Origin of the sequence: Pseudoalteromonas nanhaiensis (genome assembly GCF_051235485.1) — a bacterium.
GTDB lineage: Bacteria > Pseudomonadota > Gammaproteobacteria > Enterobacterales > Alteromonadaceae > Pseudoalteromonas > Pseudoalteromonas lipolytica_C.
The window spans coordinates 1-57,671 of record NZ_JBPNYQ010000012.1; the positions used below are offsets into that span (position 1 = coordinate 1).

The 57,671-nt window shown below is 41.0% G+C and carries 45 protein-coding genes, 1 other RNA gene and 1 pseudogene (1 of these 47 running past the window's edge); 34 read left to right on the plus strand and 13 right to left on the minus strand.

The annotated features are described in order from the left end of the window. Positions 1-337 precede the first annotated feature (337 nt). From rplM to ACSFVZ_RS11730, 7 genes are all read left to right on the plus strand, one after another. Positions 338-766: a 50S ribosomal protein L13 gene (gene rplM / locus ACSFVZ_RS11700; RefSeq protein WP_135923446.1), complete on the plus strand. Its 429-nt coding sequence runs from the start codon at positions 338-340 to the stop codon at positions 764-766. A gap of 8 nt (positions 767-774) precedes the next feature. Next, positions 775-1,167 carry a 30S ribosomal protein S9 gene (rpsI, locus tag ACSFVZ_RS11705; protein ID WP_095209788.1) on the plus strand — a complete coding sequence of 131 codons (393 nt, stop codon included), beginning with the start codon at positions 775-777 and terminating at the stop codon, positions 1,165-1,167. Positions 1,168-1,799: 632 nt separating this feature from the next. Then, on the plus strand, positions 1,800-2,390 hold the full coding sequence (gene petA, locus ACSFVZ_RS11710) for a ubiquinol-cytochrome c reductase iron-sulfur subunit (RefSeq protein WP_054554178.1): 591 nt from the start codon (positions 1,800-1,802) through the stop codon (positions 2,388-2,390). Beyond that, positions 2,390-3,655 carry a cytochrome b gene (locus ACSFVZ_RS11715; RefSeq protein ID WP_135923447.1) on the plus strand — a complete coding sequence of 422 codons (1,266 nt, stop codon included), beginning with the start codon at positions 2,390-2,392 and terminating at the stop codon, positions 3,653-3,655. Before petA ends, ACSFVZ_RS11715 begins: the two co-directional genes overlap by 1 nt. Beyond that, a complete protein-coding gene (locus ACSFVZ_RS11720; RefSeq protein ID WP_135923448.1) occupies positions 3,652-4,389 on the plus strand; it encodes a cytochrome c1 in 738 nt (245 codons plus the stop codon). Before ACSFVZ_RS11715 ends, ACSFVZ_RS11720 begins: the two co-directional genes overlap by 4 nt. Before the next feature lie 79 nt (positions 4,390-4,468). Beyond that, entirely contained in the window at positions 4,469-5,095 is a 627-nt protein-coding gene (gene sspA / locus ACSFVZ_RS11725; protein ID WP_054554181.1) for a stringent starvation protein SspA, read from the plus strand. Beyond that, a complete protein-coding gene (locus tag ACSFVZ_RS11730; protein WP_135923449.1) occupies positions 5,095-5,535 on the plus strand; it encodes a ClpXP protease specificity-enhancing factor in 441 nt (146 codons plus the stop codon). Before sspA ends, ACSFVZ_RS11730 begins: the two co-directional genes overlap by 1 nt. A 63-nt stretch (positions 5,536-5,598) precedes the next feature. On the opposite strand, the gene dolP is transcribed toward ACSFVZ_RS11730, so the two are convergent. The 4 genes from dolP to ACSFVZ_RS11750 are packed head-to-tail and all read right to left on the minus strand — an operon-like array spanning position 5,599 to position 9,058. Next, positions 5,599-6,165, minus strand: a complete 567-nt coding sequence (gene dolP, locus ACSFVZ_RS11735; RefSeq protein ID WP_135923450.1) for a division/outer membrane stress-associated lipid-binding lipoprotein — start codon at positions 6,163-6,165, stop codon at positions 5,599-5,601. Continuing rightward, complete coding sequence (locus ACSFVZ_RS11740) at positions 6,165-6,752, minus strand: SIS domain-containing protein (protein WP_135923451.1); 588 nt, start codon at positions 6,750-6,752, stop codon at positions 6,165-6,167. Before ACSFVZ_RS11740 ends, dolP begins: the two co-directional genes overlap by 1 nt. A 30-nt stretch (positions 6,753-6,782) precedes the next feature. Continuing rightward, positions 6,783-7,154 carry a YraN family protein gene (locus ACSFVZ_RS11745; protein ID WP_135923452.1) on the minus strand — a complete coding sequence of 124 codons (372 nt, stop codon included), beginning with the start codon at positions 7,152-7,154 and terminating at the stop codon, positions 6,783-6,785. Positions 7,155-7,180: 26 nt separating this feature from the next. Continuing rightward, on the minus strand, positions 7,181-9,058 hold the full coding sequence (locus tag ACSFVZ_RS11750) for a penicillin-binding protein activator (RefSeq protein ID WP_435558914.1): 1,878 nt from the start codon (positions 9,056-9,058) through the stop codon (positions 7,181-7,183). A gap of 61 nt (positions 9,059-9,119) precedes the next feature. On the opposite strand from ACSFVZ_RS11750, the gene rsmI reads away from it, so the two are divergent. Both rsmI and rnpB read left to right on the plus strand, forming a co-directional pair. Beyond that, the gene (gene rsmI, locus ACSFVZ_RS11755; protein ID WP_135923454.1) at positions 9,120-9,977 is read left to right on the plus strand and encodes a 16S rRNA (cytidine(1402)-2'-O)-methyltransferase; all 858 of its coding nucleotides are present in this window, start codon (positions 9,120-9,122) and stop codon (positions 9,975-9,977) included. 42 nt (positions 9,978-10,019) lie between these two features. After that, positions 10,020-10,371: RNase P RNA component class A (rnpB, locus tag ACSFVZ_RS11760), an RNA gene on the plus strand. Positions 10,372-10,564: 193 nt separating this feature from the next. On the opposite strand, the gene ACSFVZ_RS11765 is transcribed toward rnpB, so the two are convergent. Beyond that, positions 10,565-12,211, minus strand: coding sequence for a histidine kinase (locus tag ACSFVZ_RS11765; protein WP_435558915.1), 1,647 nt, complete (start codon positions 12,209-12,211; stop codon positions 10,565-10,567). Between the two features lie 17 nt (positions 12,212-12,228). Continuing rightward, positions 12,229-12,774, minus strand: coding sequence for a hypothetical protein (locus ACSFVZ_RS11770; protein ID WP_295509528.1), 546 nt, complete (start codon positions 12,772-12,774; stop codon positions 12,229-12,231). 145 nt (positions 12,775-12,919) lie between these two features. Here ACSFVZ_RS11770 and ACSFVZ_RS11775 point away from each other — a divergent pair, with 145 nt between their 5' ends. The 7 genes from ACSFVZ_RS11775 to ACSFVZ_RS11805 all read left to right on the plus strand — a co-directional run bounded on the left by ACSFVZ_RS11775 (position 12,920) and on the right by ACSFVZ_RS11805 (position 22,047). Beyond that, a complete protein-coding gene (locus tag ACSFVZ_RS11775; protein WP_435558916.1) occupies positions 12,920-13,558 on the plus strand; it encodes a response regulator in 639 nt (212 codons plus the stop codon). Positions 13,559-13,826: 268 nt separating this feature from the next. Further along, on the plus strand, positions 13,827-15,305 hold the full coding sequence (locus ACSFVZ_RS11780; protein ID WP_435558917.1) for a S41 family peptidase: 1,479 nt from the start codon (positions 13,827-13,829) through the stop codon (positions 15,303-15,305). Between the two features lie 4 nt (positions 15,306-15,309). Continuing rightward, the gene (locus tag ACSFVZ_RS11785) at positions 15,310-15,996 is read left to right on the plus strand and encodes a response regulator transcription factor (protein WP_253039725.1); all 687 of its coding nucleotides are present in this window, start codon (positions 15,310-15,312) and stop codon (positions 15,994-15,996) included. Positions 15,997-16,010: 14 nt separating this feature from the next. Next, positions 16,011-17,312, plus strand: a complete 1,302-nt coding sequence (locus ACSFVZ_RS11790; RefSeq protein WP_435558919.1) for a sensor histidine kinase — start codon at positions 16,011-16,013, stop codon at positions 17,310-17,312. A gap of 78 nt (positions 17,313-17,390) precedes the next feature. Continuing rightward, a complete protein-coding gene (locus tag ACSFVZ_RS11795; RefSeq protein WP_435558920.1) occupies positions 17,391-18,530 on the plus strand; it encodes a type 1 glutamine amidotransferase domain-containing protein in 1,140 nt (379 codons plus the stop codon). A 626-nt stretch (positions 18,531-19,156) separates the two neighbouring features. Beyond that, positions 19,157-21,277: a HAMP domain-containing methyl-accepting chemotaxis protein gene (locus tag ACSFVZ_RS11800; RefSeq protein WP_435558921.1), complete on the plus strand. Its 2,121-nt coding sequence runs from the start codon at positions 19,157-19,159 to the stop codon at positions 21,275-21,277. Positions 21,278-21,525: 248 nt separating this feature from the next. Continuing rightward, a complete protein-coding gene (locus ACSFVZ_RS11805; protein ID WP_435558922.1) occupies positions 21,526-22,047 on the plus strand; it encodes a hypothetical protein in 522 nt (173 codons plus the stop codon). A gap of 10 nt (positions 22,048-22,057) precedes the next feature. Here the strand turns inward: ACSFVZ_RS11805 and ACSFVZ_RS11810 are convergent, their stop codons facing one another. Both ACSFVZ_RS11810 and ACSFVZ_RS11815 read right to left on the minus strand, forming a co-directional pair. Further along, on the minus strand, positions 22,058-23,623 hold the full coding sequence (locus tag ACSFVZ_RS11810; RefSeq protein WP_435558923.1) for an MASE1 domain-containing protein: 1,566 nt from the start codon (positions 23,621-23,623) through the stop codon (positions 22,058-22,060). Beyond that, positions 23,610-24,239: a response regulator gene (locus ACSFVZ_RS11815; protein ID WP_435558925.1), complete on the minus strand. Its 630-nt coding sequence runs from the start codon at positions 24,237-24,239 to the stop codon at positions 23,610-23,612. Before ACSFVZ_RS11815 ends, ACSFVZ_RS11810 begins: the two co-directional genes overlap by 14 nt. 250 nt (positions 24,240-24,489) lie before the next feature. On the opposite strand from ACSFVZ_RS11815, the gene ACSFVZ_RS11820 reads away from it, so the two are divergent. From ACSFVZ_RS11820 to ACSFVZ_RS11830, 3 genes are all read left to right on the plus strand, one after another. Continuing rightward, on the plus strand, positions 24,490-24,732 hold the full coding sequence (locus tag ACSFVZ_RS11820; protein ID WP_135923463.1) for an HP1242/YdcH family protein: 243 nt from the start codon (positions 24,490-24,492) through the stop codon (positions 24,730-24,732). Between the two features lie 200 nt (positions 24,733-24,932). Then, positions 24,933-27,161 carry a S46 family peptidase gene (locus ACSFVZ_RS11825; RefSeq protein WP_435558964.1) on the plus strand — a complete coding sequence of 743 codons (2,229 nt, stop codon included), beginning with the start codon at positions 24,933-24,935 and terminating at the stop codon, positions 27,159-27,161. A 139-nt stretch (positions 27,162-27,300) separates the two neighbouring features. Further along, positions 27,301-29,979 carry a M14 family metallopeptidase gene (locus tag ACSFVZ_RS11830; protein WP_435558926.1) on the plus strand — a complete coding sequence of 893 codons (2,679 nt, stop codon included), beginning with the start codon at positions 27,301-27,303 and terminating at the stop codon, positions 29,977-29,979. 45 nt (positions 29,980-30,024) lie between these two features. Here the strand turns inward: ACSFVZ_RS11830 and ACSFVZ_RS11835 are convergent, their stop codons facing one another. Further along, the gene (locus ACSFVZ_RS11835; RefSeq protein ID WP_435558927.1) at positions 30,025-31,851 is read right to left on the minus strand and encodes a metallophosphoesterase family protein; all 1,827 of its coding nucleotides are present in this window, start codon (positions 31,849-31,851) and stop codon (positions 30,025-30,027) included. A 52-nt stretch (positions 31,852-31,903) separates the two neighbouring features. Then, positions 31,904-34,660, minus strand: a complete 2,757-nt coding sequence (locus ACSFVZ_RS11840; protein ID WP_435558928.1) for a TonB-dependent receptor — start codon at positions 34,658-34,660, stop codon at positions 31,904-31,906. A gap of 216 nt (positions 34,661-34,876) precedes the next feature. Here ACSFVZ_RS11840 and ACSFVZ_RS11845 point away from each other — a divergent pair, with 216 nt between their 5' ends. The 3 genes from ACSFVZ_RS11845 (at position 34,877) to ACSFVZ_RS11855 (ending at position 39,294) form a co-directional block, all read left to right on the plus strand. Then, a complete protein-coding gene (locus tag ACSFVZ_RS11845) occupies positions 34,877-35,440 on the plus strand; it encodes an RNA polymerase sigma factor (RefSeq protein ID WP_435558929.1) in 564 nt (187 codons plus the stop codon). Positions 35,441-35,476: 36 nt separating this feature from the next. Next, positions 35,477-36,358, plus strand: coding sequence for a FecR family protein (locus tag ACSFVZ_RS11850; protein ID WP_253039738.1), 882 nt, complete (start codon positions 35,477-35,479; stop codon positions 36,356-36,358). Between the two features lie 71 nt (positions 36,359-36,429). Continuing rightward, positions 36,430-39,294 carry a TonB-dependent receptor gene (locus ACSFVZ_RS11855; RefSeq protein WP_435558930.1) on the plus strand — a complete coding sequence of 955 codons (2,865 nt, stop codon included), beginning with the start codon at positions 36,430-36,432 and terminating at the stop codon, positions 39,292-39,294. A 99-nt stretch (positions 39,295-39,393) separates the two neighbouring features. Here the strand turns inward: ACSFVZ_RS11855 and ACSFVZ_RS11860 are convergent, their stop codons facing one another. Then, entirely contained in the window at positions 39,394-40,854 is a 1,461-nt protein-coding gene (locus tag ACSFVZ_RS11860) for a Gfo/Idh/MocA family protein (RefSeq protein ID WP_435558932.1), read from the minus strand. A gap of 277 nt (positions 40,855-41,131) precedes the next feature. On the opposite strand from ACSFVZ_RS11860, the gene ACSFVZ_RS11865 reads away from it, so the two are divergent. Genes ACSFVZ_RS11865 through ACSFVZ_RS11890 form a run of 6 tightly spaced genes read left to right on the plus strand, consistent with a single transcriptional unit; the run spans position 41,132 to position 47,838 of the window. Beyond that, a complete protein-coding gene (locus tag ACSFVZ_RS11865; protein ID WP_205994293.1) occupies positions 41,132-42,397 on the plus strand; it encodes a D-tagatose-bisphosphate aldolase, class II, non-catalytic subunit in 1,266 nt (421 codons plus the stop codon). 19 nt (positions 42,398-42,416) lie between these two features. Then, the gene (locus ACSFVZ_RS11870; protein ID WP_240704493.1) at positions 42,417-43,538 is read left to right on the plus strand and encodes an SIS domain-containing protein; all 1,122 of its coding nucleotides are present in this window, start codon (positions 42,417-42,419) and stop codon (positions 43,536-43,538) included. A 17-nt stretch (positions 43,539-43,555) separates the two neighbouring features. Continuing rightward, entirely contained in the window at positions 43,556-44,479 is a 924-nt protein-coding gene (locus ACSFVZ_RS11875; RefSeq protein WP_135923470.1) for an ROK family protein, read from the plus strand. Further along, positions 44,457-45,626, plus strand: a complete 1,170-nt coding sequence (gene nagA / locus ACSFVZ_RS11880; RefSeq protein ID WP_138556752.1) for an N-acetylglucosamine-6-phosphate deacetylase — start codon at positions 44,457-44,459, stop codon at positions 45,624-45,626. The genes ACSFVZ_RS11875 and nagA overlap by 23 nt, the downstream gene beginning before the upstream one ends. A gap of 9 nt (positions 45,627-45,635) precedes the next feature. Further along, positions 45,636-47,330, plus strand: a complete 1,695-nt coding sequence (locus ACSFVZ_RS11885; protein WP_435558934.1) for a GMC oxidoreductase — start codon at positions 45,636-45,638, stop codon at positions 47,328-47,330. Further along, positions 47,323-47,838 carry a hypothetical protein gene (locus ACSFVZ_RS11890; RefSeq protein ID WP_295509466.1) on the plus strand — a complete coding sequence of 172 codons (516 nt, stop codon included), beginning with the start codon at positions 47,323-47,325 and terminating at the stop codon, positions 47,836-47,838. Before ACSFVZ_RS11885 ends, ACSFVZ_RS11890 begins: the two co-directional genes overlap by 8 nt. Before the next feature lie 20 nt (positions 47,839-47,858). Here ACSFVZ_RS11890 and ACSFVZ_RS11895 read toward each other — a convergent pair whose 3' ends face one another. After that, positions 47,859-49,190, minus strand: a complete 1,332-nt coding sequence (locus tag ACSFVZ_RS11895; RefSeq protein ID WP_249930182.1) for a sugar MFS transporter — start codon at positions 49,188-49,190, stop codon at positions 47,859-47,861. A gap of 157 nt (positions 49,191-49,347) precedes the next feature. Between ACSFVZ_RS11895 and agaR the strand changes: the two genes are divergently transcribed. From agaR to tatA, 3 genes and pseudogenes are all read left to right on the plus strand, one after another. After that, positions 49,348-50,112 (plus strand): transcriptional repressor AgaR, encoded by a 765-nt coding sequence (gene agaR / locus ACSFVZ_RS11900; RefSeq protein ID WP_135923474.1) that lies wholly within the window; start codon positions 49,348-49,350, stop codon positions 50,110-50,112. A gap of 328 nt (positions 50,113-50,440) precedes the next feature. Then, positions 50,441-53,263 carry a TonB-dependent receptor gene (locus tag ACSFVZ_RS11905; protein ID WP_435558937.1) on the plus strand — a complete coding sequence of 941 codons (2,823 nt, stop codon included), beginning with the start codon at positions 50,441-50,443 and terminating at the stop codon, positions 53,261-53,263. Positions 53,264-53,337: 74 nt separating this feature from the next. Then, positions 53,338-53,487 (plus strand): annotated as a pseudogene (gene tatA, locus ACSFVZ_RS11910) (twin-arginine translocase TatA/TatE family subunit); the annotation flags it as partial. A 19-nt stretch (positions 53,488-53,506) separates the two neighbouring features. Here the strand turns inward: tatA and ACSFVZ_RS11915 are convergent. Then, entirely contained in the window at positions 53,507-54,580 is a 1,074-nt protein-coding gene (locus ACSFVZ_RS11915; protein ID WP_138556748.1) for a mechanosensitive ion channel family protein, read from the minus strand. Positions 54,581-54,702: 122 nt separating this feature from the next. Here ACSFVZ_RS11915 and ACSFVZ_RS11920 point away from each other — a divergent pair, with 122 nt between their 5' ends. From ACSFVZ_RS11920 to ACSFVZ_RS11930, 3 genes are all read left to right on the plus strand, one after another. After that, complete coding sequence (locus ACSFVZ_RS11920) at positions 54,703-55,668, plus strand: YihY/virulence factor BrkB family protein (protein WP_138556747.1); 966 nt, start codon at positions 54,703-54,705, stop codon at positions 55,666-55,668. Positions 55,669-55,885: 217 nt separating this feature from the next. Further along, a complete protein-coding gene (locus ACSFVZ_RS11925; protein WP_435558939.1) occupies positions 55,886-57,505 on the plus strand; it encodes a sensor histidine kinase in 1,620 nt (539 codons plus the stop codon). A 126-nt stretch (positions 57,506-57,631) separates the two neighbouring features. Continuing rightward, positions 57,632-57,671 carry the beginning of a pirin family protein gene (locus ACSFVZ_RS11930; protein WP_435558940.1) on the plus strand. 803 nt of this gene lie beyond the right edge of the window, so only the first 40 of its 843 coding nucleotides appear in the window; it begins with the start codon at positions 57,632-57,634; the stop codon falls past the right edge of the window.

The window sequence follows — 57,671 nt, forward strand, 5'->3', positions numbered from 1 at the left end:
CACCCTAGGGTATAAAAGTCCCATGCAGTACGAACAAATTAATTAAACCCCGTGTCTACTTTATCGGGGTCAGATCAGATAGCTGATAGCTGATAGCTGATAGCTGATAGCTGATAGCTGAATTTCTCGAATAAAAAACAACCATCATATAGCAATGTGGTTTAAGTGCTGGTATACTCCCGCGTCTGCCACGTTGCGTTCTATTGCCAGATATTAGTTTAGCCTCTAATTGATGGCTCAAAGTCTTAAACTCGAAGGGGTTAAAGCATTCAACTTAGAGCGGTAATTAATAATAATTACCTGTGGTTTTAAATTAAAAAACATTGGATTTTAATAAATGAAAACGTTTGTTGCTAAGCCAGAAACAGTAAAACGTGACTGGTACGTAGTTGACGCTGAAGGTAAAACTTTAGGTCGCATCGCTACTGAAATCGCTCGTCGCCTACGCGGTAAGCATAAAGCTGAGTACACTCCTCACGTAGATACTGGTGATTACATCATCGTTATCAATGCAGAGAAAGTTACTGTTACTGGTAATAAAGCAAAAGACAAAATGTACCACGCACACACTGGTTTCCCAGGTGGTCTTAAGTCTACTACTTTCGACAAGCTTCAAGCTGCAAAGCCTGAAATGATTATCGAAAAAGCTGTTAAAGGCATGTTGCCACGTGGTCCTTTAGGCCGCGAAATGTACCGTAAACTTAAAGTTTACGCAGGTACTGAGCACAACCATGCTGCACAACAGCCTCAGGTTCTAGACATTTAAGGAGCACTATCATGGCAAATCAATACTACGGTACAGGTCGTCGTAAAAGTTCAAGTGCTCGCGTATTCTTACGCCCAGGCACTGGTAACATCGTAATCAACAAGCGCTCTCTAGAAGAGTACTTCGGTCGTGAGACTGCTCGCATGGTTGTTCGTCAAGCATTAGAGCACGTTGAAATGACTGAAAAGTTTGACCTACACATCACTGTTTCAGGTGGTGGTACTACTGGTCAAGCTGGTGCTATCCGTCACGGTATCACTCGTGCACTTATGGAGTTTGACGAGTCTCTACGTCCTACACTTCGTAAAGCAGGTTTCGTTACACGTGATGCACGTAAAGTTGAGCGTAAGAAAGTGGGTCTTAAGAAAGCACGTAAGCGTCCACAATTCTCAAAACGTTAATATTTACGTTTATCAGAATACCAAAAACCCAGCTCCGGCTGGGTTTTTTGTTTCTTGGAGCCATCAGCTTTCAGAATTCAGTTTTTAGCAGATCGAGAGGGGGCTCAGTTTTTGATGTTTTACATCCATTTCTCAGGTTATATCGGGGTCAGATCACAGATCAGAACGCTGACGACTGATAGCTGATAGTAAAAACCCTACCTTTTTTCGTTCGATATTTAACCGCTGATAGTAATTACTGCGTATTACAGTAAAAAAACTTCACGATTTAGCGAAATTAGCTTAAATCCATCAGTTAATTGATGAATTTTTTTGCTACAATTGGGGGGCAAGTAATGTGAGTGAGTTCAACAACAGCTAATACAGAATTCTGTTTCCTCTTAGTGAGGTTGATCTTGGTCAGTATATTGTTTTTTTATATGCGTTATCATAACCAGCGGCTTCATGCTCGAGCTGGCCCTAATTAATCAACTATTAAAATGGGTTTATTCGAGCATGGGACTGTGAATAACCTTGTTTTAATCAAGGCTTTTAATTATGATCGCGTCTATTTTAAAATTTCTAAAAATTAACCTGCTGTAACTGATGTTCTCAATATGGCAAGTGTTGGGAATCATAGTGGAGATAAGTGGATGAGCAATGCGCCTGTAGACAATGGCCGACGTCGCTTTTTAACCATAGCTACCTCTGTTGTTGGTGGTGTTGGTGCGGCTGGGGCTGCTGTTCCTTTTATTGCGTCTTGGAATCCAAGTGAGCGAGCTAAATCTGCGGGTGCGCCTGTAGAAGTAGATATCAGCAAGCTTGAGCCAGGACAATTAATACGTGTTGAGTGGCGAGGAAAACCTGTTTGGGTTATTAATCGTACACCAAGAATGCTTGAACAGATGAAAGAACATGAAGGTCAACTTCGTGATCCTGCATCTGAAGAGCCTCAACAACCTGAATCATCAACAAACGAATACCGTTCTCAACGTCCTGAGATCTTCGTTGCTGTTGGTATTTGTACGCACTTAGGTTGTTCTCCTAGCTTCCTACAAGGTGGCTTTGGTGAAAAAGTAGAGGGCACAGACGACGGTTTCTTCTGTCCGTGTCACGGTTCTAAATTTGATATGGCGGGTCGTGTATTCCAATCTGTACCTGCACCATTAAATCTAGAAATCCCTCCGTATACCTTCCTTGATGACACGACTATTTTAGTCGGTGAAGAAAAAGGAGTGGCGTAATGTTTGGTAAAATTATTGGTTGGATCGACGATCGTATTCCAATGACACGTGTTTGGAACATGCACATTGCACAGTATCCAGCACCAAAAAACTTTAACTTCTGGTACTTCTTTGGCTCTCTAGCCATGTTAGTACTTGTTAACCAAATCGTAACTGGTATCTGGTTAACAATGAACTTCGTACCGTCTGCTGAAGGTGCTTTCGCATCGGTAGAATACATCATGCGTGATGTTGAATACGGTTGGTTACTACGTTACCTTCACTCAACAGGTGCATCAGCGTTCTTTATCGTTGTATATCTGCACATGTTCCGTGGCATGATCTACGGTTCTTACCAAAAACCACGTGAACTTCTGTGGTTATTCGGTATGTTCATCTTCTTAGCGCTTATGGCTGAAGCTTTCATGGGTTACTTATTGCCTTGGGGACAAATGTCTTTCTGGGGTGCACAGGTAATCATTTCACTATTCGGTGCGATTCCGGTAATTGGTGATGACTTAACGCTTTGGATCCGTGGTGACTACGTAATTTCAGGTGCAACGCTTAACCGCTTCTTTGCACTACACGTAATTGCACTACCTTTAGTTATCGTTATCTTAGTATTCTTACACATTGTTGCACTACACGAAGTGGGTTCAAACAACCCAGACGGTGTTGAAATCAAACGTAAGAAAGGCACTGTAGCTGAAGAAGACAAGCCTAAATTTAAATTCCACGAGTATTACACCAACAAGAAAGACATTGTTGATGCAATCCCGTTCCACCCTTACTACACAGTGAAAGATATTGTGGGTGTGGTTGGTTTCTTAATATTATTCTGTTGGGTTGTATTCTTTATGCCTGCGATGAATGGTTTCTTCTTAGAAGCGCCAAACTTCGAAGCAGCTAACCCACTGAAAACACCTGAGCACATTTTCCCTGTTTGGTACTTCACGCCATTCTATGCGATTCTGCGCGCTATCCCAGATAAACTAATCGGTGTTATCGCGATGGGTGCATCTATCGTAGTGCTTGCGTTACTACCTTGGATTGACCGTGGTTCGGTTCGTTCTATTCGTTATCGTTGTGGCTTACACAAGTTAAACATTGCTCAATTCGTGGTAACGTTCGTTATCTTAGGTTGGGTTGGTGCAACTCCACAAACTGATTTCAAAACGCTGTTATCACAAATCACGACTGTGACATACTTCATGTTCTTCGTATTGTTATTTGTTTACAGTAAGAATGAGAAAACTAAGCCATTACCAACGAGGTTGACGAAATGATGAAAAAGCTAATTATCGGTTTATTCGCATTGTTGCCATCGTTGACAATGGCAGCGGGTCCTTCGGTTCCTTTAATGGATGCCAACATTGACCTTAAAGACAATGCGTCTTTACAGCGCGGTGCTAAATTGTTCATGAACTACTGTCTTGGTTGTCACCAAATGCAGTATCAACGTTATGAGCGTACGTTCCGCGACATCGGTATTCCTACTGAGATTGGTCAAGAGCAACTGATTTTTGATGGCTCAAAAGTAGGTAGCCACATCAAAAACGCGATTGATAAAGATGACGCAGCTAAATGGTTTGGCGCAGCGCCACCAGATCTTACGCTTGTAGCGCGAGTTCGTGGTACTGACTGGATCTACACTTACCTGAAGTCATTCTACAAAGATGAATCTCGTCCGTTTGGCGTAAACAACGTTGTTTTCCCATCGGTAGGTATGCCGCACGTTCTTCAAGAACTACAAGGCTTACCAACACCAATCACTGAAGAAGTGGAAGAACACGGTCACACTGTGACTAAAGTTGTTGGCACTGAAACAGATGGTTCAGGTGAAATGAGTGTTGACGAGTATGACCAAGCTGCTCGTGATTTAACTAACTTCTTAGCTTACGTTGGCGAGCCGTCACGTTTAGAGTCAGAAGCGTTAGGTCTTAAGGTAATTGGTTTCTTAGTGATTCTATTTATCTTGGCATTCATGCTGAAGAAAGAATACTGGAGAGATGTTCACTAATTCTGGACGTTTTGAAAGGTAATTTTGTGATAGGGGCTTAAGCCCCTATTGCTGTTTTTGTAATATAATGGAGGTAGGCATGGCCGTAGCTGCCAATAAGCGCCCTGTAATGACCCTGTTTTCTGGTGCTAACTGTATGTATAGCCACCAAGTACGTATTGTACTTGCTGAAAAAGGTGTAAGTGTTGACATTCACCTGGCTGAAAAGGATAACCTGCCAGAGGCACTTCATGAAATTAACCCTTACGGTACAGTACCAACACTGATCGATCGTGAGCTTGGTTTATATCAGGCAAACATCATCATGGAATACCTTGATGAACGTTTTCCTCATCCTCCACTAATGCCAGTATATCCGGTTATGCGTGGCCGTAGTCGTCTGATGATGCACCGTATTGATACGGATTGGTATAGTCTAGCGAATAAGATCACTAGCGGTAGCAGCGAAGCAGCACAAGCACGCAAAGAGCTTACTGAAGCGTTACTTGCAATCGCACCTATCTTCTCTGAAGCTCCTTACTTTATGAGCGAAGAGTTCAGCTTAGTTGATTGTTACTTAGCGCCGTTATTATGGCGTTTACCTGAGCTTGGCATTGAACTTAATGGTGCTGGTGCTAAAGAGCTTAAAGAATACATGTTGCGTTTATTTGAGCGTGAATCATTCCAAGCTTCATTAACTGAAGCAGAGCGTGAGATCCGTTTATAATGACGCCTAATCGTCCTTATTTACTACGCGCTTTCTTTGATTGGATTGTTGATAATCAATGTACACCACACTTAGTGGTGAATGCTGATTTTCCTGCTGTACAAGTACCAACACAGTTTGTTCAAGACGGCCAGATCGTTTTAAACATCAGCCCATCAGCGGTCACGCAATTTGCTATGGATAACCAGCAACTGAGCTTTAATGCTCGGTTTGGTGGTCAACCTATGCAAGTGTATGTACCTATGGGTGCTGTGCTCGCAATTTATGCACGTGAGAATGGTGAAGGGACTGTATTTACTGCAGAAGAATTCATCGAGGACGAAGACGATTTTGCTCCGGTATTAGAAAGTGTAGACACGCCTGACGATGTAACGCCAGATGATGAACCACCAACTAAACCAGAGAAGAAAAAAGGTGCTCACTTACGAGTGATCAAATAGCCTTATTAAAATCGAAAAACCCGCTTATAAAGCGGGTTTTTTATTATCAACTTACAGTTCGTATTATAGATATTCAAACACTTTAATTACACGCTCAACACCTGATACGTTTCGTGCCACATCAACCGCCAAGTTGGCTTCTGTATCACTCACTAAGCCCATTAAGAACACCTCTCCATTCTCAGTTATGACTTTAATGTTGTTACTGCTGATATTCTCAGTGGTGAGTAATTGGGTTTTCACTTTTGAGGTTAACCATGAATCGTGTGTTTGTGTGCTCATGCCAATATTAGAGCTGATGCGAATTTGGTTATGAATTTTACGAATACCATCAACGCCTTCAATTGCACGTTGTGCTTGCTCTTTCATTTCTTGGTTAGGCACTTGACCAATCATTAATACAATACCGTTAACGCTAATAACGTTCACGTTAGCAAATTTGTGTAAACGTTCAATTTCACTGATAGCGATTGAACTTTTAATTTCGATGTTGTTATCGTCAATTTGTGAGCCAATTGTGCGACGATCATTTGCTGCTGTGACTGCGCCTGCAGTGCCTGCAACAACTGCTGCAGCACACCCTTGTAGTAATAATACGGTACTAATTACAAGTAGAGACTGTTTTAACATTAATTTTCTTCCTGTGGGAATAAGGTTAAATCAATAAGCTCACTTAAACAGTGTAAGTTCACTAAATGTGATTCAACAATACGACTAGGGCGCTTTGATGGCACGCGAATTTCAACATCATTGGGGCCCAATAATCCAACTAATTCACCGCCGTCATCACCGACTAATACTATGACTTTCATATCGCGAGTAAGTGCCGCCTCAACCGCAGAAATAATGTGTTTTTCATTGCCATTAATCGCGATAGCTAAAAGCAGGTCACCTTGCTGGGCAAACGCACGAATTTGCCTTGCAAAGGTTTCGTGCTCATCTGTTTGGTTTGTCGAGCCTAAATTAACCTGCTCTTGCGCGAGCGCAACAGCTGGTAGGCATGGACGCTCAGTTTCATAAAAGTTAATTAATAGCCCAGCCATATGTTGAGCCAGCATGTGGCAGCTTGGCGTGCCGCAACAAAGCAATTTATTACCATTAATTAGACTTTGCGCAATGGTAAATGCGGCTGATTCGAGGGCGCTTGGCAGTACTTCACCTGCGGCAATTTGAACTTGAATATTTTCGGTAAAGATCTTTTTTATTGTTTCTTGCATAACCTACCAATTAAGCTGACGCCATAAGCGTTAGTAAACATTTTTAAACCAGTTAATTGCACTGTTAGTCTCGCCGGTAATGGCCAGATAATCTAATCGCATAGCCTGGTTTGATATTTTTTTCTCTGCAAGATAATGGGCAATTGTTCGCCTTAATCGTTGCTGCTTTTGTTTGCTGAGTGCAACGTTAGCACCCCCTCGAAGGGTGTTTTTTCTAAACTTCACTTCAACAAACACTAAAGTTTGTCCATCACGCATAATGAGATCAAGCTCACCATACTTACACAGATAGTTACGCTCAATAGCAACTAATCCATGCTGTATTAAATACTGTTCGGCCTGCTTTTCATAATACAGGCCTTTTTCGCGGCTATTTTGCCACAATTGCTTAAACCACGACATAGCTTCATCCTTGAGCATGCGTTAATTTAATCAGCTGAGTTATACCTCGATGCTGATTGCATAAATAAAGGAATAGGTTGTTCTGTTGGTAAATCAACAGCGATTATTTGCTTATTTTTGTATTGAGCCCAATCTAGGCTACGGGTTACATAGCCATTACTGGCAATGCTAAGGTCACCGCTTATTCCTGTAAAGCGTTTGCCTTGTACCATACTAAGTTGTTTTACTTCACCCAGCATACTGGTTGCATCGAACGCCATAGCAAAAAGGCGCTGGTTGATGTCTGCATGTTCAGGCCACAAGCTATCATATTGTTGGCGCAAGTTATGTTGTTGAATTTGACCTTCGAGCATCCAAGGAAGCTCAGTAAAATAAAGGCCATCTAAATCGCCTTTATCGGTTCTATCAATTTGTTTACTGTGACTTTTTGAGCTGGCGTAAAGCGGAATGCGGTCAGCAAAAGTACTTACGTTAACGTCTAAATAGGGTTTAATTAAACGTGTTTCGGTGGCATCACCTAAAATATAAATTACATCTATATCGCTACGAGAACGGGTTTCACTTTCAACTTCTTGCTTAAATAACGATTTAACAACATTAATGCGCTCTTTACTTTGGTCTACCTCAAGCAAGCCGGTAATTGTTTTAGGCATATCTGATTTATCAGAGTAAAAGCCAATTTGCGGTTTTACTTCGCTGTAACGCTGCCATTGAGTGTTAAAGTATTCAACCAAGCGCTGACCATTATTATTATTAGGTGCAAGTAACATGGGCTTTTGGTAGCCCGCAGTTAAAAAGCGTTCTAAAGCTTGTTGAACTTCATGTTCAGGGTTAAGAGCAAAGAAAAAGTGCTGCTGTGAGATCCGTTCGCCATCAAAGCTGTTTAAGTGCATCACCGGGTAATCAATCAGCGTTTGTGCAGTATTCAATTTTTCAATATTACTTTTAAGCAATGGGCCAATAACAAAGTCAGCTTTAAACTCGCTTAACTTAAGTGCTATCTCTTCTGCCGGTAATGATTCATCAATAAATAGGGTTTCTGTTATTGCTCTGTTATCAAGTGCCGCAAGTACGCCTGCTTTTAAGGCGTCGCCCAAACGTTCATTGGCACCCGATTGCGGAATAAGTACCACTAAACGATTTACTTCTAATGGTTCGATTTGTACAAGCTCAGTGACCTTTTTTGGCAAAACTTCTGCCGCAGGGTGGCCAGGGTAACGGCGTAACCAGTTATTCATTGCTTGATGAAGTTCTACCGGTGCACCTAAATAAACTTGATGATAAAGCGCTAAGTTAACCCAGCCTTGTTGTACAACAGAACCTCGGTTAAAGCGCTCAAGAGCATAGGATGAAAGCTGAGTAAGGCTTTGCCACAAATCTTTATTTAAATTAGCGACAGTAAAATTGTTTTCACTGCTTAATGTTGATGCTGCAAAGTAAAACGGCATAGCTAGTTTAGGCATACCTTGAGAAGCATATACCCGTGCTGTTAAGTATTTGTGCCATGCTTGATGCTCAGGCTGTGTTAACTGAGGCTCAAGCTGTTGTAGTTGTGCTAGCGCTAAGTCGCTCTTACCTTGTTGCTCTAGGGCAAGGGCGATATAAAGTTTGTTTTGAATTTGATCGACACTTGGCGTGCTTTCAAGTTCAAGGCAGATCTTTTCTAACAGTTCCCAGCGCTCTTCGTTAATTGCAGCATCGCGAGCAGTATAAAGAAGTTGGATTTTATCGGCACCTTGGCGGAGCAGTGCCGTTTGATACATTGATTGTGCGTCGGTTAGTTGTGATAGTCCAAGCTCAGCTTGGCCTGACTGATTTTCTGCAGTATTTAGTTGTTTTTCGGTTGTGCTACAAGCCGATAACCCCGACAATACAATTAATAGACTAACAAGTTTAAGTCGCACAATGATTTCCCAATACGTTAACGCGATTTGCTTATATTACTGACTGACGCAGGAGACCTCAATGTTAAATGAGGACAATTCAGATAAAATCGGCACTCTTTACATTGTTGCCACGCCTATTGGTAACTTTGATGACATCAGCCAGCGTGCCATCCAAACCCTATCTGAGGTTGACTTAATAGCCGCTGAAGATACTCGTCACACAGGAAAGTTGTTAAGCCACTTTAATATCAAAGCAAAAACCTTTGCTTTACATGACCACAACGAGAAACAAAAAGCGCAACAAATTGTCGACTGGCTAGAGCAAGGAATGAACATTGCGCTGGTATCTGACGCCGGCACGCCACTGATTAGCGATCCAGGTTATGCGGTGGTCAATTTATGCCGTGAACAAGGCGCGCATGTTACGCCAGTACCGGGAGCATGTGCTGCAATTACCGCTGTATGTTGTTCTGGTTTACCGACAGATCGTTTTCAGTTTATTGGTTTTACACCTGCAAAGAGTAAAGCAAGGCAGACCTTTTTTATCGAAGCGGTTAACTCAGGTATTACTAGCATCATGTATGAAAGTACCCACCGTATTATGGCGAGCCTTGATGATTTAGAAGCAGCGCTCGGTGCAGAGCAGCCAGTGGTGTTTGCTAAAGAACTGACCAAAACCTTCGAAACTTTTTTCAATGGCACGGTTGCCGAGTTAAAACAGTTTTTAACGGATGATCCAACTAAGCAGCGCGGCGAAATCGTATTGATGTTACCGGGCAAGGCAAAGCAAAGTGACGACATTCCAGAAGATGCGCGCCGCATGCTCGGTTTACTCGAAGCCGAAATGCCACTGAAAAAAGCCTGTGGTGTTGTGGCTGAGTATTTTGGTTTGAAGAAAAACGCACTTTATAAAGCAATTATTGACGAAAAAGACTAATTCTTTACTGCATAGACGTGCGTGCTCAGGTATACTGCGCGCCGAGTCAGCCGAGATAATCGCTGCCTGCAACGAAAATGCGCAGGGGGAGGAAAGTCCGGGCTCCACAGGGCAGGGTGCCAGCTAACGGCTGGGGGGCGCGAGCCTACGACAAGTGCAGCAGAGAGGAGACCGCCAACTTCGGTTGGTAAGGGTGAAAGGGTGCGGTAAGAGCGCACCGGGCCACTGGTAACAGTTGGTTGCAAGGTAAACTCCACCCGGAGCAAGACCAAATAGGGTTCCTTATGGCGTGGCCCACGTTGGAACCGGGTAGGTTGCTTGAGCCATAGAGCGATTTATGGCCTAGACGAATGATTATCCACGACAGAACCCGGCTTACTGGCTGACTCACCAAATCATATTAAAGCCCGTAGTGAATGCTACGGGCTTTTTGTTTTTTGGGTGGAGAAAAACCACTCCGCGCATACAAAACAGCGGCTTATTGGCTGACTCAACAAATCATATTAAAGCCCGTAGTGAATGCTACGGGCTTTTTGCTATTTAGAGCAGAGTTTTTAGCTGATTGCTATTGTGGCCTAACCATTATGCTAAATAGTGAAATTTATCATTATTGTTAAACCACCACATTCACCATTTTTAAACTGAGTTTTACCTTTGAGTATTGAGACACGCTCGACGATCCCTAATACACCAAACCCGCCTTTAGAATTTGAGTTTTTATGTTCAGGCAGGCCTATGCCGTTGTCACAAATAACTATCTCAAGTTCATTTTCTTGGTAAGTAATATCTATTGAAAACTCAGTGGCTAGAGAGTGCTTAACTGCATTTGTGGATGCTTCTTGGCATATACGAAAGATGGCGATTTTAAAATCATCATTTAAGCTATCTATCGGTCCACTTATTTTGCATTGATAAGCTATTCCAGCTTCATTTAGGTGCTCAGAGAATAACTCGCTTTTTAATGCTGCTTCTAAACCTAATTCGTCTAATAAGCGAGGCCTCAGCCAGTGCATTAACCTGTATACCGAGTCATACATATGGCTTGAAACGTTTTGGAGTCTTGTAATTGTCGATGCTAACTCGTTATGGTTGGCTGTTTTCTTTTCTAATATTGCAATATTTGTTTTTAAAGCTGTCAGGTTTTGACCTATATCATCATGTAATTCTTGTGAAAGCTGGCTTCGCTCAGATTCTTGAACATTAACAACTTTAGTCGCTAAGTTTTGAGTTAACGTACTAAGTTCAATTAATTCTTTATTTTGCTCTAATAATGCGGATTTAGACTTATTTAATTCAGTAACAAATGCACTGAGCAAAAGAGCCAGGACGCTGTAACTTATTATGTAAAGTTGCGTAGTCAGGAGTAATTCGGTTTCATTCACACCATAGACGTTAATGAGTAAGGATATAACAGTTACACTTGCATAGCTTAGAGCCCCTAAGGCCCCGTATCGATAGCTAAACCATATCAACGGAAATATAGCGAGCATTCGTAAGAGGTAGAGTGATTTAGGTTCAAACAGGTAAACCCCAATGAAAACAGTGAGGCAAAAACACAGCTGTACTAAAAGCGTACTAACCTCTTTAGTTATGAGTTTATTTAATTGCTGGTAAATTGTTTTAGCATGAAACGCGAAAAGCAACATGATAAGTGTTGTTATGATACCGCCAAGTTGATGGGCTAACATCATTTCAAAACGATCTTCATCAGCAATAAGCCGGTACTTATTTTGACTATCACTCGGTAAGATAATGAGCATTGATCGTATAAAGCGATATGAAATTGCAATAAATAATACTGTAACAGCACTTTTAACAGTTTGAATATCTAATCGAACTTTGAAAAGCTTTGCCAGCACAAGAGGAGTAAGAATCAAAAACTCTCGGCATGCAGAGCTAACAAGTCTATAGGGGATATCATCAAGAGGAACATCATAAAAATACCAAACATAACTGATTTGTCCTAATGTAAAACCTACTGCTAATGCAGGCCAATAACGTAAAGGAAAAAACAGATAACAAACTACTCTGAAGCCAACCGGAAAGTACCAACTAACAAAGTCCTCGTACACAACATAGTTAAAGGAAAATAAATAAAGACTATTTTCGATAACTGGTGCTATTAAAACTATTAAGCACGAAAACAGTACAAACTTTACTATGTCACTGCGCTGTGTGCTCTTCAACTTGAGGGCTAGCGGAACAAAGTAACTTCTGTTGAAAACTCTATCCATGAGTAAGCATAACCTTTTTATAATATGTAAACTTGCGTCGTATCAAACTGTTGTTTGGCGCTAGGGTTACACAAAGTATAACGTTGTGTAACTTGAATTTCAGCTTTATTTCCAATAAGTTGTAATAAATGCCCTTTAGCAATATCTGACATATTACGCTTATGCTTTACAATCACTTCACGACCTAAAGCTCCTTGCAAGCGTGGTTTAGGGAAAGCTGTTTTGGTTACCGGCTTGATATGCTCGCACTGAGTAAAATAATCTAAACACTGCTGTTTTGCTTTATTGATGGTCTCATCGTTGCTTTTGATTATGTCTACATTTTTAATGAAATGAACAAAAGCGGCATTTCGTGAAGTAAAGTTAGCCGTAACATTAGTTAAGGCTTTTGATTCTGGCCATTTACGCATGACTACATATTTATTTTTACCTGTTTTGACTAGGTTAGTAGACCCTTTTGTCATTTTACTTGTCCACTCAATACGATAATTTGACTCACCAATGTAATGTAGTAATACGGTGATGTTGTGAAAGTGGCTTGTTTCCCCTGCGATCTTTTTCATGGCTATTTCCTTGTCATTTTGGGTAAGCTTACAAGGAGATAAACAATAAAATTATTTCCACTTTTCTTAGGCTTATAAGAATTTTTCTTACCTGAGTGCGTTTTTACCGCGTTATAATGGGGATTAATCAATACATGGAGTTGTTATGAAATTTGCACTTATTGACGATCATCAAATGGTAAGAGAGGGTTTTAGGGCTCTCATCGAAGAAGAAGCTCCTGATTGGCAAGTTAGCTTTGAAGCAAGTAGCTACAATGAGTGTCTACAAAACTTAGGTGATATTGATATAGATTGCTGCGTTATTGATATTTCGCTGCCAGATAGAAATGGGTTAGAAGTAGCTGAGTTAATAGGCGCGAAGCTACCAAATGCTAGGCGTATAATTTTGAGTATGTACGAGGAAAAATCTTACATTCAAAGAGCGTTAGACATAGGTGTTGATGCTTATCTATCGAAACGAGATGCAGCTGAAGAGTTAATAACAGCAATACATTCTATCTTTAAAAACCAACTATTTTTAAGCCCTTCAATTAACACGCATTTCTTAAAAACCCAAAAAACTGACAGTGTATTAAAAAAATTAACGCCAAGAGAATTAGAAGTTTTTAAGCTACTTGCACAGGGCTTTAATGCGAAACAAGTTTCACAACTGATTGATATAATGCCTAAAACGGCTCATGTTCACCGTGCCAGCATTATGAGTAAACTGAACTTAACTTCGCAAATTCAAATTACTAAACTAGCTCTTGAAAAAGGGGTAATTCTTATTGATGAAATAGGCTAGTTTTAAGACGCTATTAAATCTCAAAAACCATAATGTTTTTAACTAGTTAGTCATATATACCAAGCTTAAACTCATTCCAAAGCGATGGAGCAATGACACATTAGCCTTACAGTTGAGCTCGAAGGACTGTCATATCAGTGCTAAGAGCTGCACTTGCCAGAGTCTTTTAAATAGAAATTTTCTGCTGAACAATCCGCTAAAATACTACGACAAAGTCTTCACACTAAATTTGATAACTTCACTGTATATCTATAAAGCAGGTTATTTCATGAAGACGTTAATATTATTTATTTTGTCATTAATTTTTCTTAGTGGCTGTAAACAAAGTCATTTAGATATTTTCCCTGAGCTCTCAGATGAGCGGTTGCTGTTGCAAGAGCTTTCGGTCGCACAAATGAAGGCTGATATAGATGCTTTGTTAGAGGGGGTTATCCAGCGCCATCCTGACATAGAGGAATATGCAAACTTAGCTTTGCTAAGAGCAAAAGCTGAACAGCTTAAAGCAAGCCTAAACAAGCCACTTAATCGCGTGGAGTTTTATCGAGTGGTTGGTAGCTTAACGTCCTATTTTCAAGATGGACATTCATTTCTCATATGGCCTTATCAAGAATTAAATAAGCTGCGTGAAGCAGGGCATAATACGTTTCCACTTGCTGTAAGTGTTAGTGAGAAAGGCAAGCTGCAGCTTAAACACGCGTATAGCTTAGGTGAACAGCGTATTCCTATCCTGTCAGAAATAATCTCAATTAATGGTGTAAATGCAGACCTTCTTTTATCACAGCTGGCGCTCTATGCTGGTGGCGAAACCGCTTTATTGCGTGAGCACGCTGTGGCGATGAGGTTTGGAATCGCTTTATGGGCGCGCTACGGTTGGTTAGATAGCTTTGAGGTTCAAGTTTCCACCCCTGAGGGGATTAAAGCCTTTCACTTTGAATCTCAAAAAAAGTGGCCTAAAGTAGATGAAAAAGCACAAGGCTTTGTTGCCAGTTACTCAGATAAAGCACATTATTACAAGCAGTTGTCTAATGATGTTGGGTTTATTTATTTAGGCCATTTCGATATCGAGCCACGTGAGTTTGAGCGCTTTATTGATCAAACATTTAGTAAGATTAAACAGCAAAACTTGAAGCAACTGATTATCGATATTCGCGATAATCCCGGGGGCAATACAGATACTGTTACTTATTTATCACGGTATTTAGCTGATAAACCTTTTAGGTTAATTTCAAAGCTTAAAGAAAAGTTAAATGAAGAGAATAGAGGTTGGTTCAACAACAAAGGAGAAGTTGGTGATATTGTGGTAACTGATTGGGATGATTGGGAATCACCAATAAATAAAGCGCAGCGCTTTGATGGCGACACCTTTTTATTAATTGGACCTGTGACTTATTCAGCATCAATTGTGCTAGCCACCACTTTAAAAGACAATGGATTTGCAACTTTGGTAGGTGAGACAACCGGCGGGTATGCTAATCAGTCTGCTCAAGGGAATCTGTTTAACTTACCTAACTCAGAGTTACGTGCTTATGTAACGACAAGAATGCTAGTTAGACCCAATGGCGAATTGGCACGTCGTGGTGTTACACCACATTACAGTTTAAGCGACTACAATTTAAATGCCTGCAAACATGTGCAAGCAGATAATGCCTATGCATTTACTAACGCTAATCAACAAGATAAAGCACTTAGATTAATCGGCTTGCTACTAAGCGGAGAGCTTCAACAATGCGAACAAGAAGTTGAGTAACACGATGACACATCGCACTAGTTCAGTATTAGTCGTAGAAGATACACATGATATCGCTATTCAGCTTTGTGACTTTTTAGAGCAAAAAGGTTTTTTGGTTGATTATGCCGCAACAGGAAAGCATGCGATTAGGCTTGCAGCAGAACATAATTATGATGTGATTGTGTTAGATTTAATGTTGCCAGATATGGATGGTATACAGGTTTGCAAAGAAATTAAGCAAACCTGCGATACTCTAGTGCCTATTTTGATGTTAACTGCTCGAGACAGTATAGAGCATAAAATTGAAGGGTTCGGGTCGGGAGCTGATGACTACTTAACAAAGCCTTATGTTCTTGAAGAAGTTTTTTTACATTGCCTCGCTCTTACCCGTCGCAATAAGCTTCATCAAACAAAAGTGATGGAAATAGGTGAGTTAAAAATAAATATCAGTACCAAAGAGGTTGAACGTCAGGGGCAGGAAATCAAACTATCAAGTAAAGACTTTGAAATATTATGTCTTATTGCTGAAGCCTATCCTAATGCGGTGAGTAAACGCCATATCGTTGAAAAAGTGTGGGGTTCTGATGCACCAGAAACGGATGCGGTTAGAAGCCATATGTATACCTTAAGAAACGCCATAGATAAGCCATTTGATACCCCGATAATAAAGACGGTCCATGGTATTGGCTTCAGACTTATCGCTAAATAACCAAAAGAAATGCAATGAAGCACAAAGCAAACACTCATATTTCTAATGCAATTACTAAACTGGTGTTTGCGATCACGCTGACATTAACACTCCTTTACAGCATCTTCGTACTAGGTTACTCCTGGGTGATTGAAGATAATATCTTCAATCGTCTTGTCGCGCAGCAGGCCAGTAGCATTAAGCAGAATTATCACATGACTGGAAAAATCCATGTATCAGATAAACAAATATATCAATTGTTTAAAGGTTGGCAGCAAGTACCCACAGAGATAAGAGAAATAGTGATGAATGAGCCAAATCGTGTTGAGTATCGTCTTGCTGATGGAAAAACTTACCACCTGACACGATTTTATTTAGGTGACAATGAGTATGTGCTGCTTGCTGATGTAGCAAGGTTTGAAGTAAGCCGAGATTATTTTAAAGGCGTGCTTGTGTGGTTGGTTGGGTTTAGTGTTATTGCTTGTTGTTTGGTTGCCTTGCTAGGCTGGCGAATGGGACGGAAAATAGCAAAGCCGCTCGAATTGTTAGCGTACACAGTGAAAAAATTAGAAAAAGGAGGTGAAGCAGCGTTTCAGCAGTCTATTAAGCATATGCCAAATAATGAAGTTGGCCAGTTGGCTGATGCGATTGAACATAGCTTTAAGCAACTTAATGATGCACTCGCCAGAGAGCGCGACTTTACTAAAGATATAAGTCATGAAATTAGGACACCAATCAGTGTGTTGCAAAATGCCCTTAGTCTAGGCTCTGATAGTGCCACACTAGCAGAGCAGCAAAGCGATGAAATATACTTTTCTGAGCAGGCTGTAAAACAAATGCGCAGTGCAACCCAAAAGCTAACCCAAACAACAGATGTGTTGTTAGCGCTTGCACGAAATGAATCTTCTATCGCGCAATCAGTGTCACTCAACCGGCTTATCGAAGACTGTGTACTGAATCATTTTGCATTGAACCATTCGCAAAAGGGTCTATCGCTTGAGCTTGAAATTGATATGCCTAATGACGAGGTGATGATTATTGCCAACCGTAATTTGCTTGAAATCTTAGTGAACAATTTGCTGTCGAATGTCGTTGCTCATGCAAGTGAAAAAGATGTTCAACTGCGCATTAGCAAATCAAGTATTCGAATGACCAATTACTTTGCACACCCCTTACCGCTAAACCTTACATCAAGTGGCAGTAAAGCCGCTAATAGTAAAGGTATTGGCCAAGGTTTAAGTTTGATTGAGCGTATTTGCACGGCATGCGGATGGACTATGCATGTTGAAATAGACACTGAGCAGCAACGTTTTTCGGTAGTTATCAATCTTAAATAGTAAAAATAAATCAACTTTCTTCACAAAAGCGCGACACACCAGAACGTAAAATTTATCTCATCAACTAGGAGATATATTATGAAAAACGTTCTGATAATCATAACTTCCAGCATCATCATGCTTACGAGTGTGTTGTTACCTTCTCAGTCAAAAGCAGCCACATCAGTTGAGGTGCCAAAGCCAAATAAAAAAATAGCGATGTTAATTTCTGGCCACGGACATAGTGACCCTGCTTTATCTTACGACCTAGAGGAGTTGGTGCAAAGTTATCTTATTTTTCACCGCAATAATGTCGAAATAGACATTGTTTCACCCAAGGGCGGTGCAGTTTTGGTCAAAAATAATAAGGATAAGCTTACTCATGTTAGCGAGTTCAAAACCAAAACGTCAGGACTTGATAAGTTAGCTAATACCTTATCTGCAGAGCTTGCAAGTGACAATGACTACGATGCGCTGTTTATTGTTGGTGGGGATGGCGCTGTATTTGACTTGCCTTTCGATGTAAATACTCAACGCTGGATCACTAAGTTCGCTAAGACTAATACGCCGATTGCCGCTGTATGCCATGGTCCAGCTGCACTCGTAAACATACAACTGGATGATGGTCGGTATTTTGTTGCTGATAAATACGTAAATAGCTTTACATATTTAGAAGATCACGCCTTTAAAAAAGAGAACATAGATAAGTACCCAATGATCGTTCAAACCGAGCTTGAAGCGCGTGGTGCTCACTTTATTGCAAATAGCCCTATGCTGCCTTTTGTATCGCGTGACGGCAATTTGATCACCGCGCAAAACCCAACCTCAGTGGCGAAAGCGGCGGAAGCGCTTTTAATTACCATAGGTATAACCCCCGTTGCTCGTGAAGCGTTTAAAGATGAAGCCACCATGGAGCTAATTGCAATGGCGCGTAGCATGGGGGTGTCGCAATTAGATATCGCGATGAGTAAAAACCCCGCTCGCTACGACACCATGTATTTAGCACTGTATGGATTATATGGATATAAGTTGGCACAAACGGCTCAAGATAAAGCACTTGAACTACAGTTAATGGAAAAGATTGCCGAGTATTTTAAACATCCACAGTATGCAACTCACATGATCAGTACCTATCTAGAAATAGGGAATGAGCAGCAAGCAAAACGACACTTTAACATTGCTAAACAACAGTTTACTGACTTTGAGTTACCTGTAAGTTTAGCCGATAAGTTAGACTGATAGCACAAAGACTCAAAGTTATGAGTATAAAAATCGAGTAAATAATATAAAACTTCTCGAATGAACGAAGCCAAAATCAGTCTACGGCTAGGTTGAGTAGAGCTCTCTTAAACCTGCTTGAGTATTCAAAAGAGCGTTATTAATGTTAAGAATAGGCTTAAAGGCCTATTCTGCCTTACATACGGCTACGATAGTCGAGCTGGCAAACACAAACATACTGGCAAAAATCCTTTTGTATTCAGTATTCTTTATGAGAAATATGAGTATTTAAGTAGAGCAAACTCTGATTTCTATCCCACTATTGCGTTTAAAAACAGCATAATCTATCACCCACTGAATTAAGTTAATGCTTTGTTACATATTTTCGATTTTGTACTAAGCTTAATCTCACAACTTAATTTAGTATTTTATTCTTAATATGATGGCAATTTATTAGTGGCTGCACAGTTCTTATTACTGTAGGTGCATGCTGCAACAGTGTTTAAGTCTGTAAAAAACTACCTAATGCCCACCTGTGAAGTGTTGGTTCTGTCTGAAGATTATTGACTGAGTAATATGTCGCTATTACGGCGCGAACGATAGAAATATGTATTTACCTGTAAGGTCTTAATATAGGGGTTAAGATTATGATTCAGTCCATGCTAGGAACCATAAAAGGTAGGCTAAGCGCAGGGTTATCATTGATGTGTATGCTGATCGTGTTATCAGGAATACTCTCTTTGTATTACGTTAATCAGCTTGAAAATCAGCTTAATCAACTCAGTGATGAAGTTGTGCCAGTGATGGAAACTAGGGATGATTTGATTGCAAATTTGTGGGAGTCCGCAAAAGTCGCTAACGAGATCTTAGCAAGTGAAGAAATCCCCGAATTAAAAGCCCGAACCGCTGAAATTAAAGAGCTAGCAAAGCTATTTGATGACACAGAGCAAGAGCTACTCACTTTAATTAGTAAACCTGAGCAAGTAGCGTTAATAAAAAAAGCGTCTACCGAGCAAGATGAGTTTTTATCTCATGCGCTAAAAATGTCTGAACAGAAGCTAATTGAACTTGAAAAAGAAATCATCTCTGAGAAATTACTCGATGAGTTTGATAGTTCAGGTGCAAAGCTGATCAGTATGCTCGATGAATTTGCAGTTGAAAATGAAGAAGAAATGCAAAAAGCTGAAGATGAAGGCGATGCGCTTGTCGCTCGAGGCGGCTCTGCGAGTGCCGTGAATGATGTGCTTGGTTCTCTATTTGAAAGTGACTACCCAGTTGTTGAAGCCGCTTTAAAGTTACAGCGTTTGGTTATTGAAATGCAGGATACCTCGGGTGAGTACTTAGCTGAGGAAGACCCTGCTAACCTTCCTAATATTCAAAAAGAATTTGAAGCCCTAGCTAAACAAGCTGATGAATATTTTACTGTGCTTACTAATTTAGCTGAGTCAGACGAAGATAAGGAAGATGCAAAAGTATTGATCGCTTCATTTAGTAATTGGGTAACTAGCGCAAATAATGAAGATGCTTTATTTGATTCTTATCGAGATCAGTTATCAGCAGAAGCGCTTGCCGATCAATTAACAGAAGAATTAGAAGTTGATGTTGATAATGCCGATGCTTATTTTGAAGAGATAGCCGAAGAGGCTGATGCTTTTTCAGACAACGCAGATGAAAAAGCGGCAGAAGTTCTTAATCAAGCTTTTTTTGGCATTCTGTCTTTAACAGCCATTGCTATTGTCATCGGTGCTCTTGTCTTGATCGTTTCTTATAAAACGGTATTAGCACCAATAGACACTTTATTAAATAGTATGGAGAGTATCGCTGAAGGGGAAGGAGATTTAACTCAGCGAGTTGACGCATCATCGCAAGATGAACTCGGGCAGTTAGCTAGAGCATTTAATCAGTTTGTTTATAAGGTGCAAGTTCTGGTACAAGAAATTTCGACTGCTACCAACGAAATTGTTGATTCAACAGATAGGCAAAGAGATATAAGTATCCGTTCAAAAGAGGCGATATTACAACAAGGTACAGAGACTGATTCAGTTGCTACGGCAATGAATGAAATTACAGTGACTGCGCAAGAAGTTGCGCGTAGTGCAGCAAATGCGGCGCAGTCAACCGATGAAGCAAGTAATGAAACGAAAGCGGCTAAAAGTGTGGTACAGCAATCTATTTCTTCTGTTCAACAGCTAGCCAGTGAAGTAGAGAAGTCTTCTCAAGTAATTGGGGCGTTAGCCACTGATGTGGTTGAAATTAGTAAGGTACTCGATGTAATAGGCGGCATTGCGGAGCAAACAAATTTACTTGCGCTAAATGCGGCAATTGAGGCTGCTCGAGCAGGAGAGCAAGGCCGGGGATTTGCCGTTGTAGCAGATGAGGTTCGCTCGCTTGCAGCGCGAACACAGCAAAGCACAGCAGAAATAAACGCGATGATTGAGCGTTTACAAAAAGGCTCTCAAGGAGCAGTAGACGCAATGAAACAAAGCAAAGAATTTGGTAACTCCTCAGTAGCAAGTTCACAAGAAGCTGGTCAGTCGCTTGATGTTGTTTTTTCGTCAATGGATACGATTAACGATATGAATACGCAAATTGCGACAGCTGCTGAAGAACAAACCACAACCATGGAAGATATCAATAGAAACATCAATTCTATTGTGCAAATTTCCCAGCAAACAATGGAAGCATCTGAAGAAAGTATGGAAGTGAGTCAAAGTCTCGCTCGATTAGGAGAGCAATTAAGAAGCTTGGTTAATCAATTTAAATATTAATCTTCTGCAAGCCTGTGGTAGTGCCATAGGCTTTTGTATATGAGCGCAGGGTAAGGCTTTTTACTTTCTCAAATAAAATCCACTGTGTTCACATTAAAACTGAATCATAATTACCTGCTCTTAAGTCGTTTCTCACTCTTAGTAAACTAGGAATTTTTCTTAGCTATACTAAGAAAGTCTCTCATTACCATAACGGCTTGTTCTTTATATCCTTTGTATAAAATTTACTTATGCTTAAAGGATTGAAAATGAGTGTTATTGAGGGAAGTACTAAGGAATTTGGCAATACGACTATTCTTCTTCACAGCTTGGGCTCTTCTTGTTACAGAATTGAATGGTATAGCCGGATGACGGGGGCATCGACGAGTTTAGCAAGGCTCAAGCATGGCAAGTACGTTGTTATTCGTAAGTGGGCGCAAGTAAAAAATATGTCTGATGTTTCGAGTGAATTTAGTAGTCGAAATAGCGCGTTGATCCATTTTTTAAATAACGTTGATATTGTTAAGTCCCATGATGAATGGATCAGTGCCGCTAAGCAGCATTGTCTAAATTTGTTTGTTGAAAATGAGGGGCTTAAACCTGTAACTAAAGCAAGTTTTCCTAAACCGAGGTTGCAAGGTGCAATTGGTAAAGAAGTTGTTGTTAAATCGAAGTTGGGTGAAAAGGAAATAGCGCATGGTTTGTTGTTACAGCTTATTGGTAATCAAGCTGAAATACAGCTTGCGAATAATAAGAAAAAGTATCTCACCAAGCAGGTTTATTTAAGGTAAGTGTAAGTATTCAAATATCAAAATACACTTCAATTTTAAATCCATCTACTTCAGTAACAGTGTATGTGCCGCCAAGAGCAATAACCCGCTCTTCAATAAATGATAACCCGTAGCCACCAGACTCTTGCAGTGTGGTCTTGGTTTTTCCATTATCCATAATAGCAAGGCGTATATACTGTTCGTGAGTGTTTAAGCTAAGCCTTAGTTCAGTGGCTGTGCTGTGTTTGACGCAGTTTGTAACCGCTTCTTGGCAAATTCTGTAAATAGCTGTTTGGTGTTCATCTGATATTGCTGAACTTAAGTTTATTTCAGCTACGTATTTGATCGATGCTTTACTTAGCAGAGAGTTAAAGCGTCCTTCTTTAAGAGCTTGCTCTAGCCCAAGCTCATCAAGCTCTCTAGGTCTTAAGTGATGCATAATTTGATAGACAGAGTCATACATCGCTTTTGCATTTTCTTTTAGGCCTTCTACGAGGGCATTTTCATTATTTTGTTGCGCTATCGAAAGTACCGTTAGGTCAGTTTTAAGTGCTGTTAGATTTTGGCCTAATTCGTCATGAAGTTCTTGAGACAAGTACTTTCGCTCATTTTCTTGCACAGTCACCATACGTTTAGCAAGTTGTTTATTTTTCTCAAGAAGCGCTGTGAGTTTTTCGTTGCTGGCTTGTAGCTGATTATTTTTGATCTTTAATTCGTTAGTGGCGGTTCCTATTAGTAAGCCAGTTACTGAATTAGCGAGGATAAATAATTGGCTAATGTAAGTATTGGTCGCATCTTGGGTGATGCCAGCTTGTGCAGCGATCAGAGCATTACTTACCACAGCACTTGCTATCGCTCCTTTAATACCAAATTTATAAGAGAACCAGATTACCGGTAGAAGTGAACAAAGGCGTAGTAAGGGGTAAAGATCTGAGTGGTTTAGGTAACTTACTATATAAAGAAATGCTAGTGCTAATAAGCTTAATAAAATAACCGCATGATGACGAGAAAGCATTCGGCTATAACTTTGGCTAAGTAACAATAATGCTGGGGCCACTAATAATGTTCCCGTCAAGTCGCCTAATGTCATATTAAGTTGATATTGTAATACTTGCTTACCTTCTAACCAGGTTGTGAATTCAAAGGCGCTCGAAAATAAAAACCATTTAAAAGAAGCTGAAATAACAGCAAGTAGAATTAGCGACAAAGCACCTGAATTAGAGGTAACTTTTGGCGGCCAGCGGCTTTTCTTAAAGCTGTAGACAATAGCCATATAAGTTAACTCTTGGAAGAAACCGTGAAATAAATCAAAGCTCCATTCGCCATTGTAATAGACACTTAAATACGACGCATAAACTCGAAAAGCAATCCAAAGCATTGGCCAAAAGCGCACAGGCAAAATAACAAAAAATGCAAGCTTCACTCCTGCAGGAAGGTAAATGGCGCTACTTTGGGCAACGGTTTCTAAATGATTGCTCACCCAAGAGGATAAATATAAGGCTAAAAAGTAAAGTGCAAACACCAATAACTGGTTAAATACTTCAGTTATAAAGCTATGTGAAGAATACTTTGTTGAAACAAGCTTATGCCAGTTCATCAAGTGTGATCATCCCGGACTCTATAGCAATTTTTAATAATTCAAATGAATTAGTGACTTCAAGTTTGTTGTATATATTCGTTTTATGTACGTGGGCTGTTTTGGGCATCATATCGAGTTGTTGCGCAACTTGTTTAGCATTTAGCCCTTTGGCAAATAAGGGAAGTGCCTCTTTCTCTCTTGGCGTTAAAAAAGTAAGTTTGCTTGCAGGGGAAGTGGTATTAAACTTCACATCTTCACTGATATAGCGCCCTCCTTTAATAACTGAATTGACCGCATCAATTAAAGCTTCAGATGCTGAGCGTTTAGAAACATAACCTTGAGCGCCGAGCTTTAAGGCGTTGCTAACGTAAGGCTCGTAGTCATACATAGAAGCAACAATGGTTTTTATGTCGGGAAAGTGAGTGTTTAAATAAGCTAGAAATGCGAGTCCGTTTTCACTGTCATGCATTGAAATATCTATAATAAATACATTCGGTTGCTCTAAGTTAACAGCAAGTTTTGCCTCAGTGACTGAGCAGGCTTCTATGATAACTTGCCACCCGCTTTGTAGCTCTAATAGTTTTTTAAAGCTATCTCTAACCAGTTGATGATCTTCAATGATTCCAATTCGCATAACCCCTCCATAGATTTTTATTATATCCTCAATTCAATGAGTTATGTCTAGGAATTATTCTTATATAAATTAAATACGCGTTGATATGCCGTGATTTTAACAGCACTAAGCTTTAGGGATGTTTCTAGTTTGAATGCTATATTTTCTGAATCGTGGTAATTATTGATCTCGGACAAGGTTGCTGCGTTGACTCTGTATGTTGCAGTGATACAGTGAAGTTGAACCTTATTTTTAGTCAAAGGAGTTGCCCATGCTAGGTGAAAAACACTCGTTGTTAAATGAGTTTCCAGAGTTTAATGAATTAATCCACAGTCTTGTGAAAACTGACGCTCATTTTAAAAAAACGATGCAGCGTTACGATGATATGGATAAAGAAATCCGTGAGCTTGAATTGCAAAACTCACCCATTGAAGATGCTGACATGCATGAAAAGAAGCATCAACGTGCCGTGCTAAAAGATGAGCTTTATGACTTTTTAAAAGCAAATGCTTAATAAATCATATTAATAATGATACCCCTTGCACTCAGACTCTCAGCAAGGGGTATTTCTTTTTTACTTACACTCCCTAATCGTTGTTAATCGCAATATCCCTTTACTCAATCAAGGTTATGGTAGTCTTAGCGCGATTTTTTAAGGCAACAATGGAATAGTGCTTTGCACTGACTAGGATTAACATGATTAAAAAAAATATGATTACAACTTCATTAGCACTAATGGGTGTTGTCGCTGTAGGTAGCGCACACGCTGATGAAGGGCAGTGGCAACCGCATCAATTAAAACAATTACAAAGCGAGTTTGACCGCGTTGGTATTGAGTTACCGGCTTCACAAGTGGCAGATCTTAACCAATATCCACTCAATGCAGTGGTTGGTTTAGGCTATTGCTCTGCGTCATTTGTGTCACCAAAAGGCTTAGCGGTAACTAATCATCACTGTGCTTATGGCGCGATTCAAAATAACAGCACACCAGAAAATAACTTAATTGAAAAAGGCTTTTTAGCAGCTGACTTGTCAAAAGAATTACCAGCAGGCCCGCAAGAGCGTTTGTACGTAACTGAACAAGTGGATGATGTAACAGATCGCGTACTGGGTAACCTACCAGCGGATCTACACGGCAAAGACCGTTATGAGGCGATTCAAGCAAACCGCAAAGCCTTGATCAGTGAGTGTGAGTCAGATCCTAACTACCGTTGTACGGTACGTGATTTCCATCATGGGCTAGAGTACTTCATGATCAAGCAACTCATGATCAAAGATGTGCGCTTAGTGTATGCCCCGGCAGAAGCGCTGGGTAACTTTGGTGGTGACATCGATAACTTTGAATACCCACGTCATACGGCCGATTTTACCTTTGTACGTGGTTATGTTGGTAAAGATGGAAAACCTGCTGATTACAGCGAAGATAACGTACCTTATGAGCCAAAATCTTTCTTAAAAGTGAATACCAGCGGCGTAAGCTTAGGTGATGGCGTGCTGGTGGCAGGTTATCCGGGGCGTACTAGCCGCTATAAGCTTGCAGACGAAGTAAACTATTCAGCGAGTTGGTATTACCCAACATTGCTTAATACTTACAACATGACCCTTGATGTGATTGCCAAGCAAAGCAAAGGCGATGAGCAAGCACAAGTAAAATATGCCTCTCGTGTGAAAAGCACTAACAACCGTTTAAAGAAACTGGAAGGCTTACAAGATGGCTTTAAAGTAACGGATATTCCGGGTATTAAAGCTGCGCAAGAACAAGAGTACCTCGCTTGGTTTGCACAAAGTGCTGAACGTAAAGCGTACGCAGATTCATATCACGCATTAAAGTCATTGTTAGTTGAAGCACATGCTCAGCAACAAAGTCACTTTTACTTTGATTATGCAAAACGCGCAGACTTACTAAGCACGGCGATTCGTTTATACCGCTTAGCAAAAGAGAGCGAAAAGCCTAATGCAGAGCGCGAAATGGGTTACCAAGAGCGCGACCTTCCTATGCTTAAAGCGCGTTTAGAGCGTTTACAAAAACAGTTTACGCCTGAAGTCGATAAAGCCTTATGGTTAAGTTACTTAGGTAACTATTTAGCGCAAGATAAAGCAGCGCAAGTTGCGGCATTAAACGACGGCTTAGGCATCACAGATACCACTACCCAAGCCGAGCTTGAAGCGATTATTGCGTCTTTCTATGCTAAAACTGAGCTTACAGATGTAGCAGCACGCGTTAACTGGATTGGTAAATCTGTCGCAGAGTTTGAAGCATCAAACGACCCATTCATAAAGCTTGCTGTTGCCCTATACGATACCAACATGGCACAAGAAGCTGATGAAAAAGAAATGGCCGGTCGTTTAGCTGAAATTCGTCCGCAATATATGCAAGCAGTTATCGCCTTCAACAACGCTAAAGGTAAGCCTGTTTATCCAGATGCAAATGGCACTTTACGCGTAAGCTATGCACAAGTTGATGGTTACCCAGCAGCAGATGCTGTGTATAAAACACCTTTTACATCACTACGTGGTTTAGTAGCTAAACACACAGGTGAAAAACCATTTGTTGTTACAGATAAAGTACTTGAAGCATATAAAAAGCAAGCGTTTGGTGCGTACTACCGCGGTGACTTAGGTTTACCAGGTGTCAGCTGTAGTTTATTCAGCTTTGGTTGTGAGCCACAAGCGGCTAAACCACTTGAAGTTAACTCAGTTCCTGTAAACTTTTTAAGTAGCGCTGATACCACTGGGGGTAACTCAGGTTCGCCAGTAATGAATGGTAAAGGTGAATTAGTAGGCCTTAATTTTGACTCGACTTATGAATCAATCACCAAAGATTGGTACTTTAACGCCAAGATCACCCGTGCAATTCACGTTGATATTCGATACATGCTTTGGTTAATGGAAGAAGTTGATAACGCAGGTTACTTACTAGATGAAATGACCTTAGTTAAATAACAAAGCTATGTGAATAATAACCGCAGCAATCGCTGCGGTTTTTTTATGTCTCTATTTTATGCCAGTCTAACGTTTTTAATTTGTTTATTTTCAATACTTTTGTAATGTACAAAGCAGATACTTTTACTTGGGAAAAATAATGAGCGCCAAACAAATAATAAACGCCATTTCAGTCAGTGTTGTGGCAATAACGGCAAGCTTTAATGCCAGTGCAACGAATACCGAAGCAATGTGGCCGGGCACCGCTTACAATCAGCAAATTCCAACATTTAAACAAGTGCTTGGGTACGATGTAGGTGAGCGCATTACCAATTATAGCGATATGCGTCGTTATCTTAGCGCCCTTGAACAAGCTGCGCCTGATCGTATTAAAGTGTTTAAGTACGCAAACAGCTGGGAAGGTCGTGAACTGGTTTATGCAGTGGTTGGCACTGCGGATCATATTCGCTCATTAGAAACCCTCGCCAATAACACCCAAGCCTTGGCTGATCCGCGTATTACCTCTGAAAAAGAAGCTAAGTCGCTAATTAAAAATTTACCGACGTCTGTGTGGCTTCAGTATGCCGTGCACGGTAATGAAATTAGCTCAACCGATGCTGCATTATTTACTGCATATCACTTACTCGCAGCCCCGAATGATGCTGTTAACAGCAAAATTTTAGATAACACAGTGGTGTTTATCGACCCATTACAAAACCCTGATGGCCGTGAGCGCTTTGTTACTCGTTATTATGCAACTGTGGGTCTTGAGCACAGCGCAGACAGATTAAGTGCAGAGCATAATGAGCCATGGCCAAGAGGCCGAACAAATCATTATTTGTTTGATATGAACCGTGATTGGTTAGCGCTTACTCAGCCTGAAAGTAAAGGTAGGGTGGCTGCAATCAATAAGTATAAACCGCAAGTGGTGGTTGATATTCATGAAATGGGCGGCGACCAATCTTACTACTTTGCACCGGCTGCTCAGCCATTTAATCCGCATATGACGAAAACTCAAATCGCTAACATGGATGCGATTGGGCAAAATCATGCGAAGTATTTTGATGAGTTTGGCTTTGATTATTTTACCCGTGAAATCTTTGATGCCTTTTACCCAGGTTACGGTGATAGCTGGCCAGTTTTTTATGGTGCGTCTGCATCAACTTACGAAGTAGGCTCAGCTCGTGGTCATGTATTTGAGAAAAATACCGGCGAGCTACTCACTTATTTTAATACTGTAAAACGTCAGTTTGTGGCCTCAATTTCGACTGCCGAAGGGGCTGCCAATCAGCGTGAAAAATTATTGGGTGATTTTTACCAATATCAAGTCGATGCGATTGATTCGGGTAAAGATAGCAAAGAGCGTGTGTATATCTTACCTAAGCAAAGTAACCGTGAAGGCGCTCATAGACTCGCAACCTTAATGGCTGAGCATGGTGTTGAAGTTAAGCAAGCAACCGAAGACTTCAAAGCCTGTGGCGTTAAGTATAAAGCGGGTAGCTATTTTATTGATACCGCGCAGCCGCGTGGGGTATTTGTGCGTACCACCTTTACCGACCAAGTAGATATGGCAGAGGCATTTTTAAAAGAGCAAGAAAGACGCCGAGCTCGTAATCTGGATGATGAAATTTACGATGTAACAGGTTGGTCACTGCCAATGATGTTTAATGTTGATAGCGATAGCTGTGGTCGTGCTGTAAGCGCAGACAGTAAAGCAGTTAAGGCCGACGACACATTGCTTGGCAAAGTGAATAACCCAGAAGCCTCAGTGGCTTATATTGTTGCTTGGGGTGATACGGCTGCAGCACGCTTTTTAACCTCAGCACTGCAAGCTGGCATTAAACTGAAAACTGCTGACCAAGCATTTGTATTAGGTGATAAAACTAACTACCCAGCGGGTAGCTTAGTAATCGAAAAGCGCCTAAACGATAAAGACCTACTCAGCAAAATTAGCCAAATTGCTGAGCAAACAGGTGCAATAGTAAATGGTGTTGACTCAAGCTGGGTGATCGAAGGCCCAAGCTTTGGTAGTAACAAAACAGTGCCAATGGTCGCACCAAAAGTGGCGATTGCATGGGATGCACCGACCAGTGAGCTAAGTGCCGGTAACACCCGTTTTGTTATTGAAAGACAGCTTGGTTATCCCGTCACAGCGATTCGTACGCCAATGCTTGCATGGGCTGATTTAAGTGATTACCAAGTGCTTATTTTACCAGAAGGTAATTACGAGCAAGCACTCGGTAAATCGGGCGCGGCTAATTTAAAAAGCTGGGTTGATGCCGGCGGCGTGTTGATTGCCCTCGGTAATGCTAACCGTTTTACCACCAACGCTGATTACGGTTTATTGGATGTTAAGCGCGAGCAAGCTTACCGAGAAGATAAAGCCGACAGCAGCGATGATAAAAGCAGCAAAGTGGCAGGGCAGTTATTCACTTCTCGCGATGATTTAAAAGCAGCGAGCATTGAGCCACATACATCGCCAGACTATGTAGCCGGTGTACTTGCGAATGTTGAAGTAGACCAAGAGCATTGGTTAACCGCTGGGGTTGATAAAAGCTTAGTTGCAGTGGCTTACGGTAATGATATTTACACGCCAATAAAACTTAACTCAGGTAAAAACTTAGCCTGGTTCACAGCTAAAGACGATGTGCTGGCAAGTGGTTATCTGTGGCAGCAAAATAAAGCACAGCTTGCGTATAAGCCATTGCTTGTTCACCAACCGCAAGGCAAAGGCATGGTGATTGGTTTTACACAATCACCAACTTACCGTGCTTACCTTGAAGGTATGAATGTAATGTTAGCTAACACGATTTTCCGTGCTGCAGCACATGCTCAGTAATGACTAAGCACAATAAAAATGGCACCTATTAAGGTGCCTTTTTTATTAAGGGCGACATGCTTTTGCTGGTTTATTTGCATTTAAGTTTAGATCAATCATCAAGCAGCGATCGTTTTCACCATCTGCTAGCTTTTCAAAAATCATAAGCGCTTTGCTAAGACCTATCTGTAGCGTACAAACATCAACGGTTTGTGCTATTTTCCCTACATCTTTGGGTATACATTGCCCCATTGTATTTAATTGCTGGGCCATGACTTTGTATGCTTTTAGGTGTGTTGTAGGAATGTCTTCAAATGCCAAAGTCCCTGCATTTCTGAGTAAATAAAAATCGCGTATAAACTCAAATAGAGTGACTCCTTTCAGCACGCGCTCAGAGTGTTGTGTTAGAGGCTTATTTATTGGACTGTCGTATAATCCTAATAGCTCGTGGAAACTGAATGAGAGTAACACGCTTCTAAAACTTTCCGGCCATTCCCTTGGTATAAAACGCCAACGCGTAAGGCCAGCGAGATGCCGCAAAGTAAACTGGTGATAGTCTTCACTATCTAGGATATCCGCAAGCCATTTCTCATCTGGATTATGCACTGCTAAGTAGCTGTATTCTTTTTCATAGGCAGTAAATAGCGTGTCAAAGCCAGCAATAGAATCAAGAAGTACGGTATCAACTTTGGCTTCACTGCCTATGATGCTGACCAATTTGTATGCCGGACGGTATGCACTTATTGAAGGAGCTTGAATGTTATAAAGGGTATTTTTTGCAGTTTTAATCAAGCTGGTGTCATTCATATGCATATGGCCGCCTATATGCAAACGTAGTCCAGTTTCCGCTAAGGTCTCTTGTGTATTGTTAGTTGGCTCTCTAGTGAGCTGAAAAGCATCGCTGCCATACAGCTCTTTAATCGATGCACTTTGTTGATCGTAAAACTCACCCATCGGAAAATGGCTAAATGCAATAAGCGTTTTATTTTGCTTTTTTGCTGCACTCACAATTTGCTTTATCCAAGTTATTAAATATGGTTTTTCAGTAAGTACTTTATTGTATCCAGCATTTCCAGAGCCTTTGAATGTTAGTTGGTTGTTTTTAAACTCAGGTAAATACACATTGGCATCTATGGCTAAAAGCCACAATCCAGCAACCGGTTCCACTAGATAACTGGTGTCGGGGAGCATTACGCAGTGTTGTTTATCCTCACTACACTGTTGATATTGGCGTTCTGACAAGGCTGCATGATCACTGGTAAAAGGTGTTTGCCAAAGCAAATCTTGGCTACTAGGCATTAAACCAAAATCAGCCATAGCAGAGACTATCTCTTGATAGCCTCCATGAGCAATGCCATCATCGCAAAACAAAGCGTCGGTCTGTGACGCTTTACAGTTTTTATGATCTGGGCTAAAAATAGCAACTTCGCGTCCTTCATCGTTCAAAAAGTCAGACTTACCTGCCGCGGTTTTTATAGGTTTAACAGGATCATGGTTTCCTGGAATAGCAAAAAAACGCATGTCGTAGCGTTTTGTGTAATCATTTAATAATGCTTTTAGCCCCTTTAGGTGAGCGGGCTGTCCATCGTCAGTAAAATCTCCGGGCAAAGCGACTAATTTCACACCGCGTTCGGCAATATCATTTAAAGCCGCTATCAGAGCAAAGTAGTTTTCATTAAAAAGTCGCGTTGAGTGAAGCTGTGCTTTCATACTACGAATTGCAACGGGTTTGGTTTGGCTATCTAGTTTTACCCCTTTAAAGCCGCTTTGGCTAAAGTCAGCATAGATATCGTGAAAATGAACATCGGGAATAAATGCAATTTGTGTGTTTAGCTCTTTGCCATAGGTTTGAAGCGTCACAAAAAGCAGTGAAAATAGCGTAAATAATCGCATTTAAGTTGCCTTGCTGAAAAAAAATTGGGGCGCAAAGGCCCCAATAATGTATTTAGAAATTGCCGCGTAAGCCTAATGAGAAGCGACGACCTGAGAACTCATACATAGTTGGGAAAGCCGGAGCAATAGTGTAGCCCGTTGTTTCTTCATCTGTGATATTGATCCCCTCAAGAGTGACTTTAAACATGTCGTTTATTTGATAGCCTAGCGAGATATCTGTTTGACCGTAGGCATCGCGGTAAACAGGGTACATATCGCGTTCAATATACTCTACATACTTGTCTTTATAGTTGTATGAGATACGCGCATCAAAGCTGTCATTTTCGTAGTAGAAAGTAATATTGTAGGTTTCGTCAGCTAAGCCTTCTGGTGGTGTTGGAATCGCTAAATCAGAGGCACCTGTAAGTGAGTTATCAAGCGTCGTATAGTTAGCGTTAATACCGAACCCCTGTAACATTGGGTGAAAACGTACAAATGGAATTTGTGCAATGAACTCGATACCACTTACATCGTACGAACCATCTGCATTTACTTTTTGATAAACATCAAAGTCGTAAACGCCATCCACAGTACCATTGTCATTATATTTAGTTACATCAGTAACAACACCTGTTAGAGATTCACGCACTACGCCTTCAATTTCTTTTTCGAAGTATGAAACAGCAAGTAAACCACCTTCTTCTAAATACCACTCTAGGCCGGTTTCCCATTGATCTGCATAAGTTGGTTTTAAATCAGGGTTACCATCGCGGTATTTAAATTCACTTAAACTCACAGTACGTTTATAAGCAATATCCGTTAATGCAGGGCGGATAAAGGTTTCTGATGCTGCCGCGCGGAATAGTAAGTTTTCAGTAAGCTCTAAGCTAAAGTTAATGCTAGGTAGAGTTTCTTTATAGTTACCTTCTTTTGAGATAGGTGCTGGCGTATAATTTGTGCTGCCATCATTAGCTTGCACTTGGTGATATCCTGAAGAATCTACATTGGTATCAATGTAACGAACACCGGTATTTAAAGTGGCAGGTAAGGTGCCAATTTCAAATGCAAAATCAGCCATCGCATAAATGGCGGTGGTTTTTTCTGACACTTCGTAGAATTGATCCGGTGCGTAGTCAACGCCGAAACCATCGTAACGTAATTCATTACGCGCATAGCTATTTGAAATTTGACTCCAGTCTTGTTTAGACGATACGTCAGATAAATACTCACCACCTGACACTAAATCTGAAATAGTATGTATTTCGCTATCAGCTAAGGTACGTGTGCCTACCCACGATGAATCACCTGCGCTAGGGCCTGTGATTCGGTTGCTACCATAATTACGTTGTTTTGATTTATCAGTATAACGCGCACCAAACTGAACTTTTGATAATGCAGGGAAGAAATCTAGTTGAAAATGGCGGCTAAAATCGAGTTGAGCTGCATATTTGTCATCAGAGATATCTTCAAGATTTACTTCATAGTAATCAAATGTATAAGCTTCAGGAGAATTATACATATCGAATGTGTCGGGGTTATCGCTGGCAATGGTTTCACCGCCTGTTGATGTGTAACGAGTGCGAGTTGGGCCATAAGCAGTGTGCTTTAAATTAGTTGTCTCAGCTAATTTATCTGCACCACTGTAGCCAACGACACCGTAAACTTCCCAGTCACCTATCATCCAATCAAGGGTTAAGCTAAATTGCTGGTAGTCTGTATCGCTACTATTTTCTTTGCTTAAAAACTCATGCTGCGTTGCGGCATAGTTAACATCAGTTAAAACGGTAATACCATAATCTGCAAGGGTGGTGTTATCGTAACTGTTTATTTTTTCTAATGCACTGATACTTGAAGCTGAATAGGCTGCGGCATCATACTGGTCTTCATGATTATCAAAGTTACCCAGTAGCGCATCAAAAGTGAGGCTAAATTCACTGCTCGGTTTGTATTGTAGTGATAAAGTTGCGCCCCATTTTTCTTGTTCAGTTAAGTAAGCTCTGTCGCCGACTTTATTTATAAATACAACGCGGCTGGTTTCATCTTTGTTGAAGCGATCATTGATAGTGATCCCCGTATCGCGCTCTAAAACGTCAACAGTTTGGTCTGATTGCCATTGTGATGAACCTGATTTTTCTGTCCAACGTGACAGAGGACGAAAATCAATACCAGAGTTACTATCTGTTCTATTTGTACGCTCTGAATAAGCGAATGAAGCAAGCGCGCCCCAATCACCAAAGGTATTACTCGCTAAAAACGCAAACTTAGGATCGCTTTGCTCAGAGATATCGTTATATGCGCCTTCAACCGATGCCACTATTTGACGACCATCATAGTCAAATGGGCGAGCAGTCGTAATTGCAACAGAGCCTGCAATGCCGCCTTCTTCATCTGCGGCTATTGGCGATTTTTTAACGGTGACACTTTGAATAATTTCTGACGCAAACATATCAAACTCAACATCACGGCCACCACTGCCAGAGGCTGTCGCAAGGTTGTTAATAGAAACAAAGGTAAATTCAGACGGTAAGCTACGTACATTCACTTTTTGACCTAGGCCTTTATTACGCTCAATCGTAACACCCGGCATACGCTGTAAAGCTTCTGCTAAGTTTTGCTCTGGGAAATCTGCGATATCAGACGCGACAATTGAATCTGAGAAGCCAATATTAGTGCGTTTTAAATCAATCGCTTTTTCTAAGCTTTTTATGTAGCTGCCAGTGACAACAATTTCTTCCATTGGCTCTGGGTTTTCTTCTGCGTAGGTGGGAGCAATTAATAATGAGCCAACAGCAAGCGCTAAAGGTGATAATGAAAATGCACGGTAAGTCATGAGGGTTAATTCCTGTTAAATGCAATATTTGGTTTAAATTCGCCTCTAAAGACGCTGCATTAACAAAGAAGGGGACCTATTTTTTAATGAAGCTTTCATGACACTTTTAAGTCGATAGTTACTTAAAACTGTAACGAAATGATCATCAAACTGCTGTCCCCTTTAGGCTAGCATTTACGTCATACTCAGATAAATAAGCTAGCCTTTAACTTAAATATGTCTTTACCTTCAATGACTAACGGCTTTGATAATAAGATCACAGAGCAAAGCAGAACACTTTTACAATGCTTTATAGCAAATCAAGACGCTTTAAAAGGCTTTTTTTGCAAAGCAGTGGCAGAGCGTGCTGATGCGGATGATTTATTTCAGAAGCTACTTCTCAAGGCACTTAGATCAGAACACCTAGACGCGATAGATAATCCGCTCGCATATGGTTATCGGATGGCTCAGCACTTGATAATAGATCACCACCGTGAGCAGAAAAAAACACCAGAAAGTTTAGAGCATGAGCCTCATTGTGAGGCGTTATCGCTTGAGTCCGCACTTGAATATGAGCAACGTATTGAACTTTATCAGCGCGTTTTGTCGCAAATGCCGGCATTGCGCAGAGATGTGTTTATTCGCCGCCGTATTAAAGGCCAAACACGAGCTGAGATTGCAAGTAGTTTGGGGATCTCAGAAGAAGCAGTTAAAAAACATATTTCACGGGCAATGGATATGCTGAAAAATGCCATGGCTGAGTATTTTTTAGTACATGAATGTCCCCGTCATGACAGTTAATCCGTCATATTAGTATTACCAGCAATTGAGACAACGATGAATTCTTCACACCAACATGATTATGAATCTGATAATGCGCTAGAAAAGGCTATTTGGGACGACCCTGCATTATTAGCCGCGCTTGAGCTGGTGGATGCACAACAGAATGAACAACTCGAACAAGCTAAAAAACGCCGTCGTTTAGCGCAGTATTCTTGGGGAGGCGGTGCTGTAGCAGCATGCTTTGCTATTTTCATGTGGACTTTAATGCCAGTGAATGAACAGCCGCCCATATCGTCCTCTGATCTTGTAGCTGTTCAACAATTTACTAGTGGTAAAGCACAACAAGTGAATTTGTCTGATGGTACACAGGTCGCAATGAACGTGAATACGCAACTTGAGTTCAGTGAAAATAGTCATGCTCGAAAAGCAACCTTAGCAAATGGCGAAGCATATTTTTCTGTACATCGTGATGAATCTCGCCCTTTCACAATTGATACGGGCAATGCCACGATCGAAGTTCTTGGTACGGCTTTTAATGTGGACAAAACATTGCGAGAAACATTAGTTGATGTTTTTCATGGTAAAGTTTCAGTAACCAGTTTAGATGGAACGCAGCACGTTGAATTAGTGAAAGGGCAGCGTGCCCGAGTAAGTGATTCTACAATACAGGTCTTGCAATTTAATGCCTCACAACCTGATTGGCAGCAAGGATGGTTGGACTTAGATAACGTGTCTATCAATGATGCATTATTTCAGTTAAATCGTTATAGCGAAAAACCTGTGGTATTAAGTAATGTACCAAGTGATATACATGTAAGTGGTCGCTTTGCTGTTGATGACATTCTTGGTGCTGCAAAGCTCATCGCTCAGCTAAATGCACTTGATGTAAACCAATACCCCGATAGCATTGAGCTAAGTAAAAAGGCTGAAAACTGACATGATGTTGTCATAAACCTTTCATTGAAAATAGGCACAATATTTTCCTCTAGCAATGAGGATGTAAGTTAATGTGGCGTATTTTCTGCTGTGTTTTGATGCTGTTTGGTTTGTATGCCAAGCAGCTGTTTGCTGCACAAAGCACTCTAAAAACAGCGCTTAATGATCTGGCTGAACAGTACCAAGTTGCAATTATTTATCCAGACAACCTAGTAAGCTCAGTTATCTTACACTCAGCTACGTTACCTAGAACAGTTAGTCTAGAGGCAAGCCTTGATGCCCTGTTGCTAAAACATGGCTTTATTTGGCAACAAACATCATCGGGCATTATTATTTCTAAACCAAGCCAGACACAACATCACTCTCTGTCACAGCCCTATATAGAGGAGGTGACAGTGAAAGGTGATAAAAACAATCAGGCTTCTTCTGTGGTTTATGCCCGCGATTACCAACAAAGTGCCGATTACGCGCAGCAGCAAAAACAAAACTACATTGGCGAGGCTGACTTTGCTAGCGGCACAATGCTTTCTCTTCTACCTGCTGAAAATTTGGCTGAAGCACTACAAGCAATTCCTGGGGTAAGTATTTCAAGAGACCGCGGAGAAGCACTTAACATTAATGCGATGGGACTAGGCCCTGAGTATCAATTAACCTTGTTAAATGGGCACAGATTAGCAAATACTGAAAACGTTCGTAACTCGAATCAATATGGTCAGCAGTATCGTTTTGATACATTCAGCGCCGAGCTTTTTTCTAATATTGCCGTATATAAACTCGCTGATGCAAGGTTACCTAGCGGAGCAGCTGGAGCGACAATCAACTTGATCAGTGATGATCCGCTTTCATTTGATGATGATCACCTAAAAGTAACCTTAACCAGTGCAGCCCTTGCAGGTGAGCGTAACTTTCAACCAAGCTTTGGTTTAGTTGCCAATACTATTTCAGCTGACAATAAGTTAGCTGCTGTCGTTAAGTTTAATTACGAAAACCGCTTACAAAGGCAATTTCAATTTGAAACGTGGCATTGGGGAGATAATGGTGGAGCACCTGCAGCATATCAGTGGCAAGGGCTTGAAAATAATAGCTTAGTTCCCACCGATACGTTAGCACTTACTATCGAACATGAAGATAGAACTCGTGCAAGCTATTACACAAATATTGCTTGGCAGCCTAATCAGCGATTTGAATTAAATACACTTTGGCTTCGTTCAGACACCGATTTTACCTACGATGAGCACCGGCTCTCAATTAATCCATCAAGTGATGATGCAACAGCCATATTAGGTGAGCATCAGAACAGTATTCAAACTGTGCAATTTAATGCGGCAAAAAGTAAATCTTCACGCGAAGAATCAGGCCTTTACTACCATACGCAAACCTTACAAATATTACCTACATGGTATGCAAAAGATGGCAGCCACTGGCAAATAAGTCCATTTTACAGCCACAGTGAATCGTTGAGTGAAACACAAACCCCAATCACCCGAACTCATGTTGAATTAAAAGCTGTACCTGCAGAGATTTCTATTTCAGGAAAACAGCTTGCCTACTACGAATTGGACAGTAATTTAGCGCTTGTTGATAGTTACTCACAGTTATCACAATTAAGCCGCCGCCAGATTGAAGTAAACGATGAAGTAACAGAATGGGGGATAGATGGCACTTGGCAAAGATCATCTATTTGGGGGTTGTCGAGTTTACAGTTTGGCGCAGTAAAGTCTACGCACTCTCATCAGTATCTCCGTCAAGATGTAAGTTTATCGCAAACACAGTTAACTGATTTACCAGCCCTTGATGGCCGTTGGTTAGAGCCATTAAATACGGCATTTGAAGCCGATTTTCTGTCACACTCTACACAAGCTTGGCTGATCCCAAAACGTGACCTTTTACAGTTGTATGATATTGACTTACCATTTGCCGATCGGCAAGCCAATGATTACTTAAATAGTTATGAAACCGAATTTACTGCCTATGAAAGCTATATTCACAGTGTATGGCAAATACCAGAACTGAAAAGCTTAACGACGGCTTTTGGACTCAGACACAGCCATGTAAAAAGTAAAACATTAGGGCATCAGCTTAATAAGAATAGCCAATTAGAAAAGCTTTCTGAGCAGGTTAACATTTCTACTTGGTTACCTTCTTTGAATTTCAAATGGCAGTTGTCTGAGCAATGGCTTGCTCGCTTAGGTTATAGCCGAGCAGTGAATCGGCCTAACTATTCTGATTTAAACCCTAAACTACATGTTAATTCTGGCGGTTTACCCTATGCCGAATTAGGAAACCCAGCTTTAGAGCCTGTAGTAGCCAACACCACAAGCCTATCTTTCAGTTGGTCAGGAGAAGAGAGTAGTTTGCAATTGATGGCCTTTAATCATCAGCTCGATAACTTTATTGTTGAACAAATCAAAAACGTAACCTATCAACAGCAGCAATACCCTGCTTTACAGGCCAATAATGATGGGCAAGCAGCAATTAGTGGGCTGCAATTTAGTACTGACTTGAAACTACCCGTGTTATCAAATGCTCTACTGCAAAGTCGAATGATATCGAGTGTTAGTCAGTTATTGGACGCCAAATTAACGGCGGAGCAAATCGACAACACAGATATCGAAGGGGTATCTGAATTAACTGCAAATCTGCGTTTACTGTTTAATGCAAAGAAATGGCAAAGCGCAGTTAACCTGAATTACCGGAGTGATTTTTTAGAGCAACGAGACTTATCGAATAATGCAGATGTTTATGTCGATGATTTTACAAGTGTAGACCTAAGTTACAGTTGGTTTTTCTCTGATTTAGTTGCATTGCGGTTTGATATTTTTAATGCCACAGATAAGAGCCTAGTTAGAGAGGTGCAAACAAACGACGCCTCATCACTTATGAAAGTCGAGCAATTTGGTCGCCGCTTTGTACTGAGTCTTTCATTAACCCTATAAATGAACATCAAAGCATCATATGGATGAATAACGTTGTCTATTAATAAAAAAGCCCGCAGGGCAAAGTACGGGCTTTTGAGTTATCCAAAAAAGAAAGTGTTAAGACACAATCCCTAATGGCTTACCTGTTTGCCAAGCGCCACGGGTAAAGTCTGGAATCGTTTTGCTGTTACTTCTATCTGCAACCGATGCCATGCTTTGCGGGAAGATGGATGACCATGCTGCGGCATCGTATACATCTTGATCGAGTGGCTCATTATTGCGTAAGCAGTAGATCATGCGCCATAGCATAATGAAGTCCATACCGCCGTGGCCGCCGTTCTTAACCGCTTCTTCACCCATGCGTCTCCACAGAGGATGATCAAATTCGGCACGCCATTTTTCCATATCTTGATCCCAGCTATGGAAGTTTTGCATATATGGCTTACGGCCTTGCGAACCCGCTTTTTCCCATGCAGCTAACTCAGCTTCATATTGTTTTTGATACACTTTTGCAATCGCTGGTGGTACATCTTCAAGGGCAATACGATTCGGGAAACCAGCAAAAGTACCATTAGTCCCTTGAATTAGATTATGACGGCTGTAAGGGCGAGGGCTGGTGGTATCGTGCTGTACCATAATGCTACGACCTTTCACTGTTTTAATAATACTGGTGTTCATATCGCCAGCAACAAACTTAAGCGAACGTCGTTCGTGGCCTGCTGGAAATTCACGTTCAGCATAGGCTGCGCGGCCAAGTGCAGGTGAACTGACTGATGTAACAAAGTCAAAACGGTCACCACGGTTGATGTTCATATACTGGGCAACCGGGCCTAAACCATGGGTTGGGTATAAGTTACCGTTTACTTTGGTATGCCAATAAGTACGCCATGAACCGGTGCTACGGTCAATCTCTTTCATTTGCCAGCGCAGATCATGAATATAAGCTGCTTCACCATGCAGTAATTCACCAAATATACCTTTGCGAACCATGTTTAAAACCATTAACTCATCGCGACCATAGTTAACGTTTTCCATCATCATGCAGTTCTTTTGTGTGCGCTCTGCGGTATTAACTAACTGCCAGCACTCTTCCATGGTGGTTGCTGCAGGTACTTCTACAAAGGCATGTTTACCGCTTTCCATGGTTTCAACACTCATCGGTGTATGCCATTGCCACGGTGTTGAAATGATCACAATATCAATATCTTGTCGAGCCAGCATGTCTAAATAAGCTTTATCAGAACCAGTATAAGCCGTTGGTTTAGGCAAGCCTTTTACAACAACATAGTTAACTGACTTATCTAACATCACCTGATCGGTGTCACAAATAGCTTTAATTTCAACACCGTCTATATGGCAAAGGTGTTTAACATGGCCGCTACCACGTTGACCAACACCAATAAAACCAACACGTACTACATCCATCGCTGGCACAGCTAAGCCCATTACGCTTTTACCTTGTGCGGCCAGCGTCGGTTGTTGATTGTCACCTTGTTGGCTTTTCGCACAGCCAGTCACGACTGTCGCAGCAGTGATTGCTGCGGCAGATTTTAAGAAACTACGTCTATCAATTGTCATAACGATACCTAATTCACTGAGATTATTTTTTAATATGGGTTTCAGTTCTTTCTGTTATATCTCAACTTAAAGCTAATTACAATGAATTAGGTTTCACAAACTTTCGATTTTAATCTTTTTAGCGAATTTATCAGGGTTTTATTGATTTTTACCCATCCATAACGTTTGCTTTCTTACTTTCATTGCCTTTCGTTTTGTTGCGAAGTGTTTCGTTGTGTGATACCGTAATTTCAAATCACGTATTTAACATTAGTGCAAGCTGCTTGGAGAAAACACCATGAATGCATTGAAAACAATTATTAACAATAACCGAGCAGGTCAAGCGCAGGGGATTTATTCTGTGTGCTGTGCGCACCCGCTCGTAATTGAAGCTGCGATGCTGCAAGCAATAAAAGATGATTCTGAGTTATTGATTGAAGCAACTGCGAATCAGGTTAATCAATTTGGTGGCTACACGGGCATGCAGCCAAAAGACTTTGTTGAATTTGTTCATGAAATTGCAGACAAAGTAGGACTAGATAAACACCGTATTATTTTGGGTGGTGACCATCTAGGGCCTGTTTGCTGGGTTAATGAGCCTGCAGAACAAGCGATGCAAAAAGCCGTTGATTTAGTTAAAGCTTACGCAAGTGCGGGTTTTAAGAAGATTCATCTTGATGCCAGTATGCCATGTAGCGATGATGAAGTGTGTTTAGCCGATGCTGAAATCGCTAAGCGTGCAGCACTAATGTGCCAAGCAGCTGAGTCTGTATGCCAAGAGCAAGATATTTTATATGTGGTGGGAACTGAAGTTCCTCCACCCGGTGGTGCAAAAGAAGATCTTGAAGTAATCGAAGTAACGCATGTTGAGGGTGTACAACAAACGATAAAGTTACATCAAGATGCTTTTAATGAATTAAATATTGCTGATGTTTGGTCTCGCGTAATTGCGGTTGTTGTTCAACCGGGTGTTGAATTTGATAATCATCAGGTTTTTGATTACCAACGAAGTGAAGCACAACAACTGAAAGAGTTTATCACCCGTGTTGATAATCTTGTTTATGAAGCTCACTCGACGGATTATCAACCAGATCATTGTTACCACGAGTTGGTTCAAGATCATTTCGCTATTTTGAAAGTAGGGCCACAGCTAACCTACGCATTACGTGAAGGGTTATTCGCATTATCGTACATTGAAGATCAACTTATTGAACCGTCGCGCCGTTCTAATATTCGCGCAGTTTGCGAGCGAGTTATGCTCGAAAAGCCAGGTTATTGGAATAAGTTTTATCCGACTGACGAGCCAGAAGCGGCAATTTATCGTGCATATAGCTATAGTGATCGTATTCGTTATTACTGGCCTGAAGATGAAATTAAGTACGCTGTAGAAACCTTATTTGCGAACCTAGAAGCGCAGATCATTCCACAAACGTTACTCAGTCAATTTATGCCAATGCAATATAAAGCATTAATCAAAAGAGAAATTACCTCGTTACCGCGAGAGTTAGTGATCAATAAAATAATGGAAGTAACGAATACTTATTCGCTTGCTTGTAATCAATAAGTTATGTGAGAGAGAATGAATGATGACGCAATTTTTATCATTAGATGTAGCCGATCTTAAGCAACAAAATGCTTATTGGACAGCAAAAGAAATAAGCCAGCAACCAGAATCATGGTGTAATACAGCTGCTATTGTTGAAAACCACCGTACAGAAATTAAAAACTTTTTAGCCCCGATCCTTGCACTGAAGAAACTGCAAATTGTATTAACAGGTGCAGGAACATCGGCGTATGTGGGTGAAGCGCTTGCTCCTCACTTAACTGCAAAAACAGACCTTGATGTACGTGCAATAAGTACCACTGATATTGTTTCTAATCCTTTGGGTTATTTGCAAAAAAACACGCCTACCTTATTGGTATCTTATGCACGCTCGGGTAACAGCCCTGAAAGTGTCGCAGCGGTTGATTTGGCCGATGAAGTGCTTGATCAATGTTATCACTTAGTGATTACCTGTAATGAACAAGGGGAGCTGGCAAAACGAGCTAATAATCAAGAGAATAGTTTTTGCCTATTAATGCCTAAAGAAACGCTTGATGAAAGTTTTGCAATGACTAGCAGCTTCTCTTCAATGCTAATTTCTACCTTGTGTATTTTTACACCCGATGTGAATCAATTGGCGCATTTAGCAACACAAACTGAGCAGCTTATTGAAACGCAATTGCAGAGTATAAAAGCATTTGCAGATTCAGATATGGAACGACTGGTTATTTTAGGGGCTGGCTCGTTATTAGGCTATGCAAAAGAAGCTGCATTGAAATGTTTAGAGCTAACTAATGGCGACTTAATCAGCTATTTTGAAACACCACTTGGCTTTCGTCATGGCCCTAAAACAATTATTAATGACAAAACAGCCGTGTTGTTAATGTCATCAAGTGATAAGTACAGCAGCCTTTATGATACGGACCTATACAATGAGCTAGTCAATGACCAGCAATGTTCAGCGGTAAAAAAATTAACGGTCGATAGTGAACTGGTCGAGCTAGATGATGTTTGGCAAGGCTTGTATTATATTGTCTATTGTCAGATTTTTGCATTTTTCAAATCAATTTCACTCGGTTTAACACCTGACAACCCTTGTCCTACGGGCGAAGTTAACCGTGTTGTAAAAGGGGTAACTATTTACCCATTAACTTCTCGCTAAGCGACGTTGGGTAGAATATGGCTGTTTATGGACTCGATATTGGCGGAACGAAGATAGAAACCGCTATTTTTAATGATATTTTAGAGCAACAGCAGAGTTGGCGAATTTCGACGCCAACTCAAAATTATCAGGAGTTTTTAGAAGCAATTCATCAGCAAGTGTTAAAGGCTGATCAACTCAGTGGTTGCAAAGGGGCAGTTGGCATTGGTATGCCAGGAATCGTAAATGATGATGGTAAAGTTTTATCGGCAAACGTGCCTTGTGCATCTGGTCGAGTTATTGCTAATGACTTGCAAGCATTATTACAACGACCTGTCGCCATACTGAATGACACTCGCTGTTTTGCTTTATCTGAAGCCAATGGCGGAGCCGGCGAAGGGTATAGCCGTGTTTTTGGTGCTATTGTTGGCACTGGCGCTGCAGGTGGCATGTGTATTAATGGCGAGCTGTTCAATCAAGGGTTAGGTATGTCGGGTGAATATGGTCATTTACCACTTTCTGCCTATCTACAACAAAAATACCAACTGCCGGTTTTAAAATGTGGCTGTGGTTTGAATGGCTGTGTTGAGAGTTATATCGCAGGGCCGGGTGTGCAGACGCTTTATAAGCATATTACTCAATCTCCTAAGTCAGCGATTGAGTGGGCTAACGATATTAAGCATGGCGATGAGCAAGCACTGGCCGTGCTCGGGTGTTATTTAGATATTCTTGGCGAGACCTTTGCGGCCGTCAGTAAAAGTCTTCATCCCGAAGTTATAGTATTAGGGGGTGGCTTATCTTTAATTGATGCTATCGTTGAAAAACTCCCTGATGCGATTCAGTCGCACCTGTTTTCTGGTTTTACAGTTCCAGAGGTAAAACGGGCAAAATTTGGTGATTCTAGCGGCGTAAGAGGCGCTGCAATAATAGGAAGTGTTCATGCTATTTCCTCAACATCTTGATTGTTATTACTTAAAAGCTGCTAAGGTGATCACCGCCGAGGCAGTGTTAAATCATCATGCTGTGCTTGTAAAACACGGTAAAATTATGGCTATTACTGAAGATTGCGAGCCAGGTATTGAGATTATTGATTTAGGGGATCAGAGTATATTTCCGGGCTTTATCGATTTGCATATTCATGGTCGGGAAGGCTGCGATATTATGGACGGCACCCCAGAATCTCTAGAGACCATTTCTCGCTCTTTAGCTAAGCACGGTGTTACCGGTTTTGTCGGCACAACAGTGACCGCAGATTGGGACGTATCAATACAAGCTTATAAAAATATGGCGAGTGCCTACCAAAAAGGCCTGACTGGTGCACAGCTACTTGGTGCTTATAACGAAGGATTATTCTTCGCTGAAGCGCATAAGGGAGCACACAATGAGTCATTCTTTTTAGAGCTTACAAAGCAGCGTTTTGATGAGATTTATGCTGCTTGCGATGGCTGTTTAACCTCTTTTGCATTGGCGCCAGAGTTACTTGAATCGCCCGACATGATCCGCTATATCACCGACAAGGGAGTGCGGGTAATGCTAGGCCATACTGATGCCAGTTTTGATCAAACGACACAAGCACTAGAGCATGGTGCATGTGGCGGGGTACATATTTTTAATGGTATGCGCGGTATTCATCATCGTGATCCCGGTTGTACCGGCGCACTGTTGATGGACAACGATGCAATGGTTGAGCTTATTCCGGATGGAATTCATTTGCATCCGAGCATAATGAACATGGTTTATCGTTTAAAAGGGGCAGATAAAATAGCTCTTATTACAGACTGTGTCAGCGCGGGTGGCTTACAAGATGGTCGTTATCGATTAGGTGAGCTTCCTATTTTGGTTGAACAAGGTGTTGCGCGAACCGAAAGTGGCTCTTTAGCAGGCAGTACATTAACGATGGAAGTGGGCGTTGAACGTTTTTATAACTTAACCGACGCAAGCTTAGTTGAAGCGACTAATATGGCCAGTTTAGTCCCGGCTGAATTTTTAAATAAAGCCGACTCTATCGGAAGTATTGCTGTAGGAAAAGTGGCAAATTTTGCTGTGCTCGACAACAGCTTTACTGTTCGTGCAACCATCTGTGCTGGTAAGCAAATATACGAGAACTAACATACACGAATGCAGGCAAAAGTGTTTGATGCCATTGTTATTGGCAGTGGTATTACTGGCGGCTGGGCTGCTAAAGAACTGACCGAAAAAGGCCTTAACGTGCTGTTACTTGAGCGCGGCAGGCAGGTTGTGCATGGAAGCGATTATATAACGGCTTTTAAAGAAGACTGGCAACTACCACTTCGTGACAGACCCAGCCTGCTAGAAAAGCGGAATCAAGCTAAACAAGCGCGCACTGGCTATGCTACTAAGCAATCAATAAAACATTGGTTTGTGAATGATTTGCAGCATCCTTACCGAGAAACGCAGCGCTTTGATTGGATCAGAGGCTATCATTTAGGCGGGCGTTCATTAACTTGGGGACGTCAGTGTTTACGCCTCAGCGATCTTGATTTTGCTGCTAACAAACAAGATGGCCACGGCATTGATTGGCCTGTTCGCTATCAAGATATTGCGCCTTGGTACGATAAAGTCGAAGCTTACATCGGGGTTATTGGTGAAGCACTCAATTTACCGCAATTACCCGATGGCCCCTTTTTACCGCCTTTCCAACTCAATGCCGTAGAGCTGCATCTAAAACGCAGTTTATTAAATCATTATAAAAACCGTCATGTAACGATAGGGCGTGTCGCCCATTTAACACAGGCAAAACCTGAGCAAGGTCGTGCTCCATGCACCAAGCGCAACCGCTGTATGCGAGGCTGCCCAACCGGTAGTTATTTTAGTAGTTTAGCCTCGACCTTGCCTGCTGCAATGCGTACTGGGCGACTGACCATTCAGGCTCACTCCATTGCCAAAGAGATTATTTACAACCCAGAAACTAGGCAAGCCACAGGTGTGAAAGTGATTGATGCTGAATCTAAAAAAGAGCGTATCGAACGGGCTAATATTATTTTTTGCTGTGCATCAACTGTGGCAACAACAGCCTTGTTATTAAATTCAACTTCTGCACGTTTTCCTAATGGCTTAGGGAATGATAGTGGAGAGCTTGGTCATAACCTAATGGATCATCATTTTCGGGTTGGCGCCACGGGTGAGCCGATAGGCTTTGCTGATGATTATAATGATGGCGATAGACCCGTTGGCTTTCATATCCCACGTTTTCGAAACCTTGATGATAAAGAGCAACATAACTTTATTCGTGGCTATGGTTATCAAGGGTACGCGACACGTAAAGACTGGCGACGCGGTTTTAAAGAGCTTAGTTTTGGCAAGGCCTTTCGTGAAGAGCTTGCCAAACCAGGGCCTTGGCAAGTTGCTTTGATAGGTTTTGGGGAATGTCTGCCTTATCATCACAATAAAATGAGCTTAGACCCTGTATTAAAAGATGAGTGGGGGCTGCCATTAGTTAATTTTGATTGTCAGTTTGGTGAAAACGAGCTGCGTATGCGAGAAGATATGAAAGCACAGGCAGTTGAGATGCTAACAAAGGCCGGTTACCAGAACGTGCAACCCTATGATAAGGGATCTGCACCGGGACAAGCGATCCATGAAATGGGCACTGCCCGTATGGGGCAAGATGCTAAAACCTCTGTTCTTAATCGCTATAACCAAATTCATAGTGTGCGTAATGTCTATGTTACTGATGGCTCATTTATGTGCTCATCAGCTTATCAAAACCCTTCTCTAACCTATATGGCATTTACTGCTAGAGCGGCGGATCATGCCGTTAAGCATTATCACAATGGAGTGTTTAATGGCTGATCTACAAAGGCGACAGGCTATTAAATATTTATCGGCTTTATTAGGTGTTGCTATTACGCCAGTGGCCGCTACTCAGTTGTTTGATAAAATGGATGACAGCCATTTTGAGGTGCTAAAAGAAGCGGCGCATCGGGATGTCGTCACGCAGATGCAAGCGGTTATTTTAGAGTTAGACCCCGCCGAACAGCTATATTTTGATTTAGTGGCTTTTACAGATTTGATGTTGGCTAACACTGTCACGGCTACTGAACGGATACAGTGTTTACAAGGCGCTGAATTAATTGCGCAGGGTAATTCCTGTGCACCACAGCTGGCTAACAAATTAAAACGCTTGTTCACTATCAGTGAACAGCAGTATCAGCAAGTAATTGAGCTGCAAGGGGTACCGATTTCACAGGTAACTCCAGCTAAGCATGAAGAATACTTAATGTATAAGTGTATCTTCACCGTACGCGAGTTTTTATTATTAGGGTATTTTACATCAGAGAAAATAGCAGGCTCTGCTTAATGGCATCGCCTGCGAACGATTTATTTACGCCAACTTGTTAGCTTGTGACCAATCAATGCGTAATAAAGAATAAATCCATAACAAGGTAATAATAATAAGTATGCTTGCTGAGCATTCCCTGTAAATTCTGCAAACACACCATATACAAGCGGCAGTAATGCCCCACCAGAAATTCCCATGATTAACAGTGCGGCACCCGTTTGGGTTTTACTCCCCAAGTTTGCCAGCGCCATAGGCCAAATAGTGGGCCAAACCAGCGCATTTGATAAGCCAAGCAGGGCTACAAATAATACCGTATCAGGGAAACTGTTATCAGCGAGCCAAAATAGTAAAATATTAGAGAGTGCTGTTTGTTGCGTGTCTACAAAAATAATACCGAGTGAAAATACGCAGCCACTCAATGCTGAGAATAGCAGGGCTTGTTGCTGAGTAAAAAAGCGCGGAATAAGCACAATCCCTAATACATAGCCTAGCACCATAAAACCCATGGTGTAAGAGGTGAGTTCAGCAAATTGTAGTATGCCTTGCTCCTTACCATATAGACCTATGGTATCACCGGCGATAACTTCTGCACCGATATAAAAGAATAAAGCAATCACACCTAAAATTAAGTTTGGAAATTGCAAAATAGATTGCTCTTCGCTGCTACTAATTGCTTGAGGTTGTTCAATATCAGGTAATGGAGCAAACATAATTAACGCAGCCAAAATTGCCAGTGAAATCGCCATAGCCATGTAAGGGCTAATTAAGCGGTTTGCTAATTCTTGTAATTGAAGTTGTTTTTGAAGGTCACTGAGTTGTGCCAAGGCTTCAGGGCTAAAGTTGGCAATATCACTGAACACGATGGCAGAGAAAAGTAATGGAGCAACTACACCTGCACTTTTGTTCAAAATACCCATGATACTAATGCGCACCGCCGCTGTATCTTTTGACCCTAGCAACACAATATACGGGTTAGCAGCTGTTTGTAGTAAGGTCAGACCGCTCCCTAATGTAAACAAGGCGACTAAAAATAACCAATAGGCTTGTGTTTGTGCTGCCGGTATAAATAATAAGGCGCCCAAAGCCATGATGGCCAAGCCAAATGACATACCATGCTTATAGCTGAATGCCTGTAAAATTTTCGCACTGGGTAATGCCATTACCGTATAGGCAATATAAAATACCAGTGTGACCATATAGGCTTCGATGTGATTGAGATCACAGACCATTTGTAAAAATGGGATCAAAGAGCCATTAAGCCAAGTAATAAAGCCGAATAAAAAGAACAGTCCGCCAATAATCACCATTGGAAGAAGCTGGCTGCGAGCGATATATTGTGGCTGAGCTATGAGTGAACTTTTTGTTGTCATTTTTTTCACCAAGGTGGTTTTTTTTATTCACTATAAAACAAAGTTCGTAAGTTTTGAAAGTTTTATTTTATTTCGAAACTAATTTTAGCTTTACAACCGTAAAGTGTGTAGTATTGATGTATTACTTTGAAAGCAGTTTTAAACCAACAGGGCAGTTATGCTAACCACAATCGAAAGAAGACAAAAAATCGTCCTTATGACTGAAGAAAAGGGCAAAGTTAGTGTGAAAGATCTGGCTAAAACCTTTGATATTTCAGAGGTTAGTATACGCCATGATCTTAATGAACTAGGTAAGCGCGGCTTAGTCGTGCGTTCGCGTGGTGGGGCAATCGCTTGCGATAAGCTTGCCAAAGAGCTTTCGGTAAAAGATAAACATAACGAAAACTACGCAATTAAAGTTCAGCTGGCGAAAGCTGTTGCAAATTTAGTTGAAGATGGCGATTCATTAATTATTGACTCAGGTACCACCACTGAAGAAGTTGCCAAAGCACTCACAAGCAAAAAAGCGCTAACGGTGATGACTAATGGTTTGAATATTGCGCACGTATTAGCCGATATCGACGATGCAAATGTATTTATGCTCGGTGGCCAATTACGCAAGAAATCCTTGTCTTTCTACTCCAATGAGGTTGAGCAAGCACTGAGTAAATATAACTTCAAAAAGGTTATTTTAGGTGTTGATGGCATCGATTCTGAAGCGGGGATCACCACTCATTACGAGCCTGAGGCAATGTTAAATAGAACCATGTGTACTCGCGCAGACAAAGTCATTGCAGTGACTGATTCGAGTAAATTTGGTAAACGTGCCTTGTATAATGTCCTACCGCTTAAATCAATAGATGTTCTGGTTACTGACAAAAATATGCCAACTGAATTTGTTGAATCTTTAACAAACCTAGGCATAGAAGTGATCATCGTTTAATACAAAACAATAGAATACTGTAAACATATTTCTAAAAGGCAACCTTAGGTTGCCTTTTTTGTTGCCTAGTTAATACGATTTTCTTGTTCCTTTCAAAATAATTAAAAAAAATTCTTCCTGTAGCTTTCGAAATTAAACGTACGCCATTAAAGGCTTTTGAAGCGATTGATGACTATTTTAACGCTTTTTTCGTAACTATCGAAAGTTTCACTAGGTAATTATTTGTTGATAGGTTGTTTCATTTTGTTATAAATTAAGTGTGAGGCCTTACTTAAGTACTATTTTTTATAGTCAACAAATCAGAATATTAAAAAAACAGGAAATCACCATGGCAACAACAGCTAGAAAAACATACCTGAGCGTATTGATAAGCTCGATACTGGCTTCGTCAGTCAGTTTCGCAGCCTCTGCACAACAGCAAGAGAATAATAACAATAACCAAGTCGAAGAGGATGTTGAGGTTATTGAGGTTACAGGGATACGTAGCAGCATTAAAGAATCAAACTTTCGTAAAAGAGAAGCAACAACGGTTGTTGATGTTGTAGTTGCGGACGACATTGGTAAGTTTCCCGATGAAAACTTAGCTGAAGCATTACAGCGTATTCCTGGTATCACTATTACCCGTAATGGCGGCGAGGGACAAAATATTTTAGTACGTGGTTTAGGTGGTGGCTACAACATTACCACCTTGAATGGCCGTAAACTGGCGTCTGAAAATTCAGGCCGCGATTTTAACTTTGATACCATTGCCTCAGAGTTAGTCGGAGCACTGCAAGTTTATAAATCACCAGAAGCACGCTTAATTGAAGGGGGGATTGGTGCGGTTGTTGATATCGAAACTCGCAAACCACTTGATCAAGACGGTTTCACGTTAAGTGCTTCAGCAAAGGGGATTTATGAATCGCGCACGGGAGATGTACACCCGCATGCTTCATTCATCATAGGTGACAACTTTAATGATGATACCTTTGGTGTGCTTTTTTCTGGGGCCTATTCAAAGAAAACCTTACGTGCAGACACATACTCTGCAAGCGGCTTTTTTGATGAAGAAGAGGGCTGGGGAGCAGACAGTGCCGGTGTGCCAGTCGATATGAATGGTAACGGAGAAATTGACGGGCAAAGCGAAATATTTGCCTCAAAAATTCCGAGTTACATGTATTTTGTCAACGCGCAAGATGTGCGTGAACGCGTCGGTGCGACGCTAGCAATGCAATGGCGCCCAACAGATACCCTAGATATTAACTTTGATGCCTTATATTCGCGTTACAACACCGATGGTCACCGTTATCAAATCGGTTTTGTTAACTACGACGAAAGCTGGACGCCAGGCACGCCCGTTTTTACCGATGCACAATTTGATGACTCAGGCCGAGTGGTATCAATGACGCAAACCGGTAATACTATGGTGGAGTTATTAAACTTAACCAATCCTCGAAAAACAGATACGTATCAGTTTGCCCTTAATGCCAAATGGTATCCAATGGATGGCCTAACACTGGCTGTGGATGTTGCGCATTCAAAAGCGAAAAATGAAAATGGCGGTGATAATCGCTTTATTGTTGCCCGTGGTTTTATTGACTCGATTGGCATTGATTACACCACTGGTAATATGCTGCCAGATGTTACTTTATCGCCGGGCTTAACAGCGGATCAATCATACGGTGCGCACTATAGCCGTAATACAGGTACCGGGGTTGAAGACACTATCAATGACTTTAAGTTTACCGGTACATTTTTGCCTGAAAGTGATTTAATTACCCGTATCGATTTTGGCTTAACATACCTTGAGCAAACCAAGAGCCAACTGGAATATGCTTCAAAAAATGCCAGCCAATTTAGTAATGGTGGCCAATACTTAGATCGCGATGGTTATGAATTTGATGACAGCACGGTAGTAAATGTAGGTGACTTTAACCTGTTTGAAATCCCAAGTGACGTGTTTGTTGAGGCGAATTTCGATAACTTCTTAGAAGGTGAAAGTAGCATTACACCTGAGCCATGGCCAAGTTTCGATTACGATAAGTTACTTGCTTATTATCGTTCAATTAATGCTGAAGCTACAGACAAGAGCATTGTTGCCTCGCTTAATTCATCGGGTACTTATGAGGTAACAGAAGAAGTTCTTACCGCGTATGCGCAAGTGACGCTTGAAAGCACTCTTGCAAAAATGCCGTATATGCTAAATGTTGGTATTCGTGGTTCACAAACAGAAGTGAGCTCTAAAGGGTCGGTGTATGATTTATCGTTAATTGACTTACAAGAAGATGGTAAACCACTTGAAAATGGTTGGCGCGAAACCGTTCAGCAATCATTTGAAGGGGATTACAGCAATATTTTACCAAGCATGAACTTTAAGCTTAGCATTACTGATGATTTGATTTACCGCTTCTCTGCGGCACAAGTTATTAGTCGTCCATCATTAGCCTATTTGCGTCCATGGCTTGCGCCAAACTTTGATACTTATCGTGAAGGCTTACCACAACTTTCTATGGGTGATTCATCATTAACACCAGAAGAAGCTAATCAAGCAGACATGACCTTAGAATGGTACTTTGAAGACAGCAGCTCGTTAAGTGGTGGGGTGTTTGTAAAAGACCTGAAATCATTTATCGATTATGTAGAAAGCCCAGTTGAAATCGAAGGCGTGCGTTATTTTGCCTCTTACCCGGGTAAGAGTGAGTATGGTGCCACTATTAAAGGCGCTGAGTTTGCTTATCAGCAATCGCTCGAAAATTTTCTACCTGAGCCCTTTAATGGTTTAGGTTTTCAGCTTAACTATACCTATGTAGACAGTAGCTACGATGAGCCAGAGCTAAAAGAGTCAGGCTTGCCATTTAGAGGTATGTCGAAAAACTCATATAACGCGGTGGTTTACTATGAGCAATATGGTTTCCAAGCGCGTTTAGCCTATAACTGGCGTAGTAAATTCTTGTCGGATCCAGATGCGTGGGGTGGCCCTTATTGGATCTCTGATTATGGTCAGTTAGATGCCAGCATGAGCTATAACATCAGTGATCAATTCACTGTGTTTGCTGAAGCAACTAACTTAACGAATGAGCGTTATTGGGGTTACACCAAACGCACTGACCAAGTGAGTTACCTTGAGCGCTTTGGTACTCAGGTCGCATTAGGTATACGTGCTAGCTTTTAATCTTTGTATTCCCAGTTGTTAGTGTTGTTCAAGCGCCTGCAAAGGCGCTTTTATTTTTAAAAAGTGAGGTTGTTATGGCAGGAATTAGTGTTTGGCAATTAGTCATTATTGCCGCAATTGTGGTGCTGTTATTTGGCACAAAAAAGCTCTCTCGAATAGGTGGTGATTTAGGGACGTCAGTTAAAGGGTTTAAACGCGCTATGCACGATAAACCCAATGATGAAACCTAGTTAGCAATAAATTTTAGATAATATTACTGCCTTGTTCGGGGTCGCGAGATTGATCAGCTTGTTCGCGTATATCATCGGCATCGCTGCTGACATCATCTAAGCTATGATCGGTGAGTGTTTTTGATGTTTGGGGAGGCGTGCTCGAATTACTATTTATTTGATCTGCTTCAGTATTTAAAATGATTCGCTCGCGGGCATCATCAGGCATACTGACTTGCTCTGATAAGTAGGTATTGACCAACTCTCGCATCAATTGAGATGCCACTTTAACTGTGCTGTGCTCATTGCTATTTACCCAAAAATAAATAGTTAGATTTAGTGTTGCTGAGCCTAATGAATCAATTAACACTTGGCTTGGCGGATCACTAATAACAGCCGGGTTTTGCTTAACCACTTTCATTGCTAATTGCTGGGCATAGCGAATGTCATTATCGTAACCAATGCCAACGTTAAAGTGACCTCGCATTTTAGGATTTGCGGTGAGGTTTTTTATGACATTTTTATACACAGTCGCATTCGGTATTTGAATGTGATTACCATCAAAATCAACTAAAGTTGTGGCGCGAGCCGTCACTTTTTTAACCACCCCTAAACGACCATCAACTTCTATCACATCGTCAATACGAAAAGGGCGCTGGACACTGAGCAGCATGCTTGAGATAAAGTTTTCGGCAATATCTCGAAAAGCAAAACCTAAAATAAGACCCACTAATCCAGTACCACTCATAATAGCTACAGCAAAATCGGTAAGCCCTGCAAGGCGCAAAAATAAGTACACCCCAAACAAAATGATAATGATGCTAAAAAATCGTCGTGTTACAACATGTAATAGCTTGCTTTCACTTACAAAACCAAGCGGCTTTATCAAGATATATGACAAAGGGCGTGCTAATAAATAGCAAATAATAACAGCTACGAGGCCCAACGTAAGGGCTGGTAACATTTGCCAAGTAGTGTGTAAAAACTGCGTAACTTGTAGGTTTAAGTCTTGCCAAGCAATGCTGTCGGTGGGTGTCTGTGTGGTAACAAATAATTTAGGTGAAACCAAACTAGCTAATTGATTTTTATATAATAAATATAGACTCATTGCACCACTCCATGGATGGTTGTTTTGTTACAGTAAGCTTAGCTTAGTGCAATTCAAGCGCCATTATTAATGGCAAGCTGTTTGCAGCTGTAAAATTAATAAAGCAATGTATTAGGTCAGATATGGCTCAAGATAAGCGCGGATTTCAGGCACATTCACCGTTGGAGATCCCAGTTAGAGGCTGGTGGGATATTATCAAACGCGTGTATCACAATTTATCACAAGACAATTTATCGTTTGTGGCGGCTGGGGTGGCATTTTATGCTTTGCTTGCGATCTTTCCTGCATTAGCCGCGACAGTCTCTGTTTACGCTTATTTTGCGTCCCCGACCGATATCCATGAGCAACTTGATAAAGTCACTGCTATTTTACCAACAAGTAGTCGAGACATTATTTTGCTACAGGTTGCAGAGGTGACTCAGCAATCGCAAAAGGTGTTAAGTGTTAGTGCCATAGGGACTTTATTGTTAACGATTTGGAGTAGCAGCAAGGGCTGTCAGGCGCTAATAACAGCCTGTAATATCACTTATCATCAGCATAACAAAAGACAATTTTTTATGGCGTTACTGGTGCGCTTTTTATTTTCGCTAGGTGCCATTGTTGTTGCGCTGGTTGCCTTGTTGATCATCGGTATTTTACCGATTGTGCTTAACCTAGTTGGTTTAACAGAGCTGATTGATTTGTTGATCAAGCTTATTACTTGGCCATTGCTTGCGATTATTTTTAATTGCGCGTTGGCATTCTTATATCGCTATGCGCCACATCGAACAGCAGCAAAATGGCGCTGGATCACACCAGGTTCAATACTGGCTACTTTGCTATGGATTATCGCATCAATTGGTTTTTCATATTATGTCTCACAATTTGCAAGTTATAACGAAACGTATGGCTCATTAGGTGGTGTAGTGATTATGTTGATGTGGCTCTATATCAGCGCATACATCATTATTTTTGGTGCTGCGATTAATGCCAGCATAGAACAACAAACTTTAGTCGATAGTACTGTGGGCCCCGTGAAAGACGTTGGAGAGCGAGGAGCAACAGTGGCTGATAGATTAACCGAAAAACAGCAACAGCAGAAAAAGTAACTTTAGCATGCCATCATTGCGCTTGTTGAGTGCCAATAAATTTTAGGCAAACGTAAGTCATAAATTGACTTTATTAGAATTGACTTCTAATTAGTTAGTTAATCCTAAAGTTTTACTTTTTGTTTGCCGTGGTTAGCGATGTGATTCTTATGCATCTATAAATCAGAAAGTTAAATTTTTTGAACAAAGCTAATAATCATAATTTCTAGGTTTTAGAATGCAAAAAGAGCTCCAGTCAAATATCAAAAGTTTGTCATTACTCAATTTGGTCGCTGTAGTATTAGCAGGATTAACTGCTTTATCGGTTTACTTCATGTACGACAGTTTAAAAACCATAGAGTCTGAAACTAAAATGAGGTATCGATCTTATATTTTGGCGGAGCAAGTAAGGCAAAGTTCAGATCAATTAAGTTTAATGGCACGAGCATATACGGTAACGGGTAATTCAAAATTCTTAGATTTTTTTAATCAAATTCTAGCTATTCGAAACGGCGAAGCTCCTCGACCAGAAAATTATCACCGTGTTTATTGGGATATGCTAATGCCACAAAGTGGTAAGGCTCCATTTCCGGATGGTGAAAAAAAAGCACTCAAAGACATGTTGAGCTCAATAGGTATCACTCATGAAGAAATGCAACAAATTAAGCTTGCTGAAAAAGCATCAAATGATTTAACAAAAATTGAATATGCAGCTTTTCAAGCCGTTGAAAATGAAGCTGAACTTTCTCTAACGAATGAGCGGGTAGCAGCGATATTAAGTTTATACAGTGACGAATATTTTACGGCTAAATCAGAAATTATGAGTCACATAAATAACTTTTTATTTATGCTAGATTATCGGACAGAGCAGCGCCTTAATTCTGTGACTCGCGAGCATTATTTAATATCGCTGTTTTCTTTTTGCTGCTTTATCACAATCTTAATAGTGCTGCTCTTTATCAGCCGACTTCGAAAATCACTTAATTATTTATATGTCTCCTCACTTGAAGCTGAAGTAGCAGAAAAAACAGCTTCCTTAACAGAGAAAAATCTACAGCTCGAAGAATCCATGGACTTAATGGCAAAAACTCAGAAGTACTTGATGGAAGCTGAAAAAACAGCCGCTTTAGGTCGACTTGTTGTTGGGGTCGCACATGAGGTAAATACACCAGTCGGAATTTGTATTACCGCTGTTAGTTACCTTGAAGATGAAAATAAGAGAATGGGAAAAGTGTTAGCTGACAAACGGGTAAGTAAGGGGTCGCTCGAAAAATACGTACATACCTCTGAAGAAATTAGCTTATTACTTCATTCAAACCTAGATCGTTTAGCTGAGTTGATCACAAGCTTTAAACAAATAGCCGCCGATCAGCACTGTGATGAACTAAGAGTTATTAAATTAGATGACCATTTAAATGATATTGTTAAGTCATTAAAGAGCGAGTCTAAACACAAAAACATAGAGGTGGTTTCTGCTATTCCTGAAGGCCTGCAAGTACAGAGCTTTCCGGGGACGCTTTGCCAAGTCATGACTAATTTATTATCAAATGCAATTTTTCATGCCTTTGATGGAGACTTTGACGAGCCTCGAATAGAGATCTCAGCTAAAAGCGAAGGATCAGCAGTGCTTATTACTGTAAAAGATAATGGCAGTGGCATTGCTGAAGATATTCAAGATAAAATTTTTGACCCTTTCTTTACGACTAAACGCGTGCAAAAAAATACTGGTTTAGGTCTTTACGCAGTCATGAACCTAGTGACCCAAAAGCTAAAAGGAACAATTACTTTCGAATCCAGTGAACAGCTAGGTACTACTTTTTATTTAACTTTGCCTAATCTAAATGATGAGCAAGTTTAATAACGTGATAATAGAAACGAACAGCTAAACATTCTTTTTTATAGAACGATTGACGCTAATTTTACTCATGGTTGTTAGTTAAATTAGCGCCTACAATCATTTCATACAATTTACGGGAGTAAAGTTATGAAAGTGATTCAACAATTAAATAGCCATGCTACACAAG

Bases quoted from the DNA above. Each gene is read 5' to 3' on its own strand.
- ACSFVZ_RS11905 (WP_435558937.1), top strand. From the start codon at position 50,441: ATGGCAACAACAGCTAGAAAAACATACCTGAGCGTATTGATAAGCTCG.
- ACSFVZ_RS11895 (WP_249930182.1), bottom strand. From the start codon at position 49,190: ATGACAACAAAAAGTTCACTCATAGCTCAGCCACAATATATCGCTCGC.
- ACSFVZ_RS11790 (WP_435558919.1), top strand. From the start codon at position 16,011: ATGAAGCACAAAGCAAACACTCATATTTCTAATGCAATTACTAAACTG.
- ACSFVZ_RS11845 (WP_435558929.1), top strand. From the start codon at position 34,877: ATGTCTTTACCTTCAATGACTAACGGCTTTGATAATAAGATCACAGAG.
- ACSFVZ_RS11720 (WP_135923448.1), top strand. From the start codon at position 3,652: ATGATGAAAAAGCTAATTATCGGTTTATTCGCATTGTTGCCATCGTTG.
- sspA (WP_054554181.1), top strand. From the start codon at position 4,469: ATGGCCGTAGCTGCCAATAAGCGCCCTGTAATGACCCTGTTTTCTGGT.
- ACSFVZ_RS11765 (WP_435558915.1), bottom strand. From the start codon at position 12,211: ATGGATAGAGTTTTCAACAGAAGTTACTTTGTTCCGCTAGCCCTCAAG.
- ACSFVZ_RS11860 (WP_435558932.1), bottom strand. From the start codon at position 40,854: ATGACAATTGATAGACGTAGTTTCTTAAAATCTGCCGCAGCAATCACT.
- ACSFVZ_RS11815 (WP_435558925.1), bottom strand. From the start codon at position 24,239: ATGCGAATTGGAATCATTGAAGATCATCAACTGGTTAGAGATAGCTTT.
- agaR (WP_135923474.1), top strand. From the start codon at position 49,348: ATGCTAACCACAATCGAAAGAAGACAAAAAATCGTCCTTATGACTGAA.
- ACSFVZ_RS11865 (WP_205994293.1), top strand. From the start codon at position 41,132: ATGAATGCATTGAAAACAATTATTAACAATAACCGAGCAGGTCAAGCG.
- ACSFVZ_RS11810 (WP_435558923.1), bottom strand. From the start codon at position 23,623: ATGAACTGGCATAAGCTTGTTTCAACAAAGTATTCTTCACATAGCTTT.
- rsmI (WP_135923454.1), top strand. From the start codon at position 9,120: ATGTTAAATGAGGACAATTCAGATAAAATCGGCACTCTTTACATTGTT.
- ACSFVZ_RS11855 (WP_435558930.1), top strand. From the start codon at position 36,430: ATGTGGCGTATTTTCTGCTGTGTTTTGATGCTGTTTGGTTTGTATGCC.
- ACSFVZ_RS11715 (WP_135923447.1), top strand. From the start codon at position 2,390: ATGTTTGGTAAAATTATTGGTTGGATCGACGATCGTATTCCAATGACA.
- ACSFVZ_RS11870 (WP_240704493.1), top strand. From the start codon at position 42,417: ATGATGACGCAATTTTTATCATTAGATGTAGCCGATCTTAAGCAACAA.
- ACSFVZ_RS11780 (WP_435558917.1), top strand. From the start codon at position 13,827: ATGAAGACGTTAATATTATTTATTTTGTCATTAATTTTTCTTAGTGGC.
- ACSFVZ_RS11890 (WP_295509466.1), top strand. From the start codon at position 47,323: ATGGCTGATCTACAAAGGCGACAGGCTATTAAATATTTATCGGCTTTA.
- ACSFVZ_RS11920 (WP_138556747.1), top strand. From the start codon at position 54,703: ATGGCTCAAGATAAGCGCGGATTTCAGGCACATTCACCGTTGGAGATC.
- ACSFVZ_RS11875 (WP_135923470.1), top strand. From the start codon at position 43,556: ATGGCTGTTTATGGACTCGATATTGGCGGAACGAAGATAGAAACCGCT.
- ACSFVZ_RS11805 (WP_435558922.1), top strand. From the start codon at position 21,526: ATGAGTGTTATTGAGGGAAGTACTAAGGAATTTGGCAATACGACTATT.
- ACSFVZ_RS11745 (WP_135923452.1), bottom strand. From the start codon at position 7,154: ATGTCGTGGTTTAAGCAATTGTGGCAAAATAGCCGCGAAAAAGGCCTG.
- ACSFVZ_RS11840 (WP_435558928.1), bottom strand. From the start codon at position 34,660: ATGACTTACCGTGCATTTTCATTATCACCTTTAGCGCTTGCTGTTGGC.
- ACSFVZ_RS11820 (WP_135923463.1), top strand. From the start codon at position 24,490: ATGCTAGGTGAAAAACACTCGTTGTTAAATGAGTTTCCAGAGTTTAAT.
- ACSFVZ_RS11830 (WP_435558926.1), top strand. From the start codon at position 27,301: ATGAGCGCCAAACAAATAATAAACGCCATTTCAGTCAGTGTTGTGGCA.
- ACSFVZ_RS11850 (WP_253039738.1), top strand. From the start codon at position 35,477: ATGAATTCTTCACACCAACATGATTATGAATCTGATAATGCGCTAGAA.
- ACSFVZ_RS11775 (WP_435558916.1), top strand. From the start codon at position 12,920: ATGAAATTTGCACTTATTGACGATCATCAAATGGTAAGAGAGGGTTTT.
- ACSFVZ_RS11835 (WP_435558927.1), bottom strand. From the start codon at position 31,851: ATGCGATTATTTACGCTATTTTCACTGCTTTTTGTGACGCTTCAAACC.
- ACSFVZ_RS11730 (WP_135923449.1), top strand. From the start codon at position 5,095: ATGACGCCTAATCGTCCTTATTTACTACGCGCTTTCTTTGATTGGATT.
- ACSFVZ_RS11795 (WP_435558920.1), top strand. From the start codon at position 17,391: ATGAAAAACGTTCTGATAATCATAACTTCCAGCATCATCATGCTTACG.
- ACSFVZ_RS11800 (WP_435558921.1), top strand. From the start codon at position 19,157: ATGATTCAGTCCATGCTAGGAACCATAAAAGGTAGGCTAAGCGCAGGG.
- petA (WP_054554178.1), top strand. From the start codon at position 1,800: ATGAGCAATGCGCCTGTAGACAATGGCCGACGTCGCTTTTTAACCATA.
- dolP (WP_135923450.1), bottom strand. From the start codon at position 6,165: ATGTTAAAACAGTCTCTACTTGTAATTAGTACCGTATTATTACTACAA.
- ACSFVZ_RS11925 (WP_435558939.1), top strand. From the start codon at position 55,886: ATGCAAAAAGAGCTCCAGTCAAATATCAAAAGTTTGTCATTACTCAAT.
- ACSFVZ_RS11885 (WP_435558934.1), top strand. From the start codon at position 45,636: ATGCAGGCAAAAGTGTTTGATGCCATTGTTATTGGCAGTGGTATTACT.
- rplM (WP_135923446.1), top strand. From the start codon at position 338: ATGAAAACGTTTGTTGCTAAGCCAGAAACAGTAAAACGTGACTGGTAC.
- ACSFVZ_RS11785 (WP_253039725.1), top strand. From the start codon at position 15,310: ATGACACATCGCACTAGTTCAGTATTAGTCGTAGAAGATACACATGAT.
- ACSFVZ_RS11770 (WP_295509528.1), bottom strand. From the start codon at position 12,774: ATGAAAAAGATCGCAGGGGAAACAAGCCACTTTCACAACATCACCGTA.
- nagA (WP_138556752.1), top strand. From the start codon at position 44,457: ATGCTATTTCCTCAACATCTTGATTGTTATTACTTAAAAGCTGCTAAG.
- ACSFVZ_RS11740 (WP_135923451.1), bottom strand. From the start codon at position 6,752: ATGCAAGAAACAATAAAAAAGATCTTTACCGAAAATATTCAAGTTCAA.
- ACSFVZ_RS11915 (WP_138556748.1), bottom strand. From the start codon at position 54,580: ATGAGTCTATATTTATTATATAAAAATCAATTAGCTAGTTTGGTTTCA.